The sequence below is a fragment of the Rhodococcus sp. C1 genome (assembly GCF_020809065.1).
GTDB lineage: Bacteria > Actinomycetota > Actinomycetes > Mycobacteriales > Mycobacteriaceae > Rhodococcus_F > Rhodococcus_F qingshengii.
On the sequence record NZ_CP078080.1, the window covers coordinates 4,484,785 to 4,542,455 of the forward strand.

General features: G+C 61.6%; 47 protein-coding genes and 1 tRNA gene (1 of these 48 running past the window's edge). 19 read left to right on the forward strand and 29 right to left on the reverse strand.

Annotated elements, in window-relative coordinates; all coding sequences use genetic code 11:
* Positions 1-78 precede the first annotated feature (78 nt).
* On the reverse strand, positions 79-891 hold the full coding sequence (locus KTR60_RS20445; RefSeq protein WP_134929873.1) for a lytic transglycosylase domain-containing protein: 813 nt from the start codon (positions 889-891) through the stop codon (positions 79-81).
* Positions 892-1,031: 140 nt separating this feature from the next.
* On the opposite strand from KTR60_RS20445, the gene efeU reads away from it, so the two are divergent.
* The 4 genes from efeU to KTR60_RS20465 all read left to right on the forward strand — a co-directional run bounded on the left by efeU (position 1,032) and on the right by KTR60_RS20465 (position 5,314).
* Entirely contained in the window at positions 1,032-1,934 is a 903-nt protein-coding gene (efeU, locus tag KTR60_RS20450; RefSeq protein WP_003946279.1) for an iron uptake transporter permease EfeU, read from the forward strand.
* A gap of 14 nt (positions 1,935-1,948) precedes the next feature.
* Complete coding sequence (efeO, locus tag KTR60_RS20455) at positions 1,949-3,079, forward strand: iron uptake system protein EfeO (RefSeq protein ID WP_047270308.1); 1,131 nt, start codon at positions 1,949-1,951, stop codon at positions 3,077-3,079.
* On the forward strand, positions 3,080-4,366 hold the full coding sequence (gene efeB, locus KTR60_RS20460) for an iron uptake transporter deferrochelatase/peroxidase subunit (RefSeq protein WP_208690398.1): 1,287 nt from the start codon (positions 3,080-3,082) through the stop codon (positions 4,364-4,366).
* Between the two features lie 120 nt (positions 4,367-4,486).
* Entirely contained in the window at positions 4,487-5,314 is an 828-nt protein-coding gene (locus KTR60_RS20465; protein WP_052416980.1) for a glycoside hydrolase family 16 protein, read from the forward strand.
* Between the two features lie 9 nt (positions 5,315-5,323).
* Here KTR60_RS20465 and KTR60_RS20470 read toward each other — a convergent pair whose 3' ends face one another.
* The 7 genes from KTR60_RS20470 to KTR60_RS20500 form a co-directional block, all read right to left on the reverse strand.
* Positions 5,324-5,848 (reverse strand): hypothetical protein, encoded by a 525-nt coding sequence (locus tag KTR60_RS20470; RefSeq protein ID WP_144245859.1) that lies wholly within the window; start codon positions 5,846-5,848, stop codon positions 5,324-5,326.
* A gap of 729 nt (positions 5,849-6,577) precedes the next feature.
* Positions 6,578-7,306, reverse strand: coding sequence for a glycoside hydrolase family 16 protein (locus KTR60_RS20475; protein WP_157770437.1), 729 nt, complete (start codon positions 7,304-7,306; stop codon positions 6,578-6,580).
* 107 nt (positions 7,307-7,413) lie between these two features.
* On the reverse strand, positions 7,414-8,571 hold the full coding sequence (locus KTR60_RS20480; RefSeq protein ID WP_228401199.1) for a glycosyltransferase family 4 protein: 1,158 nt from the start codon (positions 8,569-8,571) through the stop codon (positions 7,414-7,416).
* Positions 8,564-10,339: a hypothetical protein gene (locus KTR60_RS20485; RefSeq protein ID WP_228401200.1), complete on the reverse strand. Its 1,776-nt coding sequence runs from the start codon at positions 10,337-10,339 to the stop codon at positions 8,564-8,566. The genes KTR60_RS20480 and KTR60_RS20485 overlap by 8 nt, the downstream gene beginning before the upstream one ends.
* A complete protein-coding gene (locus tag KTR60_RS20490) occupies positions 10,336-12,138 on the reverse strand; it encodes a glycosyltransferase family 2 protein (RefSeq protein ID WP_228401201.1) in 1,803 nt (600 codons plus the stop codon). Before KTR60_RS20490 ends, KTR60_RS20485 begins: the two co-directional genes overlap by 4 nt.
* On the reverse strand, positions 12,128-13,405 hold the full coding sequence (locus tag KTR60_RS20495) for a hypothetical protein (RefSeq protein WP_228401202.1): 1,278 nt from the start codon (positions 13,403-13,405) through the stop codon (positions 12,128-12,130). Before KTR60_RS20495 ends, KTR60_RS20490 begins: the two co-directional genes overlap by 11 nt.
* Positions 13,402-14,355, reverse strand: a complete 954-nt coding sequence (locus KTR60_RS20500) for a glycosyltransferase (protein WP_228401203.1) — start codon at positions 14,353-14,355, stop codon at positions 13,402-13,404. The genes KTR60_RS20495 and KTR60_RS20500 overlap by 4 nt, the downstream gene beginning before the upstream one ends.
* 228 nt (positions 14,356-14,583) lie before the next feature.
* Between KTR60_RS20500 and KTR60_RS20505 the strand changes: the two genes are divergently transcribed.
* Positions 14,584-15,510: an endonuclease/exonuclease/phosphatase family protein gene (locus KTR60_RS20505; protein ID WP_052416977.1), complete on the forward strand. Its 927-nt coding sequence runs from the start codon at positions 14,584-14,586 to the stop codon at positions 15,508-15,510.
* 2,215 nt (positions 15,511-17,725) lie between these two features.
* On the opposite strand, the gene KTR60_RS20510 is transcribed toward KTR60_RS20505, so the two are convergent.
* The 11 genes from KTR60_RS20510 to KTR60_RS20560 form a co-directional block, all read right to left on the reverse strand.
* Positions 17,726-18,511, reverse strand: coding sequence for a glycosyltransferase family 2 protein (locus KTR60_RS20510; RefSeq protein WP_064443929.1), 786 nt, complete (start codon positions 18,509-18,511; stop codon positions 17,726-17,728).
* Positions 18,512-18,788: 277 nt separating this feature from the next.
* Positions 18,789-19,676 carry a MazG family protein gene (locus tag KTR60_RS20515; protein ID WP_228401204.1) on the reverse strand — a complete coding sequence of 296 codons (888 nt, stop codon included), beginning with the start codon at positions 19,674-19,676 and terminating at the stop codon, positions 18,789-18,791.
* Between the two features lie 70 nt (positions 19,677-19,746).
* Positions 19,747-23,373 carry a transcription-repair coupling factor gene (mfd, locus tag KTR60_RS20520; RefSeq protein ID WP_228401205.1) on the reverse strand — a complete coding sequence of 1,209 codons (3,627 nt, stop codon included), beginning with the start codon at positions 23,371-23,373 and terminating at the stop codon, positions 19,747-19,749.
* 128 nt (positions 23,374-23,501) lie between these two features.
* Positions 23,502-26,087, reverse strand: a complete 2,586-nt coding sequence (locus KTR60_RS20525) for a glycosyl hydrolase 2 galactose-binding domain-containing protein (protein WP_228401206.1) — start codon at positions 26,085-26,087, stop codon at positions 23,502-23,504.
* A gap of 2 nt (positions 26,088-26,089) precedes the next feature.
* Entirely contained in the window at positions 26,090-27,076 is a 987-nt protein-coding gene (locus tag KTR60_RS20530) for a DUF1839 family protein (RefSeq protein WP_003946304.1), read from the reverse strand.
* Entirely contained in the window at positions 27,076-28,032 is a 957-nt protein-coding gene (locus tag KTR60_RS20535; protein ID WP_007728880.1) for an amino acid--[acyl-carrier-protein] ligase, read from the reverse strand. The genes KTR60_RS20530 and KTR60_RS20535 overlap by 1 nt, the downstream gene beginning before the upstream one ends.
* Positions 28,029-29,219, reverse strand: a complete 1,191-nt coding sequence (locus tag KTR60_RS20540) for an acyl-CoA dehydrogenase family protein (protein WP_042448906.1) — start codon at positions 29,217-29,219, stop codon at positions 28,029-28,031. The genes KTR60_RS20535 and KTR60_RS20540 overlap by 4 nt, the downstream gene beginning before the upstream one ends.
* On the reverse strand, positions 29,216-29,458 hold the full coding sequence (locus tag KTR60_RS20545; protein WP_003946296.1) for an acyl carrier protein: 243 nt from the start codon (positions 29,456-29,458) through the stop codon (positions 29,216-29,218). Before KTR60_RS20545 ends, KTR60_RS20540 begins: the two co-directional genes overlap by 4 nt.
* Positions 29,451-29,897 carry a holo-ACP synthase gene (locus tag KTR60_RS20550; RefSeq protein ID WP_054188777.1) on the reverse strand — a complete coding sequence of 149 codons (447 nt, stop codon included), beginning with the start codon at positions 29,895-29,897 and terminating at the stop codon, positions 29,451-29,453. Before KTR60_RS20550 ends, KTR60_RS20545 begins: the two co-directional genes overlap by 8 nt.
* A gap of 285 nt (positions 29,898-30,182) precedes the next feature.
* Positions 30,183-30,824 carry a ScbR family autoregulator-binding transcription factor gene (locus tag KTR60_RS20555; protein WP_003946317.1) on the reverse strand — a complete coding sequence of 214 codons (642 nt, stop codon included), beginning with the start codon at positions 30,822-30,824 and terminating at the stop codon, positions 30,183-30,185.
* Positions 30,825-31,013: 189 nt separating this feature from the next.
* Positions 31,014-31,667, reverse strand: coding sequence for a TetR/AcrR family transcriptional regulator (locus KTR60_RS20560; RefSeq protein ID WP_003946303.1), 654 nt, complete (start codon positions 31,665-31,667; stop codon positions 31,014-31,016).
* 154 nt (positions 31,668-31,821) lie between these two features.
* On the opposite strand from KTR60_RS20560, the gene KTR60_RS20565 reads away from it, so the two are divergent.
* From KTR60_RS20565 to KTR60_RS20590, 6 genes are all read left to right on the forward strand, one after another.
* Positions 31,822-31,892, forward strand: a tRNA-Gln gene (locus KTR60_RS20565).
* A 76-nt stretch (positions 31,893-31,968) separates the two neighbouring features.
* The gene (glmU, locus tag KTR60_RS20570; protein ID WP_082900777.1) at positions 31,969-33,420 is read left to right on the forward strand and encodes a bifunctional UDP-N-acetylglucosamine diphosphorylase/glucosamine-1-phosphate N-acetyltransferase GlmU; all 1,452 of its coding nucleotides are present in this window, start codon (positions 31,969-31,971) and stop codon (positions 33,418-33,420) included.
* 107 nt (positions 33,421-33,527) lie between these two features.
* Complete coding sequence (locus KTR60_RS20575) at positions 33,528-34,472, forward strand: ribose-phosphate diphosphokinase (protein WP_202426084.1); 945 nt, start codon at positions 33,528-33,530, stop codon at positions 34,470-34,472.
* A gap of 239 nt (positions 34,473-34,711) precedes the next feature.
* Complete coding sequence (locus KTR60_RS20580; protein ID WP_030536285.1) at positions 34,712-35,368, forward strand: hypothetical protein; 657 nt, start codon at positions 34,712-34,714, stop codon at positions 35,366-35,368.
* A 79-nt stretch (positions 35,369-35,447) separates the two neighbouring features.
* Positions 35,448-37,028, forward strand: coding sequence for an SLC13 family permease (locus tag KTR60_RS20585; protein ID WP_228401207.1), 1,581 nt, complete (start codon positions 35,448-35,450; stop codon positions 37,026-37,028).
* Positions 37,028-37,915, forward strand: coding sequence for a cyclase family protein (locus KTR60_RS20590; RefSeq protein ID WP_007728895.1), 888 nt, complete (start codon positions 37,028-37,030; stop codon positions 37,913-37,915). Before KTR60_RS20585 ends, KTR60_RS20590 begins: the two co-directional genes overlap by 1 nt.
* A gap of 3 nt (positions 37,916-37,918) precedes the next feature.
* Here KTR60_RS20590 and KTR60_RS20595 read toward each other — a convergent pair whose 3' ends face one another.
* Together KTR60_RS20595 and KTR60_RS20600 are read right to left on the reverse strand one after the other, a co-directional pair.
* Positions 37,919-39,124 carry a PQQ-dependent sugar dehydrogenase gene (locus tag KTR60_RS20595; RefSeq protein ID WP_058037014.1) on the reverse strand — a complete coding sequence of 402 codons (1,206 nt, stop codon included), beginning with the start codon at positions 39,122-39,124 and terminating at the stop codon, positions 37,919-37,921.
* 661 nt (positions 39,125-39,785) lie between these two features.
* Positions 39,786-40,775, reverse strand: a complete 990-nt coding sequence (locus KTR60_RS20600) for a DUF222 domain-containing protein (protein ID WP_228401208.1) — start codon at positions 40,773-40,775, stop codon at positions 39,786-39,788.
* Positions 40,776-40,871: 96 nt separating this feature from the next.
* Here KTR60_RS20600 and KTR60_RS20605 point away from each other — a divergent pair, with 96 nt between their 5' ends.
* Positions 40,872-41,216 (forward strand): hypothetical protein, encoded by a 345-nt coding sequence (locus KTR60_RS20605; protein ID WP_042921056.1) that lies wholly within the window; start codon positions 40,872-40,874, stop codon positions 41,214-41,216.
* 12 nt (positions 41,217-41,228) lie between these two features.
* Here KTR60_RS20605 and egtD read toward each other — a convergent pair whose 3' ends face one another.
* The 5 genes from egtD to KTR60_RS20630 all read right to left on the reverse strand — a co-directional run bounded on the left by egtD (position 41,229) and on the right by KTR60_RS20630 (position 46,825).
* Positions 41,229-42,200: an L-histidine N(alpha)-methyltransferase gene (egtD, locus tag KTR60_RS20610; RefSeq protein WP_228401209.1), complete on the reverse strand. Its 972-nt coding sequence runs from the start codon at positions 42,198-42,200 to the stop codon at positions 41,229-41,231.
* On the reverse strand, positions 42,197-42,943 hold the full coding sequence (gene egtC, locus KTR60_RS20615; protein ID WP_054827669.1) for an ergothioneine biosynthesis protein EgtC: 747 nt from the start codon (positions 42,941-42,943) through the stop codon (positions 42,197-42,199). Before egtC ends, egtD begins: the two co-directional genes overlap by 4 nt.
* Before the next feature lies 1 nt (position 42,944).
* Positions 42,945-44,252 (reverse strand): ergothioneine biosynthesis protein EgtB, encoded by a 1,308-nt coding sequence (gene egtB / locus KTR60_RS20620; RefSeq protein ID WP_228401210.1) that lies wholly within the window; start codon positions 44,250-44,252, stop codon positions 42,945-42,947.
* A complete protein-coding gene (gene egtA / locus KTR60_RS20625) occupies positions 44,249-45,472 on the reverse strand; it encodes an ergothioneine biosynthesis glutamate--cysteine ligase EgtA (protein WP_050654522.1) in 1,224 nt (407 codons plus the stop codon). The genes egtB and egtA overlap by 4 nt, the downstream gene beginning before the upstream one ends.
* Before the next feature lie 78 nt (positions 45,473-45,550).
* The gene (locus KTR60_RS20630) at positions 45,551-46,825 is read right to left on the reverse strand and encodes an APC family permease (RefSeq protein WP_228401211.1); all 1,275 of its coding nucleotides are present in this window, start codon (positions 46,823-46,825) and stop codon (positions 45,551-45,553) included.
* 14 nt (positions 46,826-46,839) lie between these two features.
* Between KTR60_RS20630 and KTR60_RS20635 the strand changes: the two genes are divergently transcribed.
* A complete protein-coding gene (locus tag KTR60_RS20635) occupies positions 46,840-48,021 on the forward strand; it encodes an aminotransferase class V-fold PLP-dependent enzyme (RefSeq protein ID WP_007728914.1) in 1,182 nt (393 codons plus the stop codon).
* A gap of 82 nt (positions 48,022-48,103) precedes the next feature.
* Positions 48,104-49,564 (forward strand): FAD-dependent oxidoreductase, encoded by a 1,461-nt coding sequence (locus KTR60_RS20640; protein ID WP_047270290.1) that lies wholly within the window; start codon positions 48,104-48,106, stop codon positions 49,562-49,564.
* On the opposite strand, the gene KTR60_RS20645 is transcribed toward KTR60_RS20640, so the two are convergent.
* Positions 49,561-50,766 carry a GAF domain-containing protein gene (locus tag KTR60_RS20645; protein WP_228232777.1) on the reverse strand — a complete coding sequence of 402 codons (1,206 nt, stop codon included), beginning with the start codon at positions 50,764-50,766 and terminating at the stop codon, positions 49,561-49,563. The two genes, KTR60_RS20640 and KTR60_RS20645, sit on opposite strands and share 4 nt — an antisense overlap.
* Positions 50,767-51,056: 290 nt before the next feature.
* Here KTR60_RS20645 and KTR60_RS20650 point away from each other — a divergent pair, with 290 nt between their 5' ends.
* Positions 51,057-51,665 (forward strand): 50S ribosomal protein L25/general stress protein Ctc, encoded by a 609-nt coding sequence (locus tag KTR60_RS20650; protein WP_003946242.1) that lies wholly within the window; start codon positions 51,057-51,059, stop codon positions 51,663-51,665.
* Between the two features lie 106 nt (positions 51,666-51,771).
* Positions 51,772-52,344: an aminoacyl-tRNA hydrolase gene (gene pth / locus KTR60_RS20655; protein WP_003946229.1), complete on the forward strand. Its 573-nt coding sequence runs from the start codon at positions 51,772-51,774 to the stop codon at positions 52,342-52,344.
* Between the two features lie 3 nt (positions 52,345-52,347).
* Here the strand turns inward: pth and KTR60_RS20660 are convergent, their stop codons facing one another.
* Positions 52,348-53,982 carry a fatty acyl-AMP ligase gene (locus KTR60_RS20660; RefSeq protein WP_050654518.1) on the reverse strand — a complete coding sequence of 545 codons (1,635 nt, stop codon included), beginning with the start codon at positions 53,980-53,982 and terminating at the stop codon, positions 52,348-52,350.
* Positions 53,983-54,334: 352 nt separating this feature from the next.
* Between KTR60_RS20660 and KTR60_RS20665 the strand changes: the two genes are divergently transcribed.
* From KTR60_RS20665 to KTR60_RS29330, 3 genes are all read left to right on the forward strand, one after another.
* Positions 54,335-55,939, forward strand: coding sequence for a peptide chain release factor 3 (locus KTR60_RS20665; RefSeq protein WP_371747846.1), 1,605 nt, complete (start codon positions 54,335-54,337; stop codon positions 55,937-55,939).
* Positions 55,939-56,589 carry a nicotinamide riboside transporter PnuC gene (gene pnuC / locus KTR60_RS20670; protein ID WP_050654516.1) on the forward strand — a complete coding sequence of 217 codons (651 nt, stop codon included), beginning with the start codon at positions 55,939-55,941 and terminating at the stop codon, positions 56,587-56,589. Before KTR60_RS20665 ends, pnuC begins: the two co-directional genes overlap by 1 nt.
* 340 nt (positions 56,590-56,929) lie before the next feature.
* Positions 56,930-57,238, forward strand: a complete 309-nt coding sequence (locus KTR60_RS29330) for a hypothetical protein (protein ID WP_306669658.1) — start codon at positions 56,930-56,932, stop codon at positions 57,236-57,238.
* An 18-nt stretch (positions 57,239-57,256) separates the two neighbouring features.
* On the opposite strand, the gene KTR60_RS20680 is transcribed toward KTR60_RS29330, so the two are convergent.
* Positions 57,257-57,671, reverse strand: the 3' portion of a protein-coding gene (locus KTR60_RS20680; RefSeq protein ID WP_050654515.1) for a pyridoxine/pyridoxamine 5'-phosphate oxidase. Its footprint extends 260 nt past the window's final position; 415 of the gene's 675 nt are visible here — the last part of the coding sequence; the start codon falls outside the window, past its right edge; the stop codon is at positions 57,257-57,259.

Below are 57,671 nucleotides of genomic sequence, written 5' to 3' on the forward strand. Positions count from 1 at the left end.
GCACACAGCCTAACCGCACGGGCCGAAGGCTTCTTTATCGACGCGCGGTCACGGGTCCGACCTGCGGATCGATCACCGTCAGTCCGGCCGTACCCCGACTGAATACGCCGACGCACGATCACGAACGAGCGCGAGATAGTCGCCCGAGAGGTTGTACGCCATCAGTGCCTGCTGCCATCCGGCAGCGGAAGTGAGGTCTCCCCCGCGTGCACACAGGTAGCGGGCGGCCGTGAGGGCAGCGTCGTCGATGTTGTCGGGGTCCACCCGGCCGTCGCCGTTGGCGTCGACTCCCCATTTGAGCCACGTCTCGGGGATGAACTGCATGGGCCCCATCGCACGGTCGTGCACTGGATCGCCGTCCATCGCCCCGCCGTCGGTGTCGGGGATCTCGGCAACTCCCGGGCCACCGTCGAGAGGGATTCCCCGAATGATCGGAGCAACCTGGCCGAACGCGTCGACCGACGAGCCGTCGTAGGTCCCGTGGCGGCTCTCGACGCTGCCGATACCGGCCAAAGTTGTCCACCCGATTCCGCAGCCGGGAAGCGTCTCGGCCATGACCGCAGCGGCGTACCCGTAGGCCTCGAGTGCCGTCGTCCCGATCCCGATGTCGTCCGACAATCCCGCTGCCCAGTCGGCGAGTTGATCAGCACTGCGGCCGGGAGCATTGATGTCGATCGGCGGCGTCGGAGAGCCGGTACCTGGGGGTATGCCCTCCGGAATGGCTACTTTCGGTTCGTTCGATCCACACGCCACGATGCCTGCGCCCAGCAAAGCTGTTCCGGCAGCTACTGCTGCTACGGCTCGCGAGAGACGCCGGGGACTTCTGCGGGCTGCGGGAGTTCGGTACACCCCTCCATCATCCACATGCGAGTGAACTACTCCCGAATCCATTAGTAAAGAACAGCAAAAGTACAGGTGAGAGCATGGTTCGCCGTCGATGATGGAGTATCTTCTTCTGAGTTAAGGCTGGCCTAGCCTCATGCGTTCGTCAGAAGCTGTTGCACTCACTCAGTCAGGAGTCGCCCGTGCCCGTGTCGGTACTCGCTGCCGCGAGCACACCATCAGTTGCCACCCAGTTATTCGGCAGTGGCCTGATCGGTCTGCGCGAAGGCCTCGAAGCGGGCATCGTGGTGATGATTCTCGCCGCCTACCTCGTGAAGGCCCAGCGCAAGGACGCACTGAAATGGGTGTGGCTCGGCGTCGCGATCGCCGTCGCGATGGTGGCGATCATCTTCTTCGCGATCCACTACGGAACGTCGACGGTCGACGGCCTGACCGCGGAGATCATCGCGGGCGTTGCCTCCCTGATCGCCGTCGTCATCGTCACGATCATGGTCCTGTGGATGCGCACGGCCGCCAAAAACATTTCCGGAGATCTGAAAGCGGGGATGGAGAAGGCGTTGATCGCCGGACCCGTCGCCATCTTGTCGCTGTCGTTCTTCGCGGTCGGTCGTGAAGGCGTCGAGACTGCGTTGCTCATGGTCGGTTACGCCGAGAACACCGCAGGCAGCTCCTGGCCGTTGGTCGGACTGCTCCTCGGAATTCTCCTGGCCGCCGTCTTGACCGTCGCCATGTACTTCGGCGCCCTCCGTCTCAACCTGACGACCTTCTTCCGGTACACGGCGATCTTCCTCATCGTCGTAGCCGCCGGAATCCTCTCGTACGGTGTTCGCGCTCTGCAGACCGGAAACGTCCTGCCGGGCGGTTCGAATCTCGCGTTCAACCTGACACCCGGCTACGACCCGTCGACCTGGTACGGCACCGTCCTCGCCGGAATCTTCAACTTCCGCCCGGACCCGACCGTCCTGCAAGCCGTCGCATGGGTCGTCTACCTCGTAGTCGTCCTCGCGCTCTTCCTACGTCCCCTTCCGTCGAGCCCATCGGAACCGACAACCCCGCCTGCGCACGACACACACGTTCCCGAAAAATCCTGAGAGGCATTGCCGACATGCGTAAATCCACCCTCGTACTGGCCACGGCCGCGGTACTTCCCTTCTCCCTCGCCGCATGCACCGAGAAGACGACCGCGAGCGACGGCGACATCGTCGTCACGGCCACCGACGATTCGTGTGACGTCAGTGCCACCACTGGAACCACTGGCAGTTCGACGTTCCAGGTGACGAACAACGGCTCGAAGGTCACCGAGTTCTACGTCTTCGCCGAGGGCGATCGAGCGATGGGCGAAGTCGAGAACATCGGCCCCGGCCTTACCCGGCAGCTGATCGTCTCCCTCCCCGAGGCTGCGACCTATCAACTCGCGTGCAAGCCGGGCATGGTCGGAACCGGCATCCGTCAGGACTTCGTCGTCACGGGCGATTCGCAGGCGGCCACCGACGGGAGCGGCCAACTCGCCGAAGCTGCCGACGGCTACCGGAGGTACATCCGCAGCCAGATCGTCGCGCTGCAGGACACCGCAGCTCAGTTCGTCGCCGCCGTCCAGTCCGGCAACGTCGACCAGGCGAAGGCACTCTTCCCGATCGCACGTACCTACTACGAGCGCATCGAACCCGAAGCCGAGAGCTTCGGCGAACTCGATCCCAAGCTGGACCTGCGCGAAGCGGATCTGGAGCCCGGTCAGGTCTGGACGGGATTCCACCGCCTCGAGAAGGATTTGTGGGTGACCGGGCTTCAGCCGGATACCAACGCGGTCGCCGATCAACTGCTCGAAGACATTCAGTATCTTGCCGACCAGCTGAATGCCGAGGATTACACGATCGATCCAACCAAGATCGCCGGCGACGCCCAAGGACTGCTCGACGAGATCTCGACTTCCAAGATCACCGGCGAGGAAGACATCTTCTCGCACACCGACCTGTGGGATTTCCAGGCCAACGTCGACGGCTCGCAAGCGGCGATCGCGGCACTGAACCCGATTCTGCAGGAACGTGATCCCGAGCTCGCCCAGCGCATCGCTGACCGATTCGCCGACCTCGACGCTGCGCTGGCGCAGTTCCGGGTCGGCGACGGATTCGTGTACTACGACACCGTCACCGAGGCGCAGCGTCAGGAACTCTCGCGTAAAATCGATGCACTGTCCGCCGAGGTCAGCCAGGTCCAGGAAGTAGTCGCGGGACAGTAGATGACTGATTCACCAGAAGGCACACCCGCTGCGGAAAACGCAGCACCGCACGCAGTCTCACGACGCCGACTGTTCGGCGCCGTGGGGGTCGGCGCCGTCCTGGCCGGTGCCGGTGCCGTCATCGGGCGGGTGACCGCCGACGAGAGTTCCGGCGCCGATCACGCAGACGTGGTCGCCTTTCGCGGCGAGCATCAGGCAGGCATCACGACGCCGGCCCAGGATCGTATGCACTTCGTCGCTTTCGATGTGACGACGAAGTCGCGCGACGAACTGATCACGCTGCTGCAGACGTGGACGGCGATGGCCGAACGAATGACGGCGGGTCAGGAAGCAACCGAGGACGGAGCGACCGGCGACGGTCCGTATGCACCACCGAGCGACACGGGTGAGGCACTCGATCTCGCGCCGTCGCAACTCACCCTGACCATCGGATTCGGACCGTCACTTTTCGACGACCGGTTCGGTCTCGCAGACAAGAAACCTGCTGCCCTGCTCGATCTCCCCCACTTCCGTGCGGACAACCTCGATCCGAATCGCAGCGGGGGCGACATCGCCATCCAAGCGTGCGCCAACGATCCCCAGGTTGCCGTCCATGCGATCCGCAACCTCGCGCGAGTCGCGTTCGGGACCGCGTCGGTCAAATGGTCGCAACTCGGGTTCGGACGAACATCCTCGACCTCGACGACGCAGGCGACACCACGAAATCTGTTCGGGTTCAAGGACGGAACAGCCAACATCAAGGCGGAAGATCCAAACGCACTCGCCCAGCACGTCTGGGTTGATCCCACTGACGATCAGGCCTGGATGGCGGGCGGATCATTCCTCGTCGCCAGACGAATCCGCATGCTGATCGAGCAGTGGGATCGCGCAGTACTCAAGGAACAGGAAGCTGTCATCGGCCGCTCCAAACGCAGCGGAGCGCCGCTCGGCGGCAAGGACGAGTTCGACGAGCTCGATCTCGATTCCAAAATGGGACACGACTTCGTCATCCCGGAGGATTCACACGTGCGCCTGGCCTCTGCCGAGGAACTCGGTGGGATTCAGATCTTGCGCCGCGGATACAACTTCACGGACGGCTCCGATGGCTTCGGCCACCTGGACGCGGGACTGTTTTTCGTTGCGTACTGCCGGAATCCGGTCGAGCAGTTTGTTCCGATGCAGCAAAACCTTTCACGACACGATGCGCTGAACGAATACATCCAGCACGTCGGTTCTGCGGTCTTCGCTTGCCCCGGCGGTCTCGCCGACGGGAGCTACTGGGGCGAAACACTGTTCAACCCCAAATAGTCGATCAATTGGTTGGATACCACACTTGCTAACAAACTTCGAGTAATTTTATATATCGAACTGATAACAATCTTGGGATCAATGGTCCCGAAGGTGATATCTCGCCCATACGATCTGCGCATGAGAATTTCAGCACTTCTTCGAATTGCCCTTCTTTCAACGACTCTGGCGACGGCAACGATTAGCTTGCCTCCTCTTATGTCGCCAGCACGCGCAGCAGATCGTTTTACGGTCTATGCATACGACGAGTTCAATGGCCCTGCAAATTCAGCCCCCAACCCAGCCATCTGGCGCTACGAAACCGGCGGAGGTTGGGGGAACAACGAAAAGCAGGTGTACACCGACTCGCGGTCCAACTCGAGACTGGATGGGCAAGGAAATCTCCTCATTCAGGCCCAAAAAGTAGGCAACACAATCACTTCCGCACGACTTGGAACTTTCGGCAAGGTCGACTTCACTTACGGACTAGTCGAGGCGCGAATAAAACTGCCAGCAGGAAAGGGCATGCATCCGGCATTCTGGACGCTCGGCACGAATCTATATACAGCCGGTTGGCCCGGCTGTGGCGAAATCGACGCAATCGAAACCATCAACGATGCGAAGACATACACGAGCGCCGTGCACGGCCCTACCAAATCAGGAACACGAGTGACCGGAGTTTGGGACCGCAGTGTCGGCGGCGCACGACCCGGCACCGACTTCACCGCATTCCACACCTACGGGATACTCAAGCGGCCCGGACGAATCGAGACCTACATCGACGGCGTTCGAATGCTGTACCTCGATCGGTCACAGGTATCCGGAGCGGAGGCATGGGTGTTCGACGCTCCCGCATACACCTTACTGAATATTGCCGTTGGTGGAACCTGGCCAGGTTTAACCGATTCAACCACACCTTGGCCATCCACGATGACTGTCGACTACGTACGTTGGTTCCACGAGAACTGATACGCGGAGTTACCGACATTCATCCAGCAGTGCGGTGGGATCGCAAGCGACCGCTCGAAGCACCCTCCTGATCATTTCGGTATCGAATACGTTGCTGTGGAAGGTAACTGAAAAGTGACGTCGCCCATCGATCTCTGCACCGAGGAACGCGATTCCTTCCGCTCCATATGGATCGGTGGCCGCCACACACAGCGGATCGCCTGTCCATCTGATTTCATCCGAATTGGGAAGACGACCTATGTCCGAGTATGAAACCAAGGCGTGAGGCTTGATGCTCACGCTCGCCTCGGCGACCGTGGCGTGGGACCTCCCGAGGACCGAAGCCACAGTCGCCTTCGCGCTGATCGCTGAAAGGGTCAGCAACGGGTGACCCGAAACGAGTGCCCCCGCGATACCCCGACTGACCTCCGACAAAGTCACGGATTCACCCACCGGAACATATTGCCCCACAGCAAAATTACCATTGACCACGGTCGACGGATGCGCATATCTGCGCGCGTCCATCAACACGAGCGCATTGGACGCGGTTTCCACTCCATGACCTCGCAAGGCAGCAAGAAAAACAAACAGTGTTATCGCGCGCAGAGACGCCGACGGTGCGTGCTCGTCGCGCCAGCACACTAGTCGACGTGCAACTTGCGGATCCATCGGGAGCGAAAGACTGACCGGGTTGGGCCGCCAGGGCGTTCGGTGAGTCGCCGAAACCGCCTCAATCCGTGTTCCACGCACGTGAGAATGCCATCGAACGGCCGCTCCGAGCCGCCGAGGATCAGCTGCAAAAGACCGAATAATTGTGCGCGACAAAGGAAGTCTCGACTCCGCTGTATGCAGAGATGAGGGTAGTTGCCCTGATTGAGCGGTGCTGACAAGGGCAGCCCACAATCGCGAACCACCGATCCCGTCGGAGATGCCGTGCGAACCCAAACATGCAACATATTCCCCCGACGCAACGATTCGGATCGACGAGTGCGTCAAATCCGAATTGAATACGGCGGTCGCAAATCTCGAAATGTCCGCCGCGTCGGTGGGCGGAACTTCTTCGACTGCCGCGCCAACAGCATCCGGATCGAACAGCCAACGACGGCGAGAGGAATCCGCGCGCAATCCGAACCTCGTCTGCGGACCGATCCGAGCAATCTCGATCAGCGCGCTCCGCAGATCACTCGACGAGATGACACCAACTGGTCCGCCGATGACGAGCGCACGATCACGAACCCGCATCTGATCAACTGCAGAAATTTTGTACCTAGACATTATTCACTTTCAAGGCGTGAATCGAATCCAGTCGACGGTCAAGGTCGACACCTCCGGGGTGGTTGCATCCGTCGGCCCGGGCCATTCTCCGCCCACCGCTATGTTCATTACGACATAGAACGGCTTGTCGAATACCCATTTGGAGCCGTCCGGCGACTCGCTGCGCAAATACTCGCCCACCATTACACCGTCGATGAAGATCGAGATGGAGTCAGATCTTCTCGTCACCTCGTAGACATGGAAGGTGTCCGAGGCATCACCGCCGAGATAACCATCCGACGACATCTTCCACTTGCCTTCTGTGTGTGCAGAAGGATCGGACCACGGACCGTGGATTGCGTTGTGATACTCAGTGGCATTGTGCACCAACTCCATTACATCGATCTCGCCGCTCTCCGGATAGCCCACCGTCGCCAAATTCTCGCCGAGTAACCAGAATGCCGGATGGATTCCCTGCGCCATCGGGAACTTTATGCGGGCAGAAATCGTGCCCTCGGTGAACGAAAACTTGTCCCTTGTCACGATCCTCGCCGAAGTGAATCCCCCCAGGACCCGACGAGCTTCGAGCACGAGATTACCGTTTCCATCCAAACGCGCGTTTTCGGCGTTGTCGGTATAGATCTGCTTCTCCTGATTTCCCCAACCTCCGCCCCCGACATCGAATCCCCACATCGCCGCGTCAGGAGAATCCCCTGCAGCACCATCGAATTCGTCTGTGCCGAAATCGCTCGAGACCATTCGCATCATTGGACTCGGGGGTTCACCGGTGGTTCACGAAGTAGCCAATAGTAGTGAGGCCACCGAGAGAATCATCCCAGCCCGCACCACGACACGCGTACTCCCACTCATTTCGCAACCCTTCGATAGACGTCAATCAGTCGATCAGCTCGCGCTGAGACCGCGTGGTCCTCCAATACCGACCTGCGTGCACCGGTCACCAACCGAGCGCGAAGCTGCCTGTCATCCAGAAGGGACAGAATTCTCCCGGCCACGTCTGCGGAATCACCCGGTACGGACAGCAGTCCGTTTTCACCATCGACGACGTAATCGAGGAAACCGTCGGTCCGACTGGCCACCACCGGAGTACCAACTGACATCGCTTCGATCGCTATGAGCCCGAAGGGTTCTCGCGCGGAGGGAACACACAGGATGTCAACCGACCGCAAAATGGCCGCAACATCGTTCCGTTGTCCGACAAATCTGACAGCACCAGGAGCCAATTCCGCAGCTTTTCGGCGAAGATTCTCGCCGTAGCGCTCGTTCCCCGGGCTCGACCTGCCAACGATGACCAGATGTAAGTCCTTGCCGCAGGAACGGATCTGGGATACTGCCTCGATCAAGGTGTCGATTCCTTTGACAGGGTCGACCCGTCCAATGACTGCGACCAATGCAGAATCGGGGGCATCGGTGAGCTCAGCTCGCACCGTAGCTGGTCCTGGCGCAAAGACCGCCGAATCGACGCCCTGAGGAACTACTGTCGTCTTTCCCTGAGCCGCCTTCGAAAGCTGCTGCCGTGCAGCATTACTCACTGCGATCGCGGCTGAGGCCCCACGAACGGCCGAACTCAGCAGACTCCGACCTCGCCCCGGGTCGAGTATGTCGTGAATCTCGAGCACAACAGGTGTTCGCGCCAACCTGCCAGCCGCAACGCAATCCAGATGTGACAAGAGCGAATTCGAGTGGACGACATCAGCACGCCGAGCATGTACCAAAAGCTTTGAAACCCACGTCGCAGACCGCGGGATCTGCGACAACAACTTCGCCGGAGTCTGAGAAGCGCCAGAGGAATCACGCAGACCGACACGCGCCCCGTCTGGCATCGGTATGAATTCGAGTCCCATCTCGTTCCACGTCTGTTCGAGCTCACCACCAGAGGGCGCGGCCATGACAACGTTCACACCTTGCTCACCGAGACGTGGGAGCAACCGAATAACACTGTGCTCGATACCCGTGACATCGCGAGTCAGCGTCGACGCAAGAATTCGCAGCCTGCGATCAGCCATCGTTACCACTTTCATCCTTAACGGCCACTCGCTCGAAGACTACGAATCCACTACCTTCGAGGAAGACTTTCCACATCGGGTCCAACCGCATTCGTGCCTCCAGATTCGGCAATGCTTCCCGTGGGGAGAGCCCGAAGTACCAATTGTAGAAAACCATTTGATCGGAAATCGCGAAGTACGTTGTCCGGTGGTCAGCGACGAAGTATTCATTGAACTTCGCGTACTCTTCGTCAGTCGCAAAGTCTGCACCGTAGAAAAGAGTCGCGGCCTCCGGTTGCACATCGAACTTCGGATCGAGGCCGGCCAACCGCAGATAAGCCTGAGTTGGCCGATCAGGCCACGCCGGGGACGGAACCCTCAGTACACCATAGGGATCCGCCGACTCCAACACCTCGGAAGCGCCCTTGACTACTGCAGGTTTCGTCAAGTAGGCGAACCACGCACCAAAATACGCTTCTGATGAAGACAGCGTGACACCGATGAGCAGGATGCCCGCCGCTATTAGCTTCATCCTCGAGGCTCGGCACGCGCGGAGCATCGCAGTGACCGGAAATGCAAGCAGCAGGGAACAACCCACCAAACAGTAAAGATAGACACGAAAGATCGCTTCACCACCATAGCCTTGCCCGGCCAGAATGGCGAGCGGAGAAAACGCGACAATCGCGAGAGCAAGTACCGGCATCTTCTTGCGCCACATGATAATTGCCGTGACCGCGGAGGAAACCAACAGTCCGACAGTCAAGAAACGCATCGTCTTACTTGCAAATGCCTGTCCTGCAGTCGGCGTGAGATTCGCTCCGGCGAGGTTGGACTTCGCGTTCGACGTCACGTCGAAAGAGAATTTCGCAAAGTCACCTGCACTGTCCCAGTTGTAGATGAGGAAACCAATGGCTATTGCAGCGAACACGAATGTCAACCACCACGGCCGAAGCATTCGAAAGATCATGAGCGCCAACATGATCAATCCCATCCAATACGGAGTGAGTTGGTGAGTGACTACTATCGCGCAGAAGACCACGATCATGACGACGACAAGGTTAGGTCGGTCTCGCGAGGATCCAATCAGGGTTAAGAATGCAAGAACTAGGATCAGAGCCAGCGATTGAGGGGCGAAGTAATCCTGCGCCACCCAATTGAGCACCTCGAAGAGAAACGTGGCGGAAATAGCGGTCGGGACATCCAGCCTCCACGCCCTCGCCATGCAGTAGAACAGAATCACCATGAGGAGATGCGCAGCGATCGCGAACCAGTTCGCAACGGTTATGTCCGGCACGCCGGTAACGCGAGAGAACCAAGCCGTTGCCGTGAAGAGGCCAGGCCACCCGTTGTACACATCGACACCTCGTGCCAGGAAATGGCTTCGCTGGATCAGATCCGTGACCCCAAGATGCTTGTACGTCCAGGTATACAGCGGCACATCGGACGCCATGAGTGTCGCAGTCCTCTGCACGAGCGCAACAATCACCACCGCGCCGAACGCTGCACGGTCGTTCCTTCGTGACATTGCGACTGCGAAGCCGATCACCGACAAAGTGATTGCACCGGCGAAGAACGGTGACGCCGCGAACAGCAGGCCGAAATCCGACGCCTGTGCAGTCGACAGCGAAGGGGCAGCGATCCACCAACTCACCAGTGCTGCAACGAGAATCCCCCACGAAATCCAATCGCGCCTCTTTCTGTCGGATACGACAGCAATCGTCAGCCGGTCAGTCGGAGCATCATATGACTTCGTCGACGACAGCTCGTTACGCTCCTTCAATCTCGTCATAACCGCCGGAACCCCGACAGGACAGCCCCGATACGTCGCTTGAGGTTTTCGCGACCGGAAACTTCCGGGCGAGAATCGAGGGTGAGAAGTCGAACTAGAGATGCTCCGATGGTAGCGAGACTGGGAATCACGAGCTGCGAAAAGGGATAGTACTCCTCGATTGTGGTCATCAGGAATGTCATCAGCACGACGATCGAGATCCCCAGGGCCGGAACAGCTGCGACCCGTACGTAGCCAGGTTGATCAGGCATGTACGACATAATTGCCGCACCCGGGCCGACCGCGACAAAAACGATCACGGCTACACCGGTGAGAGCGCCGATCGCGCCCAGGCCGGCGCCGACCAGACCACAAACTCCACCGACCAATCCCAGAATTGCCAGTCTGTGCTCGTCGGTCGGCCACCGCGCGTCAACCATCGCAGTCGCCCGACGAATCGACCTAGCGCCGGGAAATTCGACGGCTATCGAACTGCGCACCGGGCGCGTTCCCTTCGGGAGAAGTGGTCGCCCCCGCAATCCCCCCAAACGCGAGCGCACCAACGCTGCGGGGCCTCGCAACAATGCGCGCCGCTCGATCCAAGGCAATTTGTCAAGATCGGGTGTAAGTCGAATCTGACCTTCTTCAGGTTGGGAGACGCTCCCGAAGTGCGAAAGTCCCTTGACCATACGCGTCGCCAACATCATCGCTATTCGCGGATCCATAACGAGTTTCGTCAACCAGGCTCCCAAGCCGAGGCCGTAGTCGGCCATCTGTTTACTCAATCCCGCTGAATCGATGCGATGGCGGTGCCAGACTCGCGCAGCAGGCGCGTAGACCAGCGCACCCCCGTCGAGAATGACCCTGACGAACATGTCGATATCTTCACCGCCGCCTGACGGCGATCCCACCCCTAGCCCCTCGTCGAATCCGCCGAGTTCGAGCATCACGGATCGTCTAACCGCGAAATTGGCACCCGTCCCGAAATCGCCCACACGGAAAGGGAACAGAGCGTCGTTCTCAGGCGGAGCTGACAAGCGGTACGTCGTTCGCACAAGATTCTTCGACCAACTCACGCGACGATCGAAAAAGGCTTGAGCAGGAGTCGATACCTCACCTGTCGGCACGAGACCTGTGACGATGTGGACGTCCTCCGCGACTGCGAATCCGCCGACCAACTCACGGAGCCAGTCCTTGTCAATCACGACATCGTCATCCGTAAATGCCACGAACTCTTCAGTGGCCGCAACTAGGCCTATGTTTCGTGCCTTGGACAGGCCACGTTCCGGCGCATCAACGATCCGAACTCCGGCAAAAGCGTCCACTATCGGCGGTGTCAACCCGGACGAGGGATCGTTGTCCACGACAAGCACGTCGTAGTTTCGGTAGTCGAGATCGGCGAGTGAAGTCAAAACTTCACGGAGCATATCCGGTCGATTCATCGTGCAAATGATCAATGTGACAGGCACTTCGGGAGCCGGTGAAGTGGTTACAGGCTCGGAATCCGGCAAGTAGGCCAGTACTTCCTTCGATCTGATCATTCCGTTCGCGACTTGAACCTCGACAAAGGCAAATGATCCGTTGAGTCGGGCGACCAGCAGGCGAGCACGTCCGTACGCTGTTCCCCCGGTCAATTCGATGACACTCGATGCAAGTAGCTCCCACTCGTCCACCTGACCTATCCAAATGGCCCCTGCCCACAATTCGATTCCGGCCGTCGGCGTCATCACCGGATCGAGATTCGTGAGTCCATCACGCCGAAGGCCCTGTGCGGCTGGCTCACCGGCGTCCTGATTTCTGACATCTTCTTCAAACCTCATACTGAAACACCCGCCTTCTTATTGCATCTCGACGCCGAGCTATCCCGAAGACTGCGGCGATGCTAGCCGCCGTCTGGGCCACACCGACCGCAACCGCAGCACCCACAGCTCCCCAGAGAAAGCACGCGAAAGGCAAGACCACCATGAGAAGTCCGGCGAACAGACCGTTGATGACCACCAATGGTCCGATCTCGCGCCTCGCTCGCTGCAACGCAGACCACACCACGAACATCGTTCTCATCAACGACCCGATCGCAAGGATGATCACGACAAGTTCGGCATCCAAATCCAGATACTCGGGATCGAGTATTCCGAAGATAATCGGTGCACCCAGCGAGACCAATACCCCGCCCACAGCGACCAGAACAGAAACCCTCACAAACAAAACCAACGCCATCTTGGAACCATCTTTCGGGTTCTTCGAGGCGTGAACCACGAGGGAAGTCCCCATGGCAGAGCCGACGAATTCGAGGGTCTGTGCGATGCTCATCGAAAGAGAGAAAACTGCGCCCTGAACTGGACCGGAATAGGCGGTGACGAGAAATGGCATCAGAAGGATCACCCCGACACCCATGGCTTGGGTCGGGACAGCTTGCCTGCACATTCTCACGACCTCAGCCGACGCGTTGCCTTCAGTCCACAGGCCAGGGGGCGAGGTAGCCGATCGCCGTTCGACGATACGGCCGATCATCAACCGCATGAACACAACCGACGCTCCGCCTACCACGACCGTCGACATGACCACCGGTTGCCAATTCGCTAACCACACCAACGCGAGAAGAACACCAATGCGACCAGCGCTGACGATCCCGTTGATCAAGGGCAGCTTCCGGGACTCGTCCAAACTGGTCAAAGTGCTGTTCTGCAGAATGAACATGCCCCAGACGACAACACCCACAAACACTAGGCAGGCAACCGGAATCGAGCCCCTCACTTCCGGAATGAACCAAACCGCCGCGACTGCTGCAATGACGCCCACAGGAACCGACAACATGTAGAACACCCGCAGACCTCGCCGGTGCACGGCGCCGAGGCTTGCACCTGCTGCGGGCATCATCGAATTGAAGACATCGCCGACTCCGGTACCGATTACCATTGCCGGAGCGGTAACGAGCGCAAGCAGCGCTGTCATGACGCCCAGCTGTGCCGGCGGTAAAACTACAGCCGCGACTGCCCAAAATCCCATGCCTAGTGCGGCATTGATGACCTGGGACGACGCCATCGACGCTGCATCCGCGTAGATTCGCGGCCCCTTGTTCGTCATCACGGGCCTACAAAGTGCCGACGCCTGCACATGATGGCGGACAGGGCGCCCATACCCGCCGAAACGATTCCGGCAACTACGGCCCCTGCCCTCGACAGGGACACCCGACCCCCCAAGACGTATCGCCGAAGCCCGCTGGTGAGAACACTGCGCACGTAGTCACGCTCATCGTCGAGTTCCTCCGAGCCGTTCCGGTCGTCTCGCAGTTCGATCTTTCCCTTCCCCTCGGAATAGCAGCGGGCCAGGAAGAAGCGAAACGTGCTGCGTTCCAAAGGAATATCGTGATCGATCACCGATGTCGGCACGTACATCCAATGAAAGTCGTTGCCAAGTTCCGCCATTCGGATACACAGGTCGGTATCCTCGGGTTGCGATCGCTCGCCGCTCTTGCCGAACCCGACTCGAAATCCTCCGACCGCGCGGAAAGCCGCTGTACGAACGGCCATGCTGCCACTCCAGACGTTGCGAACACGGGAGGTCTCGATCGGCATTCCGTGAAACGATTCTCCGACGACCCACCCGAATTCGTCCGGAAACCAATTAGGCTTGGGTGATCGCCATACTGCCCTGTACCGTCCGCCCGTCCCGACGACCCGCTCGTCCGCGAACGGTTTGATCAGCTCCGACAACCAGCTGCTGTCAGCAATCTCGTCGTCATCGATGAAGGCAGTGTAGGGCGTCGACACGACAGCAACTCCAGCGTTGCGAGCGCCAGACGCACCTCGAGGCCCGTCCTCGTAGGAGATCACACAGATGCCCGGCATTTCGCGGCGCAAGGTGTGCGCGAGCGAGCGATTGTGGTCGACCGCAACGATGATCTCGGCAGGCTGCAAGGTCTGCGCTGCAATCGAATGAACAGCAGCAACTATCCCCCGCAACCGCTCCATCGAATAACAAGCCATGACGACGCTTACCGCACCGCTATTCGAATTGAGGTCATGTCGTGTGACCATGGTCACGTCTCCAATCATCGTGCCGGCCGATTTCCCGTCCCGCTCGCGTCCGGACCACCGCCTGGACACACAGACCAAAACATCTCAGTCGCCACAAAAGCCCAGATTGACAGACTATCGGTCTGTTCTTTGGCTATTTACTTGACGGTTCCCCCGCCGACTGTCGTGGACCAATGTACCCCAGTAACGTCCCAGCGATCATTTCACCGATGCGGTACAACCGAGGTTGTGACGTTTCTGAAATGGGCATGCTGGACCACCCTCGTCGTGGGCGCAGGACTGCTCGTCCTTCGATACTTGCCGCTACGCAACCCCGCACTGCTTTCACTGGTGATCGCAGTGCCATACCTACCGCTCGCAATGGTGCCTGCAACGCTGACATTGCTCGCCACTCGCGAGTGGGTCGGCTCGATCATCGGGCTGGCGATGATCATGTTTGCAATCGGCACACAGGTCGCGGTGCCCGTCACCCCGCCTCGGACAGGCGAGGCCATGCGAATCATGTCGATCAATGTCGCAAAGGGTGCGGCCGACGTGGACGCAGTCGTCGATGCAGCGAGACTTCACAACGTCGACGCTGTCGCGGTACAGGAATTGACCCCGGCCTTTGCGGCCGCACTGGAAGTTGCAGGAATGCCCGGGATCTTCCCGTTCAGCGTCATCCGGCCAGACAATGACGCACGAGGAACCGGACTGTGGAGCCGATTCCCGATCAGCGAACCCCGTCAAATGGAAGGGTTCGGGTTTGCCTGCGTCGCAGGAACAATCGAATTCAAAGGCGGAAAATACGACCTGGTGGCGACACACATCACAGCCCCGATACAAGATCAGGATTCCACGAACTGGATCAATGAACTCGCACAAATCCGCGCACTATTGGACACGAATCTCAACCCACTCGTTATCGCCGGCGACTTCAACGCAACCGTCGATCACAGACAGTTTCGAGGTTTACTGCATGGTGGAACGCAGGATGCCGCGAGGCAGGCTGGTCGGTTCTACGTGAACACCTTTCCCGCGAACTGGTCGTGGCCGCCATTCGCCGCTCTCGACCATATTCTCGTCCCGCCCGAACTGACGGCGACAACGTTCGATACCGTCGAGATCGCTGGCTCCGACCACCTCGCAATCGTGAGCACACTCGTTCAGCGCTGACGAAAGTCAACTTTCCGCAACTGTCTGGCAATTTCCAAAACAAACCTGTAGATTGTTTTGGGGCAGATCAGCTGTCGATGAGTACGTTCTCGACTGAGGACATCCTCTCAGTCCAATCGGATGTCGAAGGATTCAGATGCGGTTAGCGCGCGGTCACGTCGAACCGGCAAGCTCGACATGTCATTTCGGAGCGTCACCGAGCACTGCTGGGAACACCATCGAGATAAACAAGAGCGCATCCTCAACGCATGTGGCCACCGATGGCGGAAAGTTCACGACTTGGTTCGGCAACGAGGCTTCGCCACTGTTCGGCACACTGCACGTTCCGGCTGGGGGCACAGCACGCGGAGGGGTCGTGCTGTGCCCTCCGATCGGAAAGGAGCATGTCGATTCTTATCGCGGCCTGATGCTCCTGGCTCAAAAACTTTGCGCGCAGGGCATGTTAGTCCTTCGGTTCGACTATCTAGGCACAGGTGACTCGTCCGGTGAACAGACCCGAGAAGACGCTGTCCAGATATGGGAGTCGAGCGTCGTGGAGGCTGCTGAGTTTCTCCAGTCCTGCGGAGTTCGCGAGATCACACTGGTCGGGCTGCGAGTAGGCGCGTTGGTCGCAACTTCCGCGGCGTCGAGGATACGAGATATGACGACGCTGGTACTTTGGGACCCCGTCATCCGTGGGCGCACGTTCGTTCAGCAGCAGAAGGCATTGAATCGGCTCACAGCGGCCCCCGATGCCGACGATCCACTCATCCCGCTCGTCGGGATGTCGGTGCACCCACTTGCTGCACAACGTCTTTCGGGTATGAATCTCACTGCGCTCCCCATCGACCCTTCAATTAAGGTCCTAGTTGCGTCGCGGCCAGAGCACGCCGACACTGCACGAGTAAGACAACTCGTAGAATCACTGTCAGCTGACCACATGAACATCGACGGCCAGGCCCCCTTCATCGAGCCAGCCGACTTCGCGGTCCAAATACCCTGGCATACAGTGTCTTCTCTGGCGCAATGGATTGGCGATTCGACGCGCTCGCCACGCACAAGTGTCACCGCACATCTTCGTCATTCCACGACCTTGTTGAACTCTCAGTTCGAAATCCCGATCACCGAATACATCTCCTACGCCGGCACGAACCGTATGCTGACTATCCGCACAGCGCCGGCCTCGAGCATCCCCGGCGGCCCGACTCTAGTTCTATATGGCACCGCGTCCGAACACCGGATCGGTCCCAGTCGCCTTTGGGTTGAGTTGGCAAGAGAGTTGGCAGGCTACGGAATCACGACTATCCGCTTCGACCGCACTTCAACCGGCGAAACGACCGCTGCGCAGGATCGAGAAATCAGCACCATCTACACACCCGAGCAACGCGCTGATGGCGTAGAGGCGGCCAGAAACGCTGGCGTGTGCCCAGAAAACCTGGTAGTTGCCGGCTTGTGCTCCGGATCGTGGAGTGCCGCAATCGCTGCCGCAGAACTCGGAGCAAATCGCGCAATACTAGTCAACCCCCTTCGGTGGACTACGCGACAATTAGAGTTCACGCGAAGCCAGTCTCTCGCGCCTGCAGAATGCTCGCGAGGAACCTTCGCGCTTCGAGCACACAACTGGGCCGTCAGGTTCAAGGACAAGCTTCGTGACCGATTGCCGTATCGCGTCTGGCTCGCATTGGGTCGGATTGGTCTCGTGCAGGTCCCAGAGGTGCTTCTCGCGCCGTTGGTCCAAGCAGGCGTCGCAACGACAGTGCTTGTATCACCAACCGATGAGGAATGGTTTAACGAGAATCGCGGTCGCAGCGGAGTCCAACGCCTACGGAAAGCGTTCGGCACCATCGAGATTCGACAGCTTTCGCAGGGTGATCACGCGTTGATCGGACCAAGGATTCGCGCCTCGGTTCACAAGGAAATGAAGAATTCAATCTTGACGACGTTTGGAATCCCGAGTTCACGACTACTCTCAGTGCCGCCGGAGGCTTTGAGTGATTCGGCTCAGGAGACCACTGCTGCGGCGAAATCGAGTGCATTCACATAAGCCACAATCACTCCCCGACCGCAAGTGCCGGTGGGCGTCATTTGCATGTCCGCAGCGACACTGCAGATTCGAACCGGTGAGGCGAAATGTCGACATCCAACAATGTTGGCACATCGAGATCGTCTCGTGCGGGGATTGAACGTAGGAAGGCCCTCCCGCCGGACAGGTGGGAGGGCCTTCGCCAGTCACCGACTACTTTGCGCGAGCCGCTTCCCGTAGCGGAACCCGACGCTCACTCCGGATGGTTCGCAGTACTCGAAATCCGTCACGTACTGCGTTGAGATTGCTCTCGCCATAGATACGGTCGCGCTCGTAGCTCGGCACTTCGGATATCTTCAGTCCTGCATTGGCTACCCGAACATTGATCAAGGTTTCGATCTCGAAACCGTCGCCCCATTGCGCCTCCGCGGTACCAGTCTCCGGCAGGTTCATGACAGGTATGTGGCGACGCCAGAACGCGTTGTAGCCGTAGCATAGGTCGCTGAAAGACGCACGGAACTTGATGTTTACGATTCCATTCAGTGCTTTGTTTCCAAGTTTACGAGAAAAAGTGATGTCATCGCTCCCCCCTCCTTGCGCAAACCGTGTCCCCTTGGCAAAGTCGGCCCCCTGCACAAGCGCATCGACGAACAAAGGAATCTCCGCAGGGTCCGTCGAACCGTCAGCGTCGATCATGACGACAATGTCACTCGTTGCCGCCCGAAATCCACATGCGAGTGCGTTGCCTTTCCCTCGTCTCGTCTGCGTTACGATCGTCGCCTTCGGCCACAACCGCTTGGCAACATCCACCGAATCATCGACCGAATGGCCATCGACGAAAACGATCTCATCGATTCCGTCAGGCATCCGTTCTGCAACGTAAGGCAGATTTTTCGCCTCATTCATCGCCGGCACCACCACCGTCACAGAGGGACGCTGTGAAGCCGGTGCATGCTCCTGCTCGGATATCTGGATGCGGTCAGTTGTGTCCACGCTCATTGGTCCTCTGTCTCCCCGGTTGCGTCCCCCGCCAGATATCAAAAACGGTGAACCTTTGGCTTCAAGCAAATAGTTGGCCAACCGCCGAACGCCCCACCGTCCGACGAAGACTGGCTCGCCTCTCGCTTGACCTGTACCGAACCAACGGTTGGTACCCCCAACCCTGCACGTAGAGCGGCACGGTTTGCTTGTCTGGAGATAAACATACCTTGAGTTTGTTTATTTCGCAGCCTCGAACTCAGGTGACCTTCCACTCAGCTACAGAACGGCAATCAAATCACGGGAGCCGCCGAATTCGCCAAGCATCAGCCCACCGTGCGGTCGAACGAGCAGAAGGCTCCTCGCCCTGCACATTCACCGAATTTCTCGCCGACGACTGAATCATCGACTCCGCATCACGAAAGTGTTCAGCAAAGCGCTGAGCCTCGAGGCGAAGAGCCTCGTCGGCGTCAAGGGACCGCGCAACCGCGTCCCGCAACTCAACCGGTACCAGGTCCTCGGGGAACCCTCCACGGACAGCCCTCTTCACATACTGCTCAGCCAGCATCGCTGCGGGTTGGCTTTGTGCAATGCCGTCGAGCTCTGAGGCACGCGACTTCTCCTCCGCCTTTCGCTGATCCCATGCTCGCTCCTGCGCCGCAATGTCGACCGACTCCGACGGTTCGCCGGCCAGGTGTGGGCTCCGGTGGCAGAGTTTCGCCACCAATGCGCCGGCAATCGTGTCTATGTCGACTGGCGGTGCAGTTGGCTCGCACTCCGCTATCCGTGCATGAAACAACACCTGCAACAAAAGGTCACCGAGTTCCTCGTTCAGCGCCTCGCGGTCGCCGGCCAGAATCGCATCGAGCACCTCATACGTCTCTTCCAGGAGGTAGTTCGACAAGCTCTCGTGAGTCTGAGCAACCTCCCAGCCGCCAAAACTCCACATCCGGTCCATCAACGCACTCGCTGCGACAAGTCCGTCGCCCTTCACGCTTTCAGCGGCAATCAAACGTGCACCATCCTTGAGCCTGCTGCGCGCCGCCTCACACTCGCGGTCGGTCGTCACCAATACCCGGGCGCCGGGTACAGACTCGGCAAATCGGTCCCGAACCTGCGATGGCACATCTTCGGCAATCTCGACAGGACCGGCGAGGGCAGTCAAGGCATCAATTGGAACGGACATGGGGCGAAACGGGTCGAGCACGACCACAGTCGGCTGGTGGTCGCCATCTGATATCTCGTTCACCGTGTGCTCACGCCTCGACCAGGACGGCACCGGCGGCGCGCCCGTCAATCGCCAGGATGAAGTCCACGATGTACTGGAGCAATTCGACGTCCCGCAGGCGATCCGAGCCGACTCCGCCGGTGCGAGGCAGCGGGAGTTGCACGAGCCCGGTCGTTGCCCGGTACTGCGCGCTCGGATAGATCCTCTTGAGCCTGATCTGTTTGGAATCGGGCAGTGACATAGGCGAGATCTTGAGCTGAGTTCCGGTGACGGCGACTTCCTCCAGTTGATACTCGCGGCAGAGCAGTCGAAGCTTGGCCACCGAGATCAGCCGTCGAACCTCTTCGGGCAGTGGGCCGTAGCGATCGACCAGTTCTTCGACTACGGCAGCGATGCCGTCGGAATCAGTTGCCGCAGCGAGCTTGCGGTACCCCTCCAACCTGAGCCTGTCACTGGTGACGTAGTCGGGCGGGATGTGTGCGTCCACCGGTAGGTCGATCCGGACTTCCTTCGTGCCCTCGTCCATGGTGATCGGTTTGCCGTCGGCTGCAGCCCGGAAGGCTTCGACCGCCTCACCGACCAGCCTGACGTACAGATCGAACCCGACCCCCGCGACGTGGCCGGACTGCTCTGCGCCCAGAACGTTTCCGGCTCCACGGATTTCGAGGTCCTTCATCGCGACGGCCATACCCGCGCCGAGGTCCGAATTCTGCGAAATCGTTGCCAGTCGGTCGTATGCCGTTTCCGTCAAAGGCTTTTCGGCCGGGTACAGGAAATAGGCGTATCCACGTTCACGACTACGCCCGACGCGTCCGCGAAGCTGATGCAACTGCGAGAGGCCCAGCGAATCCGCGCGTTCGACGATCAGTGTGTTCGCGTTCGAGATGTCCAGACCGGTTTCGATGATCGTGGTACAGACCAACACGTCGAAGTCGCGTTCCCAGAATCCTTGCACGGTCTTTTCGAGAGTGTCCTCGTTCATCTGACCGTGCGCGACGACGACGCGAGCCTCCGGGACGAGTTCGCGGATCTTCTTGGCTGCCTTGTCGATCGAGCTGACACGGTTGTGAACGTAGAAGACCTGACCGTCGCGCAGAAGTTCACGCCGGATGGCCGCGGCAACCTGCTTGTCCGCATACGCGCCGACGTACGTGAGGATAGGATGACGTTCTTCCGGCGGTGTGAGGATCGTGGACATTTCGCGGATCCCGGCCATGCTCATCTCGAGAGTACGAGGAATCGGGGTAGCCGACATCGTCAGGACGTCGACGTGGGTGCGTAACGCCTTGATGTGTTCCTTGTGCTCGACTCCGAATCGCTGTTCCTCGTCGACGATCACAAGCCCGAGGTCCTTCCAGCGAATACCGGTCTGCAGCAACCTGTGAGTACCGACGACGATGTCGATCTCACCTTCCGCCATGCCGGCGATGATTTCCTTCGAGTCCTTGGCGTCGGTGAACCGGGACAGCCCTCGCACCTTCACCGGGAACGACGCCATTCGTTCGGTGAAGGTCTGAAGATGTTGCTGTGCAAGCAGAGTCGTCGGCACCAGCACCGCCACTTGCTTGCCGTCCTGCACTGCCTTGAACGCGGCGCGGACGGCGATCTCCGTCTTGCCGTACCCGACGTCACCGATGACCACCCGGTCCATCGGAACCGGCTTCTCCATGTCGGCCTTGACCTCACTGATAACGGTCAACTGGTCGATCGTCTCGGTGAACGCGAATGCGTCTTCGAGTTCCTTCTGCCACGGTGTGTCCGGGCCGAACGCATGCCCGGGAGCAGCCTGACGCGCTGCGTAGAGCTGAACCAGCTCGCCCGCGATCTCACGAACTGCCTTGCGGGCCTTACGCTTTGTGTTTGCCCAGTCGGATCCACCGAGCTTGCTCAGCGCCGGCAACTCCCCACCGACGTATCGGGAGAGTTGATCGAGCGATTCCATCGGGACGAACAGACGATCGCCCGGATGACCGCGCTTGCTCGGCGCGTATTCGATGACCAGGTATTCACGACGCGCCCCACCGATGGTGCGTTCGACCATTTCGACGAACCGGCCGATACCGTGCTGATCATGCACGACCATGTCCCCTGCCGACAGCGCGAGGGGATCAACCTGATTGCGGCGCTTGGCCGGCAAGCGCTTTCCGTCGCCGACCGCAGCAACGCGGTTGCCGGTCAGATCGGACTCGGTGACGATCACCATCCCAGGCGTCGAGTCGTCGCCGGCGAGTACCAGTCCGTCGTGCAGTGATCCGCGGAGCACCGCGACCTGTCCACGGGCGGGGGTAGCGCCGGCATCGAGCATCTTGGCGGGCACTTCGGCTTCACCGAGTCGCTCCACGACGCGGCTTGCGGTTCCGGCACCTGCCACCACGATCGCCGCGCGACCGCCCGTGCTCACGTGCGCCCGAAGGCTGACGAACAGCTCGGCCAACAGGTCGTCGGAACCGCGCACCTGCGGTGCCGCATGCACCGGGAGTTCGAGTTCTTCACCGTTTCCCGACGCCAGCGGGCTGACTGTCCACCAGGGTCGGCCGGCAGCTTCGGCAGATTCGCGAACATGACGAAGCGACCGGTACGCGGAGGCACCGAGATCGACTCCTCCGCCGTTGAGGATCGACGTGTCGAGCGGTGCAGCGCCGCCGATCGACGCCGCCGTCCACGATGCTTCCAAGAATTCCTGGCCGGTGCGCACCAGGTCGGTGGCGCGGGTGCGCACCTTTTCCGGATCACACAGAAGAATGTGCGCCCCTTCAGGAAGTACATCGGAAAGTAGCTGCAGTTCACCGGGTTTGAGAACCGGGAGCAGAGCTTCCATCCCCTCGACGGGGATACCTGCCGAGATCTTGTCCAGCATCTCGACCAACGACGCGTCAGCCTGGTTCTCAGCAGCGAGTGCGGCAGCTCGATCACGAACATCAGCTGTCAAAATCAGTTCACGACACGGCGGCGCGATCACGGAATCGACGTCGACGTCCGCTAGCGAACGCTGATCGGCAACTGAGAAGTAGCGAAGCTCCGATACCTCGTCACCCCAGAATTCGATACGGACCGGATGATCCGCCGTCGGCGAGAACAGGTCGAGAATGCCACCACGGACCGCGAACTCACCACGCTTTCCCACCATGTCGACGCGGCTGTACGCCATCTCCACCAGACGAACCAGAACGGAATCGAAATCGATCTCGGTGCCGACGCGCAACGTGATCGGTTCTATCTCGCCCAGGCCTGGCGCCATCGGCTGAACGAGAGAGCGCACCGTGGTGACGATCACCCGAAGTGGCGATCCGTACGAGGCGTCGTCTGGTCTGGCGAGTCTGCGCAGTACCTCCACCCGTCGCCCAACGGTATCCGCGCTCGGCGACAATCGCTCGTGCGGCAATGTTTCCCACGACGGGAACTGCGCCACGCCTCCACCGAGCATCTCGGTGAGTTCCGAAGTGAGATCGTCGGCTTCACGACCGGTGGCCGTCACCAGCAGCACCGGCGTGCGAGCGGCGAGTGCAGCGGCGATGAACGGTCGAGCCGGCTTCGGAGCCACGATGTCCAAGGCGGCCGAGCCGATGGATTCGATCACCGGAGTGAACGCGGCATCTGCGAGGGCGACCTCGGCGAGTCCAGCGAGCGCAGTCTGGGCAGAGGACAAGGAAGTCAACGAACGCGCTCCTGAACAGTGATGACGGGTTGCGGACGCACAGCCCGAGCGCAATATCCCCACCGAGGCAGAGTTGTGCGCCGGTTCGATTCTATCGGTGTGCGATCTCGCAGCGCAGTCCGATCCGTTCAGTTTCCCGTAGCACTCGTCTTCTTCGACGTCCGCTTGGACGGCGAGGATTGTGTGACCGGAGTGATCGGCGGCGCCACGGCCGCACTCACGTATGAGTTGAGCGCCCGAACGCGACCGATCACCTTCGTCGCCTGACCGGTTCTCCGTAGGCGTACAGTCCTGCGACCGTTCGGCGCGAGGTGGAACCAGGAGTCTTCGGGCTCGAAGCCCTGCAGTTCGAGGGCAACGTATTGGGCGGAAGCATCCGTCGAGACGTCGACTACCCACTCTTCGTCACCGACGTTGCGCGCTGTGGCAACAAGTCCGACCGATCGCTCGCGAGGCCGCGCCGAGCCACCCAGGAGGTGGACCACTTCGTCCACCATCTCGCCGTCTTCGTCTTCGAGTGTGACGGTGACGGCGTCGTATGTCCGCGCCCCGAACCGAAAGACGTGAGTGAGGTCGGTGAAACGGCCGACAAGGCTGTTCACGGACCAGGTCAGACTTGAATGCGCTTCCACCTTGACCGGTAGCGCGACGTCGACCGGGACGACACCTGACCGACTGTGCGCTCGAAACCTGATCTCGCCGACGACAGGTTCGGCGGTCTCGTTGATCGCGTAGAGCCTCAATCCGTCCATACCGTCGTCCGTGACGAGGAGCGCGATCGGTTTGGCGCTCCTACGGAGCACGAACCACGGAGCTTTGGGGCTGCCGCTCCAATCGAGGACCCCCCATCCCGGTCCGGGCTCCAGGTCTCGCAGTGCGAGTGTCAAGGCGCCGTCGCACCGAGAGTCCGGGCGACGCCAGTATCCGAGCGTCGATGCGAACGCCTCACATACAGCTGCTCGCCCCAGGTCGAGATAGCGTTCCGGGTCGGACCACCGGACTTCACGAGCGTCTTCGCCGAAAAGCGCGTGGACGTAGTGGTCCCGAACATCCTCGAAATCCCACGACGATCCGTTGTCCCGAGGCACCGCGGCTTTCCATGCCGGGTGGTGCCCCGCGACGGCGAGTGAACCGAATTCGTTCTCGATCACCGCATTCGACGGTGGAATCGAAAATGCCAATGATTCGGTCGCAAAACGTACTCGCGCGCTGAGCACGTCGGCCAGTGGACGACGATAGGCACCCACCCCGAAGTAGTGAGCGACCCCGCTTCCGACATGCGTTGCCAATTGCTCGCCCCCGCGAGGCGCCGAGGGGGACGAAGTCACGTACTCGAGTTCGGGTGCCACCGTCGAGATCAACTCCGGCAGTCTCGAATGAATGAGCGGGATGTGTTGATCGACCAAGCCCAGCATGGTCGGCTGCTGTTCGGTCTCGCTGCCGCCGCAGAAGACTGCCAAAGCGGGATTTCCGCGCACTCTGTGCAAGAACTCGGTGACCTCGGAGGCAACGAGTTCGAAGAATTCGTCGGTGTCGGGCGGATCGAGCGTCGCCAACATCATGTCCTGCCACACGAGAATGCCCAGACGCGCGCATTCCTCCCAGAAGTGGTCGCTCTCGTAGACCATCGTCCCCGGGATTCGAATCATGTTCAGGCCCGCCTCTGCCAGGCGTTCCAAGACACGAGTGGTGCCGGCGTCGCCTTGAAGCGAGATCGGGTCGGTCGGCACCCACACCGAACCACGGCAGTACACCCGGATGCCGTTGACATACAAACGGAATCCACCATCGGATCTGTCGACCTCCACCGTCCGGAAGCCAACTGAACCGAGATGCTCGGAGACTCCGAGCGCTTCCATCGTCACCCGATAAGTGCGCGGGGTGCCATGAGTGTGCGGCCACCACAACTGCGCGTCCGGCACTTCGACGACGCCGGACACCTCGAGAAATCCATCCGGTCCGGCGGATACAGCCAATTGCCGCGAGTGTTCGCCGACGCGCACGGTCACGTACTCCAGCGAGGCCGGCAATCCGGTGAGCCGAGCACTGACGGCAACGCGACCGGTTGTGCCGTCAATACTCGCATGCTTGACAGCAGAGACTACGGCGGCAATCCCCTTGTCCAACAAGCGGATACCCCGCCACGGACCCACCGGTACCGGTACACCACTGAACACGGGAGCCATACCGAGCATCGTGGTTCGGATCCACCGAAGACCCTGTTCACGGACCATCGACGAGCGCCAACGCCCTCGGGGACGCCTCGATCTCAAAATCGCGGAGAGAGAATGAAAATGAACAGCCACCTGGACACGTTTACCAGCTCCGACTCCGGCCGGAATGATCACTTCCCCAGGTGTGAACATGGATTCAGTGGACGCGACACGGACACCGCCGATCCAGACATCCGCAAACGCCGTCATACCGTCGAACTGGAGCAGCCACGACCCCTCACCGGTCGTGGCCACGGTAGTCACGAACCACCAGTCCGACGATGAAACGGACGATTCTGAAACAGACGACGACGAAACGGACTTCGTGCGTCCGGCGTCCGTCTGCTCCGCACGTAACGCACCGACGACTGTTCCAGGCACGGACGCTGCGACCCACTCGGTCACGGCTTCGAGGGCATCCGGGTCGGATATGGATCCGGGTTCGGTTGCAGCGCATCGCCATATCGCGCCGGCCAGCAGGTCTGCTGACGAACGAGGCACTGTTAGACCAACCTCAAGTGTCGATGCGAGTCGACGCCGACTGTGTCGGCAACGATTTCCATCGCCCTCTTCCACGACACGGCCATCTCGTCGAGTTGCTCACGCGGGTCCACCGCGCGGCCCCTGGAGGCACGCGCCATCTGAAACTGCACGCTCTTGGCACCGGATGCCACTTTGCGGAAATCTGGCGCAGCTTCGCCTGTCCCGGAGAAACCTGCAGTGTCCAAGAACTCGCTGGCGTCGGCAGCCAGCTCCGCGCTGGCCCCGCACTGACGAAGTAGCCCGAAGGACCAGAGGTGAAACGCATCCATACCCGCCCCCTGCACCCATTCGAGGTCGTCGATCACCTTGCGTCCCAGCTCTCGCACCGGATTACCCACCGCTCGAACCGCTACATTCCGCCGAGCCACTTCGGCGATGTTTCCGGCGTTGGTCGCGTGAACCGGATTCAACCTGATCTGTTCGACATAGGGCACAAACGAAGGAAGTGAGGAACGATCGAGATCGAAGACGCCGGAGAAATCGTCGCCTCGCAGCAAGTAGTAGCCGCTGTTGTGAAAGTACTCGAGCTCGCCGGCAACGCGATCGATCCGATTGGGCACGATCGTGGTCTTGGTGTGCCCCTCGTGATAGCTCGTTCCAAGAGTGTCGGGAAGCCAGTATCCGTCCACTTCAACCGTCGACAGCATCCCAACCGCGAGGTTGTCCTCGACATGGATCAGCGGTGCCCGCCAGACGTTCATCTCGGCGACTTCGATTCCGTACAGCGCGTAGATGTCCTCGGCCTTGAGCTTGAGGAACGTCCACTGAGTCCCGTCGAACCGCGATGAGAAGGCACATGCCAATGCCGGGACGGGGTCCAATCCCAGCGAATGCAACACTTCGATCCACAGATCCGTGTAGCAGTTGGTCTGCGCCCACACGCGGTCGTCCTGATGCAACGAATGGGGCCTGTAGCGATCAGGTGAAATGTCGATGAGCCGTGACATCAGATGCCCATTCGTTCACGAACGGAGGTTGGCCATGCAGCCACGTCAAGACCATGAGTCCGCAACAAGGACAACGCGATTCGCTCCATCCCGAAGCCGACGCACGAGCTGTGTGCCACCTCCCCCTCCGCCGTTCGGATGTCGAAGTTGACACCGAAATGGTCGAGATGGTTGTTCGAGGACACGATCGCCGTGCCCTCGTCGAGATCTCCGTAGAGCCGAACCGTCAGTTCCGTCTTGAGATTCTCTTCACGCTGGTTGGCTGCAAGCATCTTTCCGGCGCGCCCGAAGAAAGGATCATTGGCGATCACCGGGGTAGCGTCGAGTTCGAGCCGGCCGAGCACCTCGAGCCCCCGCTCGATCCAGTGCTCGCGATGCGCTCGCGCTGCCGCGGCGTCACCGATCGTCACGAACTCGTGCATCCGAAACGCCTGCATGCGAGCCGGATCGATCGCCGGTTCGTGCCGGAAGCAAAAACCGTAGATGTCCAGCAGCACTCCGCCTTCGGGGAGAACTCCGGTATACCGCGCATAGGCAGGATGGCACGCTGCGGACACGAGCATGGTCTCGGTCGGCTCGAGGTGGCGGTCCCACGATTGTCCCTCGGCGCGATCGGCCAGCAGTCGCGCGTGATCGCGATTGGAACCAGCGAAGGTGTTGATGGCGCCGGTGAGGTTGGGAAACGAAGCGATGTAGTCGGTGCGCTCGAAACTGCTCCGCGGGAACACCGGCGGGAACCGCAGCCGAGTCGCGGCGTCGCCTGGCCCCGCTGCAATCACCACTCGGTCGATACCGTCGACGATGTCCTCGAACACTCCGGAACGCCCGTAGAGTCCCGGCACCTCCGTCTCGACGAGAAGTCCTTCGACGAGCAGTTCACGTTGAAATGCAGCCCGGGCCCGATCCAGATCGGTCTCGCCTGTCACAGTCTCGGTCGTCACAGTCTCGTTCGTCATAGCGTTCCCCGGTATCCGATAGCCATGTGCGCTGAACCTGCCATGATTCGATCGTTATTCACCATCACCGCTGCGCCGTGCGCGTCACGAAGGTGCCGACCGAGCGAGAATTCGGTGTCCTCGCGATATCCCGAGATTCCACAGATCAACATTGTCTGCCCCACGATTTCCACCACCGCTGTCGACGCTGTGACTTTCAGGTTGTTCATTGCGAGCGAAAATCCCACCGCTCCCGTCGCCTCGAAATCGGCAACGCCTTCCTCCGCGTGGACTGCGCGGTCGTACCTGCGTGCAGAGGCGCCGACGAGATCGGCGAATTGTTGTGCCGAAGCGGCAACTTCGGCGAGCCGCAGCGCTCCGGGGGAAGTGACCCCGGGCTGCTTGCGGGCGGCGGCACGCACGTACTTGCGCGCCTTCTCGACTGCAGCGTCGGCAATTCCCAACCACACCGAACTCCAGACGACGTGCGAGACCGGAAGCATCGTGTGGGTGGAGATATCGGAATACGGTACGTCGGCGACCATCTCCGGCGTCGAGGTGGCCCGAAGGATGTAACCGAGACTGCAAGTTCCCCTCAGCCCCAGTGTGTTCCACTCGGTGGTGCGTTCGAGCGTCAGGTCTGGGGTACGACACACCACGAGAACCTGATCGTTCGGCTGACTCTCCGGTGTTCGCCGAGCCGTCACGACTATCGCGTCGGAGTGTTCACCGTACGAAATGACAGGCGCGTTCTTGATCAACAGCAGGTGACCGCCCAAGTCTTCCACCGCGCAGTAACTCCGGCTGACGTCACCACCGATTCCCAGCTCAGTGGTTGCCGATGCCAACAGCAATTGCTTGTCGACCGTTTCTTCGACAAACTCGCGTAGTGCTTCGGTGTTGCCGTGCTTGACCAACGAGTATATCTGCGTCTGATGCATCGCGAAAATCATTCCACTTGCTGCACAGCGTGTTCCGATCACACGGGCGATCTGCGACACTTCCTGCAGCGAGAGCCCTTCGCCGCCTAGTTCCCTCGGCACAGCTACGGACAGCAGCCGTTCGCTTCGCATGGCGTCGACAGCTTCACGCGGAAACCTTGCTTCTGCATCGACTTCGTCGGCCCACACCGCTGCAACTTCGTCGGCCAACCGTGCGGCCCGCTCGAGGGCCGTTCCGGTGGAGCACTGCGATTGCGGAGCGTTCATGCAGCACCCAACTCCGTCAACGCACCCTCGATCGCCTTGACGCTTGCGAAAGTACTCTTCCGCAACAACTCGTCAGGGAACTCGATGTCGAACGAATCCTCCAGCGCCAACATGACATTCACGCTCGCGTGCGACGTCAAACCCAACTCGTAAAGATCGGCCTCTCCGTCGATCGTGCTCACGTCGACTGCCAGCCGACCGTGCTCGACGAGCACTTTCCGAATTGCCTGATCAATCATCAGCGATGTCGTCCTTCTTTTCGATGCGAGCGCCCGAGCGTGTTGCGATCACCATTGCGATGGCCACGTCCGCTTCGTGCGAGATAGATACTTGAAAATCGTGCAGATCCTGGGCCCGCGCGAGTTCCGCGGCATTACCGGACAGTGTCACCCCACAGCCACCCCACTCGGCCCGAGTGATTTCGATGGAACTCCACGGAACGGGAACGTCACCAGGCCGCAGTACCTTCACCACAGCCTCTTTGGCGGCGAAACGTGCAGCCAATCGTTGATCCCGCGCCGGCCCGGTGCAGGTCTGCAATTCGTGCGGGGTGAAGGTCCGATCGAGATACCTCCGCCCGAAGAGTTCGATACTTCGAGTGACATCCACGACGTTCACTACGTCACAGCCGATCCGCGGGCCGATGTCGAGCATCGGCGTCGGCGCAGTGTCACCCATCTGTTGACTCCCCATCTGGGGTCGTACACGCCGGGCAGCCCCCTATGCTGCCCGGTGCGCCGACGCCGTCACCCTGCCCTGACAAACCTTCATTCTCAGCAATTCTTCAGCTACCGATAGAACATACCGCAATCCGAAGATTGACGGCAAGATCGGACTTCCAGATTCCCATCAACACTATAAACATACTCTTAGTTTGTTTCGAATGCAGAACAAAGAGAACAATGTCCCTACCAGGACATTTGCAGCAAATTGACCAAGGAGCAGTGCGGAGAGCCAGTGATTTCAGTGATCACTGGCAAGGCGACGGGCCGCGAATTGCCTGAAGTACTCCACTTTCGATTCCGGGACCACGATCGGCAGTATCAAGTTCCACGATGCCTTCATGGAGTCCGAAAGCTCACGAACGGTCCCGGTCGCGGCTGCCATCAGCCGAACTCCCGACGCAACTTCCAACAGGAAACGAGCAATGTCAGCAGAATCCGCGTCCGAACGCAGATCACCTTCGTCGGCCGCACGGCTGGCAAGTTCACGGTAAATGTCGAGCCACACGTCCAGAGTCGCCGGCCCGGAGCCCCGATAGTCCCCGATCTCGACCAACAAGCGGAACGTAGCTCTAACCATGGCGTCATGCGCACCGATGTCGACGATGACCGACGAAATACCGATCAGTGACTCGAGCGCGGGAGTTCGACGGTCCAACCAGAGCTCACATTTTGCGTCGAAACGTGCCGAACCCTCGTCGATCACCGCCCGCGCGAGTTCTTCCTTGGACCCGAAATGGAAGTACAGGGCGCCTTTGGTCACCTGCGACTCGGCGATGATCTCGCTCAAGCTGGCATTGGCATAGCCCAGGCGCAAGAACACACCCGCTGCTCCGCGCAGCACCGAATCACGGGTGGCTTCTGCCCGCTCTTGCCTCACCATCGATCCGGCCTCCAATCACCACACATCGAACGAATTCTTGGTCTTACCCGTTCACAGCGTCAAAATGGATGGCACGGTTCGGCATTCAACCCACCCTGCAAACAAATGAGACATTTGCCCATCAAACGATCGTGATACAGCGAACACAGCTTAGACCGCGATCCATCTCTGCGCGGCAGGCGCGCCTGGTTAACCCTCCAATTGTGGATCGGCTTCCAGATTCGTCAGCCCATTCCAACACAAATTCACGAGGTGAGCGGCGACAACTTCCTTCGACGGAGTCCGTTCGTCGAGCCACCAAGTAGCCGTAGTGGACACCATGCCGACAAGCGCCTGTGCGTACATCGTTGCTAGTCCGGGGTCGAAACCGCGTCTGGAGAAGTCCCCCGCCAATAGGTAGCCCACCTGACTGATCGCATCGTTGAGGAGGCTCGAATATGTCCCACTGGGCGCGACAACGGACGAATCGCGCACGAGTATCCGAAATCCGTCGGTGTGCTCTTCCACGTAGGTGAGCAAAGCCAACGCAACCCGCTCGACTCGAACTCTCGAGCGATTTTGTGAGAGCGAAGACGTGATCATCTCGAGGAGTCGCGACATCTCCCGGTCCACTACGACGGCGTACAGCCCCTCCTTGCCGCCGAAGTGCTCGTACACGACAGGCTTGGACACGTTCGCGCGCTGGGCGATCTCCTCGATCGAGGTCGCTTCGTATCCCCGTTCGGCGAACAATGCCCGCCCGATCTCGATCAGCTGTTGCCGACGTTGGGTACCGGTCATCCGGATCCGTGTCACTCGTTCGGGAACTGGATCCCCGCCACCCGAACCGGACACCGTCGCCATTGTCTTCCTCTCGCCGACACACAAATCACTGCTGTGGACGCTCAGCCTATCGGGACTTCGGGGGCCCGATCGGAGGAGCGGTTCGACCTACGGCGGGTCGGCATGCGATTATTCTTTCGCGCGTTCGGCCGCAAGGCTCGGCAATGCGTGGCAATCCGCCGTGGTGTAATGGCAGCACCTCTGATTTTGGTTCAGATAGTTCAGGTTCGAGTCCTGGCGGCGGAGCTGGTGAACAACATGCTTTCCCGAGCGGAATGTATGTCTTGATCGACAGTTTGATCGACAGAGGGAGCTCAAACCAGTGCAGACCGCCGTGATCGTTCTCGCAGCGGGTGCCGGTACACGAATGAAGTCGAAGACTCCCAAGGTCCTCCACACTCTCGCCGGACGCAGCATGCTGGCACATTCGCTTCACGCGGCAACCTCACTGAATCCCACGCACCTGGTGACCGTCGTCGGTCACGATCGTGAGCGTGTCACCGAAGCCGTGAACGCAGTCGCCGGGGAACTGGACCGTTCCGTCACCGTCGCTGTTCAGGACGAGCAGAAGGGCACCGGGCACGCTGTCAGTTGTGGGCTCGAGGGGTTGCCGGCCGACTTCTCCGGGACCGTACTCGTCACAGCCGCCGACGTGCCTCTGCTCGACGGAAAGACCATCGCAGACCTCCTCGCCCAGCACACGGCTGCTCCCGCGGCCGCGGTGACGGTGTTGACGTCGACGGCCGTCGACCCCACCGGCTACGGGCGAATCCTTCGTACGACGGACGGCGAGGTGAACGCCATAGTCGAGGAGAAGGAAGCCACCGATTCGCAGCGCTCGATCACCGAAGTCAATTCAGGGGTCTACGCCTTCGACTTCGAAACTCTGCGCGACGCGCTGGCGTCCCTCGACTCCAACAACGCACAACACGAGTTCTATCTCACCGATGTGATCATGATCGCCCGTCGCGCGGGCAAGCGTGTTCGTGCTCAGCACATCGCGGATTCGGTTCTCGTCGCGGGCGCCAACGATCGCGTGCAGCTCTCGACGCTCGCCCGCGAGATGAACCGTCGGATCCTCGAGAAGTGGATGCGTGCCGGCGTCACCGTCGTCGATCCTGCGAGCACATGGATAGATTGCGACGTGCACGTCGCACAGGACGTGACGCTCCTGCCCGGAGTTCAGTTGACCGGCACAACCTCGGTGGGCGAAGACGCCGTGATCGGCCCGGATACCACCTTGGACAACGTGACCGTCGGTGAGCGCGCAGTAGTCGTCCGCTCGCACGGGACCGACTCCGTTGTCGGCGCGGACGCGACTGTGGGCCCCTTCGCCTATCTCCGGCCTGGTACCCGCCTCGGGGCACACGGCAAGATCGGCGCTTACGTGGAAACCAAGAACGCGGATATCGGCGAGCATTCGAAGATTCCGCATCTTACCTACGTCGGCGACGCCACCATCGGCCATCACAGCAATATCGGAGCTTCGAGCGTCTTCGTCAATTACGACGGGGTGAACAAGAGCCGTACTGTGGTGGGGTCGCATGTCCGAACAGGCTCCGACACCATGTTCGTCGCCCCTCTCGTCGTGGGAGACGGCGCATACACGGGTGCGGGCACGGTCTTGAAGAACGACGTACCGCCTGGGGCGCTCGCCGTCTCGGGTGGGGTGCAGCGCAACATCGAGGGCTGGGTCCAGAAGAATCGTCCCGGCACACCCGCGGCCGATGCCGCTGCAGCAGCTGCACAACCTGACGGCCCTGCAACAACCTGACAGCCCTGCACAACAGACAGCACAGATCACCACCAGATCGACCGGCAAGTACAAAAGGACGGCATGAACCAGTGACTGCGAATTGGATCGACAACCAGAAGAACCTGATGTTGTTCTCGGGTCGCGCACATCCCGAGTTGGCGGAGCAGGTGGCGAAGGAACTCGACATCCGCGTCACCCCGCAGACCGCGCGCGACTTCGCGAACGGTGAGATCTTCGTTCGATTCGAAGAGTCGGTTCGCGGCTCCGATGCGTTCGTCCTGCAGAGTCATCCGGCACCGCTGAACACGTGGGTGATGGAGCAGCTCATCATGATCGACGCTCTCAAGCGTGGATCGGCAAAGCGCATCACCGCCGTTCTTCCGTTCTACCCGTACGCCCGCCAGGACAAGAAGCATCGCGGACGCGAGCCGATCTCCGCTCGCCTGATTGCCGACCTGCTCAAGACCGCCGGCGCCGATCGCATCATCACGGTCGACCTGCATACCGATCAGATCCAGGGCTTTTTCGACGGCCCCGTCGATCACATGCACGCACACAGCCAGTTGGCCAACCACATTCGCGCGGGCTACAACCTCGAGAACATCACGGTGGTGTCCCCCGACTCGGGCCGCGTTCGTGTCGCCGAGAAGTGGGCCGACTCGCTCGGCGGAGCACCGCTGGCATTCATTCACAAGACGCGCGACCCGTTGGTACCCAACCAGGTCAAGTCCAACCGCGTCGTCGGTGAGGTCGAAGGTCGCACCTGCATCCTGATCGACGACATGATCGACACCGGCGGAACCATCGCCGGCGCGGTCAAGGTGCTCAAGGAGGCCGGTGCAGGTGACGTCGTCATCGCTGCAACCCACGGCGTCCTCTCCGACCCTGCGGCCGAGCGTCTGTCGACGTGTGGCGCGAAGGAAGTTGTTGTCACCAACACACTTCCGATCGACGAGTCGAAGAAGTTCCCGACGCTGACGGTGCTGTCCATCGCACCGCTGCTCGCTCGCACCATCAAGGAAGTTTTCGAGAACGGTTCTGTGACTTCGCTGTTCAACGGCAGCGCCTAGTCTCGCGCCGCACTACGGGCGCGTACCTGTGACTTCACGGTCACCGGTACGCGCCCGTCGTCGTCTTCGTGAAGGTCTCAGAAACAGACCACCCGGTCATCATGAAACCACCTGTGGGACACACGAATACCGCCGAATGCGACGATTGACATGATCTTGATCACGCTACCGTCGAGAAACCCAGGTCGATGTTGGGGCGGTGTTCACCGCGCCGCAATCTTCGCCTAGTGTGGCTCGTCGTGATCGACGCGCAAACCCTGGAATCCCGGCCCGAATCTCATTCCCTGAATTCATCAGTTCCGACGATCCGGCGGTGGCGCCCAGGATCTTGTGTCTGGTGCGGAGACGACAACTCCGTGGACATGTTCCGCAACGAACCCCGCTGCGGAAAATGCCGTGAAAACGAAGGCATCATCGACGACGCCAAGCGCTTCCTCGGCATGTACGGTCTGCGCCCGCTCGGCGGCACGCTGCAGTCCGACGACGACGAAGAGCGCGAGTACCGCGTCAACGCACGCGAGGCACGCCGAGTCCTGAACGAGATCCGTATGGACGTCCTTCCTGATGCGGCCGCTGTTCGCAAGGCAATTCGGCCCCGCGCCGCAACGGTTGTCGCCGACACGTCACCCGCACGCGCTTCCCGCCCCGCCAGCACGGGCACAGCGACGCGTGTTGCTGCTCCGGTCAAGACCGACACCGTGGACATCGACACGCTCCAGACGCGCGTCCTAGGGCTTCTCGATCAGCTCGGTTCGATCGACGAGCAGATCAAGGTCGCCGAACTCGCACAAGGGTTGCCGGCTCGCGCACGACTGAGCGATCTGAACAAGCAGAAGGCCACGGTTCTTCGCACGCTGGCCGCTCTCGAGAAGGCCCGCATCGCCGCCTCCAACTAATTCTCCTCGCGTCCGTCCCACGGCCCCGTCTCACTTGCGAGACGGGGCCGTTCTGTATGAGCAGGTACCTTTACGAATCGTGAATGACATCACCATCACTTTCGTCGTGCTTGCACTGGTCGTGGCGCTGTTCGTGATCGGCCGAATCCCGGTCGGCATCATCGCGATCGGCACTGCCCTGGCGCTGTACGCCACCGGTGTGATCACGATGGAGCAGGCGCTCGCCGGATTCGGCGATCCCACGGTGGTGTTCATCGCCGCGCTTTTTGTCGTCAGCGAAGCCCTCGACGCCACCGGTGTCACCACGTGGGCGGGCGAGAAACTGCTGGCGAAAGTCGGCGAATCCCGAGTCCGTCTAGTGAGTGCGATCATGTTGCTGGTTGCCGCGTTGACCGCATTGATCAGCGTCAACGGGGCCGTAGCCGCGTTGGTACCGATGGTGGTCGTCTTGGCGGTACGTCTCGGTAAATCGACGTCACAACTGCTTCTGCCGTTGGCATTTGCCGCCCATGCCGGATCGATGCTCACCTTGACCGGAACACCGGTCAACATCATCGTTTCCGAAGCCGCCGAGGAATCCGGGGCCGGTGCTTTCGGGTTCTTCAGTTTCACCTTGGTCGGTGCGCCGCTCGTATTGGGAACGATTGCGATCGCCGTACTTCTCGGTCCTCACGTCCTCCCCCATCGTGCGGGGACGTCGATGTCGCCCGACCTGAGCCGGCATGCCAAGACCCTCGCGAAGCAGTATCAGCTCATGGGAAAGGATGCGCCGTCCGCAGAGCCCTTGATCACCAAGCACGACGGCGTGGTCGAAGTGATCATCCCGCCGCGCTCGGAAATGATCGGCGACAGGGCTTTTCCGGGCATGGTGACCGACAGTGGAGATCTGGTGATACTCGCAGTCCAGCGCGCCGGTGAGGACTGCGGCCCCGAGGGCGTCAAGTTGGCGGCCGGTGACACGCTTCTCCTGCAAGGAAGCTGGGACGATCTCGACACCCACACCGCCGTCGATCCGAACGTCCTCGTGGTCGACGCACCTGCCCAGATCCGTAAGCAGGCAGCCCCGTTGGGAACCCGCGCAGTCATCGCTCTCGTCGTCGTTGCGGCGATGGTAGTGATGCTGACGTTCGGATTGGTGCCGTCGGCGATAGCCGGACTCCTCGCGGCATGTGCGATGGTGCTGCTACGAGTCATCAGCGTCGAGCAGGCGCATCGGTCCATCTCGTGGACCACGTTGATTCTCGTCGGCGGAATGATCCCGCTGTCGACCGCAATCCAGCAGACCGGCGCGGCCGAAAAGCTCGCTCATGCGTTTGTCGACGTCGTCGGTGGGGCAAGCCCGTATGTCGTCGTCGCTGGACTCTTCGTCGTGACGGCGACTCTGGGCCAGCTGATCAGCAACACTGCAACCGCGTTGATCATCACGCCGATCGCGATCTCGGTCGCCATCGAACTCGACATCTCGGTGCTGCCCCTTCTGATGACGGTCACCGTCGCTGCCGCGGCCTCCTTCCTGACGCCTGTAGCCACTCCCGCGAACATGATGGTGATGGGCCCTGGTGGTTACAAGTTCGGCGACTACTGGAAGCTCGGACTCCCGATGTTGTTGTGGTTCCTGATAGTTGCAACGGTGTTGATCCCAGTGATCTGGAGTTTCTGATGTGCTCACCGAAGGTCTTGTCGGAGGTCTACGAATCGATCGGACGCGAAGGCAGGAAGATCAGCCGTCGATCGATGTTCGCGGCGCTGGGCACCGGTGCCCTCGGCGCGACCGTCATGGCCGGCGCTGTACAGCCCACTGCGTCGGCAACGCCATCGGGTCGGACCATTGTCGATCTGACCCACGTACTGACGCCGGAGTTCCCGGTGTGGCCGGGCGCGCGCTCGTTCGAGATGAGGAACCTGGCGAAGATCGCCGACGCCGCCGGATCTCTGGGCTCGCTCGGCTCCGCCGAGTCAGGTGGAAACTTCTACCTCAACGAACTCCGCCTCGAAGAACACACTGGTACTCACATCGACGCTCCCGCACACGCCAGTGCGGACGGAATCACCGTCGAGAAGATTCCCGTCGCCGACCTCGTCGTGCCGATTGCGGTCGTCGACATCAGTGCCCGAGCCTCCGTCGACCCCGACACACTGCTCACCCGCCAGGACATCCTCGATTGGGAGTCCCTCCACGGGACCATCGCTCCCCGCAGCCTGGTTGCGATGAACTCGGGTTGGGATACCCGGGCCGGTGCCGGTGGCGCCTTCACGAATCGAGATGCACTCGGCGTGCAACACACACCGGGATTCAACCCCGAGGCGATCGACTTTCTCGTCCGCGAGCGCAACATCGTCGCCGTGGGCTCGGACACCCTCAGCATCGACGCGGGCCGAAGCACCACCCACGGGGCTCACCGAAGCGCTTTGGGCTCAGGAAAGTACGCAGTCGAAGCCCTCGCAAATCTGTCCGCACTTCCGGCCGTCGGCGCCACGGTGATGGTGGGAGCGCCGACGCATGCGGGTGGTTCGGGTGGTCCGTGCCGGGTCATCGCCTGGTACTGAAGATCAGGGCGTAGGCGTCACCCGCAGCACCTTGTCGCCGGCGCCGTTGTCGGTGGTCACCAGGAGCGAGCCGTCGGGCGTCGGGGTCACAGACCGCAAGCGACCGAACTGGTTCTCCAACCCGAAGGTCTGCGCGTCGACCGAGCGTCCGTCGGCACTCAGGCGGAGGAAGATCAGTTCCTTGCTCTTGAGGCCACCCATTACGAGCGCACCGTCCCAGGCACCCCATGCAGCTCCACCGGTGAAGGCAGCGCTGGCGGTAGCCAACGTCGAGCTACCCGAACGCCACACCGCCGCAATCGCTCCCGGCACTCGCACGGGATCGGTCATCGGCACGGATTCGTCGTACGTTCCGGGAAGCCGATCCGGGCGGTAGCCGTAATTTCCGCCGGGGGTAAGCAGGTTGACTTCGTCGTCGACGCTTGTGCCCTGTTCAACCGAGTACACCCGGCCGGTTCCGGGTTGCACGGCCAAGCCTTGGACGTTGCGGTGCCCGAGCGTGTAGACCGGGCTGGAAGCATTCGGATTCCCCGCCGCCGGAGTTCCGTCGGCGTTGATATGCAAGACCTTGCCGCCCAGCGAATTCGGATCCTGGGGGACGCTCGGCGTCGCGGTGTCACCCGTCCCGACGAACAGCGTTCCGTCCTGCGCCGCAAGAATTCGGCAACCCCCGTGACGCCCGGACGAGACCGGGATTCCTGGCAGTACAGTTCCGGTTCGCGTGAGTGCGGTCCATCCGGCGTCGACGGTCCACGAGATCACTCGAACGTCCGTGACTCCCCCAGCGCTGAATCCCTGGCAGGTGTAGAGGGTGCGCGACTGAGCGAAGTCGCGGGCAAGCGCGATACCCATGAGGCCGGTTTCGGACTGCGCGTAGAGATCCGAAAGGTCAGCAGCGACTGGACCTGTCGTGTTGTCGCCTCGGCGAACGAAGAATCCGCCGGATCGTTGTCCGGTCAGGATTGCACCGTCCGGGGCCGCCACCACGTCCCAGGGGTGGTCGAGTCCGTCGACCAGTGTGGTGACCGACAACTGCGGGAGGGTGTCCTCGATGGGTATGTCCGGGTCGTCGCTCCCCAACGATCCGGTGCTTCCGTTGCCGAAACTGCCGGGGTCGAAGGGGAATGGTTGAGCCACGCTCTGCGTTACCGGCATCACCAGTACTGCAGTCAGGGCCACGGTCAATGCGGCGAGCTTCGGATGACGCACGCGTTCTCCTCGGGTCGGAAACCGTTCTGCGCCTCACTATAAACAGACAAACACCATTTTTCGGGCCCTCTCGCTATACCCGCAGGCCACAGGAGAAACGAAACCCCTTCAGAAGTCGGCAAACTCCGGCAAAGCGTTCGCCAGTGGGGATGCGTTACGTCTTGATGCAGATCGTGCCTTCCGCCAGCCGGGCACACTCCAGTCCAGGAGGTATTCGAGATCCGCTTCCACTCCCCTGTCCCGAAGTCCGAAACGTCGTTCCAGCGCATCGTCGTCCGTCAAATGCAGTCTCGCCGCGTCGGGCACTCTCAGTTCGGGGTCACAGAATGGGCCTACGGGCGCGGTAACCGTTCGTCGTCCTGACGGATCTTTCCACTCCAGAAGACCACCTCCGATTTGCTTCACTGTCCACCTGCCAAACGTCTTCAGTCGGTGATGTTTTCGACACAGACAGGCCAAGTTCCGTTCTGCAGTAGGCCCTCCCTGAGCGGGGTTGCCGTGATCGAACGGCACCGTGTGATCGATATCGCAACTATCAGAACGCACAACACAATTCGGAAAGCGGCACGTACCGTCTCGCGTCCTTACAATCGTCACCAACGCCGCGGACGGCTGGTACGTGGATTCACCGCGCCGCGAACCACTGTTCCTTCTCGAGCGATTATCCCTTGCCGCAGCGGGCAATATCTCCGGTGAGCGCATCGACCGACCCACGCCGAGCACCGGTCCGACTGCCCCCCGCAGTCGAACAATGTTGCACCTCGGACGGTGCAAGGGTGAGGACTCTCTGCCACGTGGCGTCCGCGGCGATCGCGCGCGCATGGTCGGCATCGATGTGGCCGTACCCCTGCAAATAGCCTGGCAGGTCGTCGAATCCGAGCAGGGTGGAGGCGTTGACACCCACAAGAATTGTCGCAATCGGGAGCGCGGAGGTCTTCGTATCATCCCTACGGGTGCAATCGCCGTCGCACTGACAATCCAACGACGTCTTTCCTTCCGCCAATGCGATCAGTGCATCGGCACGCCGTTGCCCGAAAGTTCTCGGATCGGAACCACAGACCTGCATCGACATCGCACGGAGCCTCGTGGCCAAAGTCTGAGCGCCGACCGCTGGAAGCATTCCGTCCAGAGTCGACATACCGTCGTGCGACGCGCACGTCCGAACGTCCCGATCCGCCTCCGCACGAACTCGCCTGGCACGCACCCCATCAGGGTCGTGCCGAGCAATGAGACCTCGTGCGCGCGCCTTCAACTTGTTACCGGTTACACGGCAGGCACCGTCCACGAGGAGTCGCTCGATGTCATCGAGCGCGTGCTCGGAGACGTTGGCGAGAGCTTCGGACAGTGCCATCGCTTTGGCCAGATCGATGTCACCGCAAGCAAAAGCGGCCGCCACCCGCGGAAGTCGCCAGCGCAGGTCACATCCCAGTGCAATCATTTTCTGCGCGGCGTACTCCGTAATGCTCAGTATCGACGCGATCTCCACGTGCGCGAATTGACCCCGAAAAGCCTCATTGACTCCAACCGCGGCATCCTCCTCACAACGGTCCAAGTACAGCGCAGTGACCGCGTCGATCTCGAGGAAGTGGGCGCGCGCGATTTCCGCATGCTGCCGAAACAGCGCGTCCGCGGAAGTCTTCGATTCGAACATATGAGCGATTCTACGGGCGCCCACCGACAAGTTTTTGCGAAATCCCGGGGTATTCACCGATACCTTTTGCGCTCCGATGTCACTACGTTCAATCGCATGACTCAGCATCCGACACGAGATCAACCGTACTTCGGCATAGCGATATTCGAGTTGGGGAAGAATGACGGGGTCGGGTGCTTCCACCGAGAGGACTGTTATCTCATCTGGGCTGGCGACCCCGCTGAGGCGCAGTCAAAATTCGAGCGCAAGGCCGGCGAGCAGGAGTATCCGCTCGGCGCGAGCGATGACCAGTCCTATGTAAAACTCGCGCATCTCGTGGATCTTGCGCCGGTGTCGGACGCTGTCCATACTGGCACCGCAGATCTCTACTCTCGACACTTCTCAAATATTGCCGCCTACAGAACTTTTGAGACACTTCTAGGGGGAGACAGCATCCTCTGACAAGCGCCCACTTCACGCCCGCTGCGCACACAACAGCGCAAAGCGCTGATCCCGATCCGTCCACACCTTCCGCACCCCGAAGCCCGCGGACGCGAGTTCCGCGGCAATCCCGTCCTCGGTGAACTTCGCCGAGATCTCGGTGCGCAGCTGCTCGCCCGCTGCGAAGGTGATCTCCAGATCCAGGTCGTCGATGTGCACCGAGACTTCACGAAGTGCTTCCAGGCGCATCTCGATCCACTCGTTCTCGGCATCCCAGAGCGCGACGTGACGGAAGTCCTCCAAGGGAAAGTTCGCTCCCAGTTGCTTGTTCAGGACCGAGAGAACATTGAGATTGAACTGCGCAGTCACACCGGCAGCGTCGTCGTAGGCGGGCACGAGAACTGCGGGATCGATCACCAATCCCACACCCAGGATCAGGTTCTCCCCCGGAGCGAGCACCGCTGCGATCCCCGAGAGGAACTCGGCTCGTTCTGCCGGAACGAGATTGCCGAGAGTTCCACCGAGAAACGCGACCGCCCGCCGTCCACCACCTGGCAGATGATGCAGCGAACCGGTGAAGTCGCTGACCACTCCGAGCACGTCGATTCCGGGAAACTCGGCACCGACTTGCTGCGCCGCACCTTCGAGGGCCGTCACCGAAACATCCTGTGGTACATACGTTCGCAGAGTTCCGCGAGCCGTCATCGCGTCGAGGAGTAACCGCGTCTTCTCCGAGGAACCTGAACCCAGTTCGATCAGGATCTCGGGTTCGGTCAACGCCGCGATCTCGTCGGCGTACCGAGCGAGCAGGCCGCGTTCGGTACGGGTGGGGTAATACTCGGGTAAGGCCGTGATCTCCTCGAACAGTTCACTTCCACGCGCGTCGTAGAACCATTTGGGCGAGAGCCACTTCGGCGTAGCGGTCAAGCCCTCCCTGGCCTCGGCTCGCAATGCGTCGACCGATTCGGCCGGTGTCAGATAAACCTCGAGCGTAGGGGTTTTCATTGTTCTCCCATCGGTATCGGGGTGACGATCAAATGGCCGGGACGCGCGCAGACGATGTGCCGGTCCGGCACCTGCTCCCAGTCCGGCGAACGATCGGACGGTTCGGAAACGATCAGTGCCCGCGACTCGTCGACCCGCGTGTACAACGTGTGGCCCCACGCCGTGGCCCACAGTTCCTGCCCGTCGCCGAACAGGAGGTTCAATCGTGAATCCGGTGCCGCCGCAGCCACATCGTGAACCAGGCTCGTCACGGCGGCTTCCGCGGGCTTCGACTTCAACCGATGCCGAAGCACTGTCCACAACAAGGCAGCATCCGTCGGCGCGGGCATCTTCAGCAATTCGACGGCCGGAACTTCTGCTGCCAAGTCGGCGAGTGAGCCAGGCCAACCGGATACCGCTCCGTTGTGGCTGAAAGCGTAGGTTCCGTCGACGAACGGTGCGCAGGCACCGATCTCGACGGCCATCCCCTCCGTCGCGGAACGTACGGCGGCGAGAACGGATCCGGAAACGATGTGGGACAACGTCTCGTCGACTGTCGGGTCCGACCAGATCGGCGAGATACTGCGGTACCGTCCCTGCCTTCCACCGTTCCACCACACCGCGCCGAATCCGTCGGCATTGATGGTCCCGCCGCCACGCATCTCGCGAGGTGCCCACGACTGTCGCATCAGTGAGTTCTCGCCGTCGTGGATGAGTTCACGAACCGAACGCAGCGGCCCGAGATACCCGAGGTGTCGACACATGTCAGGATCTACCCGAAATCGTTCTGGCGCAGCGAAAACCCGAGAAGATCTGGCGCCTGATCGGATGGTCCCAGTTGCGGAACGTCCCCCGGCAGGCAACGCTGTCGGTCCCGAACGATCCCCCTCGCAACACTTTGTAGTCGCCGCCGAAGAACACCTCCGAATACTCCCGATACGGGAAGGCCCGGAAACCCGGATACGGATGGAAACCCGAAGACGTCCACTCCCACACGTCACCGATCAACTGCTCGACACCCGCTGCCGACGCACCCGCCGGGTACGAGCCGACGCCCGCTGGACCGAGATGGCGCTGACCGAGATTGGCAAGATTCTCGTCTGCGGACACGTCCCCCCACGGGAACCGTCGTGATCTCCCTGTTTCCGGATCCCACCGCGCGGCCTTTTCCCATTCCGCCTCGGTGGGAAGCCGTTTGCCTGCCCAACTCGCGTAGGCCTCGGCTTCGTAGAAGCTCACATGCACGACGGGCTTGTCCGGTGGGACCGGCGCCTCGACGCCGAAAGTCTCGTGCCACCAACCCGAACTGTCGCGTTCCCAGAACAGCGGTGCACGGAGTTTCGCGTCGACGCGATGCCGCCAACCGTCACGGGACCACAGTTCCGGTCGGGAATAGCCGCCGTCCTCGATGAATTCGACGAACTGCCCATTGGTGACCGGGAATCTGTCGATCGCGAAGTCGGTGAGATAGACCTGATGCGCAGTGCGCTCGTTGTCGAGTGCCCACGGTTCGTCGTCGGTCCCCATGACGAAGGGGCCGGCCGCGATGGTGACCTCGTCGAGTTCCGGCATGCGGGCCGCTTGCGGAGCGGGAGTCGCAACGAGTGCCGTGGGCCCCGAACGCAATTGGTGGGTCGCGAGCATGGTCTCGGCGTGTTGCTGCTCGTGCTGCGCGATCATCCCGAAGGCAAAACCGTCCATGTCGAGTTCTGTGCGCCCGAAGGTGCTGGCTTCGAGCACATCCCAGACCTTCCCGCGAACCGTACGTACGTATTCGCGCGCCTCGGCCGGGTTGAGCAGGGGAAGTGTGGGTCTCGACGATCTCGAATGCTTGAACGCGTCGTACAGCTCGTCTATGTCGCTACGCACCGGATCGCGGCCACCGACATCTCGCACCAGCCAGAGTTCCTCTTGATTGCCGATATGCGCCAGGTCCCACACGAGCGGACTCATCAACGGGGAATGCTGAGCGACCAATTCGGTATCGTCGACGCAGTCGGTGAGCAGCGTCGACCGTTCACGCGCTCGCAGAAGTACGGCCTCGACCGCTTCCTTGGTGATCTCCCCCGTCATGTGTCGCTCTCACCGGGCACAATTGCGCGACAACACCGTTCGGCTGCGGCATCGAGAAGACGGACGAACTGCGGCTCCGGCGCGTACGACGCGGCAAGCGACATCAGAGAGGTTGCCGCCGAACGCAGTTCGACGTCGTCCAAACCGTACTCTGCCGCATCCCGCCATCTCCCGGCCGTCGACGCTGCGGCATCACTCGCCTCACGCATCACGGCAGGCCCGGACAGCAACGCGTCGATCGCTGCTACCGGTACTCGCCACAGATCTCCCGGCTGCGCATCGATGTAGCGAACCTCCAGATGGCCGACAGCGCGAACCGGCGGGAACAGCGTGGACAGGTGATAGTCCAAGTCCGCCCAGACGGGTCGGCGTCCGATCTCGGCATCCAAAGCGCCGTCTATCCAGTCCCCGAAAGTGGCACCCCGCGGAGCCGTCCAATCGTCGCCCTCGTTTCGCACACACATCAGCGGAACATCGAGCGCCCAGCCGGCGTAGTCCTGCACTTCCGGGACTGCGACCGTTCGCCAGGAATCGAGTTCGAGCCACGTCCGCATGCGTTGGGACGCCCAATCCCCTCTCGGAACCCCTTGCAAGCGTGGAGAACACGCAAACGCAGCGATGAGCGCCGGCCCCATGTCCCCGAGGAGCCGCCAACGCTGGGCAATGGACTCCGGGCTGCCGCCGGCATCGACACTGACCTGCACTGCTGCTGTATTGCACATCATCAAGGTGCCGTACGGTCCTATCCCGGCGAAGCGGGATTCCATAGCGCAATAGCGTGGCAACCGGAGAATCCGGGAAGGTGGGCGGGCGACGTCGGCCGCGGCAGAACTGATTTCGATGGAGTACGACGCGAGGAGTGTTTCGAGAGTACGACGGTCTTCGTCGAGACAGTCACACAGTTCTCGGGCGGACGTCCGCGGCGCTGACGAGAGTTCGATCTGTCCGCCAGGTTCTACGGTGACGAGGCTGCCACGAGGAAGCGGAACCGCTGGTGAATCCGGGTCGATACTGGTGGGCGCGTATCGCCCGAGTGCCTTTGCCAGAGTCGCTGCTGACGGCCGCTCCCCACCGGGAACCTGGCTGGTCAGCCACTCGAGCTCAGCTCCGACCAAACGGGGTGGCCCCTGTTTGAAGCACACACCACCGACGTAGGCCTCGGCCGCAGGACGTGAATCCACCTGCGTGGTCTGTGCTGCTGTCAACGCTGCTGTCACCATTCGACTTCCCCTTCGGGCGGTCTTCGCGGTCGCTACCGACGATAGAACGCCAACGTCCGAGATGCACCCTTTGTGGTGTTACGTGTCGTTGAATTTCTTCAGTCGTATCCACCGGTACCCACAACCGGCCAGAACCACACCTGCGCCGGAAACAACCGCGATCCACGGAAGTGTGACCACCAGAACGACACAACCAGCCGCGCCGACCGCTTGCAGCCACTTCGGATACATCCGGTCCACACCGCGTTGGCTGTACGCACTCACGTTCGCGACGAAGTAGTAGAGCAGCACTCCGAACGACGAAAAGCCGATCACCCCACGAAGATCGGTTGTCGAGACCAAGGCGATCACAACGGCACCGACCACAAGTTCCGCATGGTGAGGGACCCCGAACCGTGGATGGACTGCAGCGAGGGCCACTGGCAGATCGCGCTCGCGGGCCATCGCCATCGCCGTACGACTCACGCCGGCGATCAGAGCCAGCAGCGCCCCCGCCGACGCCGCCGCGGCACCGATCACCACTACGGGAACGGCCCAACTCCAACCGACTGCGCCCACCGCATCTGCCAGTGGTCGCGCCGAATTCGCCAGCCGATCAGGTCCCAGCGTCACCAACAGCACCACCGCTACCAGCGCATAGAGGATGACGGCGACGGTGAGTGCGATCAGGATCGCCCGCGGAATCGTTCGACGCGGATCACGCACTTCCTCCCCCAGCGTCGCGATCCTGGCGTACCCGGCGAAGGCAAAGAACAGCAGTCCCGCCGATTGCAGAATGCCGTACCACGACCCGAATGCGAGATCCGGGAACCCGCGCACCGCACCAGGACCGACGACGGCAACCACCAGCGCTACACACAGCGCCGTCGTCGACACGGCGACGATCACCCTGGCCATGTGCGCCGTCCGCGTGACTCCGCGGTAGTTGACTGCAACCAGCGCTGCCACCACCAATACCGCGACGGGGACACGCCAGGCCGTAGGCGCAACATACGTCGCGAAAGTCAGAGCCATTGCCGCGCAGCTCGCGGTCTTCCCGATCACGAACGACCAGCCGGCGGCAAACCCCCACCAGGGTCCGAGCTGCTCACGTCCGTAGACGTAGGTCCCGCCTGAAGTGGGGTATCTGGCCGCAAGCTGCGCCGACGACGTCGCGTTGCAGAATGCGATGAACGCTGCAATCGCCAGGCCCACAAGCAACCCGGTACCGGCTACTGCGGCAGCGGGCGCGAACACCACGAAGACTCCGGCGCCGATCATCGCGCCGAGGCCGATCACCACGGCATCGGCCGTGCCCAGTCTTCGCTCCATCGGGACAGCTTCGTTCACAGGTAGTTTGAACCACACCGACATGAACGGAAGGTGCCATGTTCGATCTCGACACGATCCGCCGCGACACTCCCGGATGCCTCGACAAGGTGTTCCTCGACAGCGCGGGATCCTCGCTCCCGCCCGAGCCGGTGCTGACCACGATGATCGAGCACCTGAGACGTGAAGCCGACGTCGGCGGATACGTCGCAGCTGCTCGTCAGAGCGGCGCCCTCGCTGCTGTTCCCCATTCGCTGGCCCGGGTCATCGGTGCTCAGGCAACCGATATCGCTTTGACGGACAGCGCGACCCGTGCGTGGAACGACTTCCTCGCTGCCGTTCCGCTCGGACCCGGTGATCGAATCCTCATCAGCGGAGTCGAATACGCGAGCAACGCCATCGCTGCACTGGGGCGGGCGCGTTCGACCGGTGCCCACGTCGAGATCATCCCGAGCGATCAGTACGGACGCATCGACCTCGACGCACTCGAGAACATGCTCGACGATCGTGTTCGCGTCGTCTCCGTCGTCCACGTCCCCACCAACGGCGGCCTGATCAACCCCGTCCGCGAGGTCGTCGAACTCGCGAGGGCCTACGGCTCGCTCGTTCTGCTCGACGCATGCCAGTCCGTCGGCCAATTGCCCATCGACGTCACCGAACTCGGCGTCGACGCCCTCAGCGCAACCGGCCGCAAGTGGCTCCGCGGGCCACGCGGAACCGGATTCCTGTACGTCCGCCCCGGACTCGTCGACGCACTCGAACCCGCTGCGATGGACCTGCACGGAGCGGAATGGACCGGCGAGAACAGCTTCGTCCCTGCGCCGGATGCAACACGATTCGAACTCTGGGAAACGAGTGTCGCGGCGCGCCTGGGTCTCGGCGTCGCCGCCGACTATCTGCTCTCGATCGGCACCGACACGGCGTGGGAGCAGATCGAATCCCGAGCAGTCACGCTGAGGGAAGGTCTGGCAGCGATTTCCGGAGTCGAAGTCCGCGATCGAGGAACCCATCTGAGCGGCATCGTTTCCTTCACCGTCGACGGTATTTCCGAGCACCTGGTTCGGGATCAGCTTGCAGCACAGAACATCACCGTCACCGTCAGCGGTCGCGGGTCCACCCTCCTCGACATGGATGCCCGCGGACTCGACGCCGTGGTTCGCGCATCGCCGCACTACTTCGTCGACGAAGCCGACCTGGACACATTTCTGGGCGCGGTGAGGAGTTTGCAAACCTCCCGTTGACCGGGACCATGCCTGATCTGCGGAAGTCGAAACTGCAACTGTGGGGTGATCAGCAGTTTCGCCTTCCGAGAGGACTATTCGCATGGCCGACCCCACCGTCAGACCGATCTCCGCTGCCGACATCACCACCTGGGACTACGAGGCCGACGTCGTCGTCGCGGGATACGGCATCGCCGGCGTCACCGCTGCGATCGAAGCAGCTCGTGCCGGCGCCGAGGTGCTCGTCCTGGAGCGGACGGGCGGTTGGGGCGGAGCCGCGTCACTGGCTGGTGGATTCATCTACCTGGGCGGTGGAACGCCGTTGCAGAAGGCGTGCGGGTTCGAGGACTCGGTCGAGAACATGAAGACGTTCATGAAGGCAGCGCTCGGCCCCGGAACCGACGATACGAAGATCGACGCGTACTGCGAGGGCAGCGTCGATCACTACAACTGGCTCGTCGACGCCGGGGTCCCGTTCAAGGAATCGTTCTGGGGTCAGCCCGGCTGGGAACCGCCGTACGACGACGGCCTGATGTACTCGGGAGGCGAGAACGCCGCGCCGTTCAACACCCTCGTCGATCCCGCGCCCCGCGGACACGTTCCGCAGATGTCCGAGAAGAACACCGGCGAGAAGGGCGGCGGCTACATGCTGATGAAGCCACTCGTCGAGACGGCCGAAAAGCTCGGCGTCCGAGCAGAATACGATCTGCGCGTCCAAACTGTGGTGGTAGACGGCGATCGGGTTGTCGGCGTCGTCGCCAAGCGCTACGGCAAGGATGTCGCGATTCGTGCCCGCAAAGGCGTAGTGCTTGCGATGGGCAGCTTCGCGTACAACAACGAGATGGTGCGCTCGAACGCACCGCGCATCTTCGGCCACCCGGCGGCCTCCATCGAGGCGCACGACGGCCGCGCAATCCAGATCGGTCAGGCACTCGGCGCCGACACCGCACACATGGACGCCACCGAGGTCGCGTTCTTCTGCGACCCACAGTTGATGGTGCGCGGCATTCTTGTCAACGGCCGCGGTCAGCGATACATCCCCGAGGACACCTACCCCGGCCGCATCGGCCAGGCAACGCTGTTCCAGCAGGACAACCAGGCATTCCTCGTGATCGACGAAGCTGCGTACGAGGAAGGCATGAATGCCGAATCGTCCAGTGCACAGTTGCGGGCGCAGCCGAGCTGGGTGGCGGAGACCGTCGAGGAACTCGAAGGCGAGATGGGATTGCCCGTCGGATCGCTGCAATCCACCGTCGACCTCTACAACCGGCACGCGGCTGAAGGTTCGGATCCGGTGCTCGGCAAGAAGTCCGAGTGGGTGAAGCCGATCGTCGGCCCGTTCGCGGCAATCGATCTCCGTGGCCGCACAGGCGGATTCACGCTGGGAGGATTGAAGACCACCGTCGATTCCGAGGTTCTGCACGTCTCGGGTGCGCCGATCCTCGGACTCTTCGCAGCGGGTCGCTGCACGTCCGGTGTCTGTGCGGGCGGTTACGCCAGCGGGACAAGTCTCGGCGACGGCAGCTTCTTCGGACGTCGTGCCGGAATCAGCGCGGCGCGCTAGATCACCACAACTCGCACGCCCTCGGCAAAGCGGTACGGCTGAGTCTGCAGGACCGCGCCGAGGTGTTTCCTCAGTCTGGACACCTCGGCGCGCACTGCCACGACATGCTCGCGATCACCGAAGAGCACTTCGCTCAGGCCTGCGGCATCCACACCTGCCGAACCGACGGCTGCCAGTGCCCGCAAGATCTGGGCGTGACGCGGCGAAAGCGCGCGCGTCCAGTTGGCGTCACCACGCACCGTCACCTGCGGCGATGCTCCGAGGGCCAGCTCCAGCTCGATCAACGGCCCGCCGACGCCGGTGCGCAACAGCCAGCCGTCTCCCAGCGGCTCAGGCAGACACATCCCCAGACCTGGCACGATGACGGGCTTTCCCGCACTGGGTGCTGCCACACGGTCGGGCGCGGCAATCCCGCTGGCGCCGGCTACCCAGCCGAACTCGTCGACCACCAATGCCGGACCTGTGCCTGCCGCGAACAACGGCGCCGCGCGCGAGCGCAGGCGCTCGAGCGAAGCTGCGTGCTCGCGCCACAGCGTCGCCTCCGCGAGGCGAACCGCGGTGCGCACCAGCGCGACGGTGGTGGGATGAACCGAAGCTGCGGATCCACTGATGTCCACCACGCCCAGGATCTCGCCCGTCCGTGGGTCGTGCACGGGCGAGCCGGTACACGACCAATTGTGATGCGTGGGCGCATAGTGCTCGGCCGAGAAGAGTTGCACCGCAGAGTCTTCGATCAGCGCGGTACCTATCGCGTTGGTCCCCACCGACTGCTCCGACCAGCGTGCGCCTTCCGCGAACCCGAGAGCGTCCGCCGCACGTTTGACGGTCTTCGCCCCTTCGCGCCAGAGCAGGACACCGTCGGCGTCGGCAACGACCACGATGAAGCCCGCGTCCTCGGCGACCTCGGTGAGCGTGGTTCGCAGTTCGGGCAGAACGCTTCGCAGCGCGGTACGCGAACGCCTCGCCTCCAACTCGGAGAAATCGGCGACAGTAGACGCACCGCAGTGATCCGGCGTGAGCCCGCCGGCGGCCACCCTCGACCACGACCGCGCCACGACGGTCCGCGGCTGCGCCGGTGGTTCCTGGCCGGAGAGAACTGCGTCGTGCACCCGACTGAGTAGGCGAGCATGCTGCGACAGGTCGGTACCCGGCACGACGGCACCGAGCCGACTGCCTTCGGGAGCGTTCCCCACGATGGTCACTCCGTCAGGCTACCGCTTTCGATGTGACGCGAACCACGTCCACACGGCCAGGTCCCCACCACCTGCGATTAGCGGCCGGGAGCAAACTCCGGTAACGTATCCAAAGTTGTCTCGGCGAGGGTGAATCGCAGCAGTTCCACACGTTGCAGGTTTACCGTGATCGACGCGGCTACGGCTCAGCTCGAGCGTTTCGCTCCTGGCCGTGTGCGCGCCTGTCCGCCTTGCCGCAGGCAAAACCACACGTCAGTAAACCGAGCACGAACCCCGTGAGTTGTAGGAGCCGTTTCATCATGTCTGAAGAAAACAACCTCGTCGCCGTCGTCCGCACCGAATTCGGCAAGGGCGCAGCTCGCCGCGCACGTCGTGACGGCCAGGTCCCCACGGTTCTGTACGGCCACGGTGAAGATCCCCGCCACCTCAATGTGCCGGCTCGCGACTTCGCCGCCATCCTCCGTGCACACGGCACCAACGCCATCCTCACCCTCGACATCGAGGGCACGGAGCAGGTTGCACTGACCAAGTCGGTCGTCGTGCACCCCATCCGCAACTACATCGAGCACGCCGACCTCCTCGTCATCAAGAAGGGCGAGAAGGTCACGATCGACGTGAACGTCATCGTCGTCGGCGATGCTGCTGCAGGCACGATGGTCGCGCAGGACGCATCCACGATCTCCATCGAGGCCGACGCGCTTCACATCCCCGAGCAGATCGAGGTTTCGGTCGAGGGTCTCGAGATCGGAACCCAGATCCTGGCCAGCCAGCTCGAACTGCCCAAGGGCTCGACCCTGCAGGCTGACGCCGACACCCTGATCGTCAACGTCGTTGCTGCACCCACCGAGGCAGACCTCGAAGAGGGCGCAGAAGCTCCCGCCGCCGACGAGGCTGCAGAAGAGGCCTGATCCTCTCGGTTCCAACAGAACTCACTGCGCGCGGCGCGTCATTCCGATTCGGAGTGACGCGCCGTTCGTGCGTAGCAGGAAAAATCAAGCCAGAAAGTAGCGTCCGTTGAGCACAGATACCGCCCTCGTCATCGGCCTGGGTAATCCCGGCCCCCAGTACGAGAAGACCCGGCACAACGTCGGCTTCATGGTCGCCGGCACCCTTGCCGGGCGCATGGGCGGAAAGTTCAACGTACACAAGAAGAGTGGTGCCGAAATCGTCGAAGGTCGCCTCGCCGGCCGGCGCGTGATTCTCGGAAAACCACGCTCGTACATGAATCTCTCGGGTGGCGCTGTCGCCGGTCTCGCACGGTTCTTCTCGGTCGACGCCGCGAACATCATCGTCGTCCACGACGAACTGGATCTCGATTTCGGGACGATCAGACTCAAACTCGGCGGCGGCGAAGGCGGCCACAACGGCCTGCGGTCCATTTCGAGTTCGTTGACCACCAAGGACTACCTGCGCACGCGCGTCGGGATCGGTCGTCCGCCGGGCCGCATGGACCCGGCGGACTACGTTCTCAAGCCGTTCTCGTCCACGGAGCGAAAAGAACTCGATCTCGTATGCGAAGAGGCTGCGGATGCAGTGGAGCTACTGCTCGAACTCGGGTTGGAAGCCGCACAGAACCGCCTGCACTGACGGTCAGTTACCCAGCAGTGCAGCCGAATTCGCGCGGCGGAGCTTCCCCGACGACGTCTTCGGGATACTGCCGGGACCCAGGACCGCAACGGCGCGAGGTCGGACACCGACGTCGGCAACCACGGCGTGGACCACTTCGCGTTCGATACGCTTGACCTCTTCCGGATCTTCGAAAGCGTTGGTCTCGACGGCGACTGCAAAGCTCTCACGCTTCTGGCCGGCGTCGAGACGAATCGCGACGGCGTTTCCGGGACGCACACCGGCAACGGTTCCGGCCGCCCGTTCGATGTCTGTGGGGTACACGTTCCGGCCGCCCATGATGATGACGTCCTTGACACGCCCGCACACCACGACCAGTCCTTCCTCGGTGAAGTACCCGACGTCACCGGTGTCGAGCCAACCGTCGGCGTCCTGGGCCGGCTTGTGTCCGTCGACCGTGACGTACCCGGGGGTGACTGCCTTGCCGCGAACCTCGATGATTCCGACACCGCGGGCCGGAAGCACCTGACCGTCACGGTCGACGATGCGTCCCTCGAGGTCAGGCACCATCTTGCCGAGTGTGGCGAGGGCACGAGCGTTGGGGCGATTGGACGGCACCGCTCGAGACATCGATTCGAGAAAGTCTGGATCGACGTAGTCGAGGACCTGACCTTGATCGGGATCCGGAATCGACACGGCGAGCGTGGTTTCCGCCATTCCGTACACGGGCGCCAGCGCAGTCGGGTTCAAACCGAAACGCGCACCTGCCTCGGCGAGTGCATCCATCGTTTCGGGATCCACCGGCTCGGCGCCGTTCCACATGTATCGGACGCTGGACAGGTCGACTGCCCCGTCTTCCGCCTGTGCGAGTCGACGAGCCAAGAGCGAGTACGCGAAGTTCGGTGCGGCGGTGACGGTTCCGCCGTACTTGCCCATCAGTTCGGCCCACAGCACCGGGGTGCGCAGGAAATCCATCGGCGTGATGCTGATGACCTCTGCGCCCACCTGCATCGGAACCGTGAGAAAACCGACCATGCCCATGTCGTGGAAGAGCGGAAGCCAGCTCACCATCACGTCGTCTTCGATGGAGAACTTGATGCGGTTGATCATGGCGTAGGCATTTGTGTAGAAGTTCTCGTGCGTGATCTGCACGGCCTTGGGCGAACCGGTGGAACCGGACGTCAACTGCTGGAGTGCGATATCCGATTCGGCCGTCTCCACGGGATCGATCGACGTTCCGCTGCGAAGCTCGTCCACCGTCACGACGGTGATGCCACGCTCTTCGAGGAGCGGCTTGGCCGCGTCGAAGGGCGCACCAAGAATGACGGCTTTCGCGGAGATCATGTCGATCACAGTCTCGGTGTCCTGAGCCCAGACGCCCAGATCCGTTCGGGGGGTCGGCTGATGCAGCATCGTCACCGACGCACCGCGCATCCACGTCGCCTGGCAGGCAGGTGCGATGTCGACGGGCTGTCCGGCGAGAATGCCGATCGCGACGCCGCGATCGATACCGACCTCGGCCAGGCCGCCGGCCATGCGCCTAGCCTCCTGGTGGATGTCGCCCCAGGTCTGACGGAAAGCGTTGTCCGGCTCTCCCGTCACCAGGCCGCGGTCGGTGACTGCGGCGGTCGCATACATCTCTTCGGTGAACTTGCTCAACGCAACTCCTCGGTCAGTGTCACTCTTCGATCAGTGCAACTCTTCGCAGGACACAAATGGCTGTGTGTTCGAACACACACATACATGGATAATCAGCGATCGTTCGCCGAGTGTTACGCCGCAGTGGCTATTGCATCGTGGTCTGCGAGTATCCTTTCTCTGTTGTGCTGCCGCACTCTCCACCTGTCCGCGCACCGGCACGTCGCCGGCACCGACGCCCACTTCGAGAGGTTCTTCGTTGACTACCCCGTCCGACTCGACCGTCCCTTCCGACTCGACTGTCCAGTCCGACACCGAAGGCCCCGATTCAACCGAGAGCGGGTCGGTCGCGGTCACGACGACGACCAAGGGCCTGTCCGCCGAGGCAGAGCGTCGCCGCACCTTCGCCGTCATCTCGCATCCCGACGCCGGAAAGTCGACGCTGACCGAAGCGCTGGCACTGCACGCGAAGAAGATCTCGGAGGCAGGAGCCGTCCACGGCAAGGCAGGCCGCAAGTCGACGGTCTCGGACTGGATGGAGATGGAGAAGGCCCGCGGCATTTCCGTCAGTTCCACCGCACTGCAGTTCAACTACCACTCGTCCGAGACCCCGGACGAGCAGATCAACGTCATCAACCTCGTCGACACCCCCGGTCACTCCGACTTCTCCGAGGACACGTACCGCGTCCTGACCGCCGTCGACGCGGCGGTCATGCTCATCGACGCTGCCAAGGGCCTCGAACCGCAGACGCTCAAGCTGTTTCAGGTGTGTCGTCACCGCGGCATTCCGGTCATCACCGTCATCAACAAGTGGGACCGTCCCGGTCAGACTCCTCTCGAACTGCTCGACGAGATCAGCGAACGGATCGGCCTCACGCCCACCCCCCTGTACTGGCCGGTCGGCATCGCCGGCGACTTCCGCGGACTGCTGCGGCGCGGTGAAGACGGTCAGGCTCGCGAATACGTCCGCTTCACCCGCACCGCAGGCGGCGCGAAGATCGCCCCCGAAGAGGTCATGGACGCCGACGCGGCGCTCGCCAAGGAAGGCTCCGAGTGGGAGACCGCGGCCGAGGAGAGTGAACTGCTCTCCGCTACCGGCCAGGACCACGATCAGGAGATGTTCCTCGCCGGTCAGACTTCCCCGGTGATCTTCGCGTCCGCGATGCTCAACTTCGGCGTCCGCCAGATCCTCGACACCCTCGTCGAATTGGCGCCGCCGCCGCGTGGGCGCGAAGACCTCAGCGGCAAGCCGCGCGAGGTCACCGATCCGTTCAGTGCGGTCGTCTTCAAGGTCCAGGCCGGTATGGACACCGCGCACCGCGACCGTCTGGCGTTCATGCGCATCGTCTCCGGCGTGTTCGAGCGCGGCATGGTTGTCACACACGCCCAAACCGGCAAGCCCTTCACGACCAAGTACGCCCAGACGGTATTCGGACGTGAACGTTCCACCGTCGAATCCGCGTTCCCCGGCGACGTCGTCGGCCTCGTCAACGCCACCGCACTCGCACCCGGCCACACGCTGTACACCGAGAAGAAGGTGGAGTTCCCGCCGATTCCGTCGTTCGCGCCGGAACACTTCTCGATCCTGCGCGCCGAAAGCGCCGGCAAGTACAAGCAGTTCCGCCGTGCTGTCGACCAACTCGATTCCGAGGGCGTCGTCCAGATTCTCCGCAACGACATCCGCGGCGACGCCTCCCCCGTCATGGCGGCTGTCGGCCCGATGCAGTTCGAGGTCGTCGCAGCGCGCATGAAGGCCGAGTTCAACGTCGAGGCCAAGATGGAACCGCTCGGCTACGCATTGGCTCGCCGTACCGACGCCGCGTCCGAGGTCGAACTGAACCGTCAACGAGGTGTGGAGGTCTTCACCCGTTCCGACGGTGTTCTGCTCGCCCTGGTCAGTGACAAGTGGCGCCTGCAGTACATCCAGAAGGAACTCCCGGATCTGACGCTCGAACCCCTCGTCGCTGCTGCGGACTGATGAGCCTGATCGAGGCGCTGTTCGACGCCGAACTGCACATCGGCAGCGCCACGATTCTCTGGCGAGAGATCATCGGAAACGCGTTCGGAATCGGCTCCGCGATCGCGGGCGCGCGACGCTCGGTATGGGCGTGGCCCGTCGGCATAGCCGGAAATGCCTTGTTGTTCACGGTGTTCATGGGCGCACTTTTCCACACGCCGCAAGAGCTCAATCTCTACGGCCAGGCCGGCCGTCAGTTGTTGTTCATCACCGTCAGCGTCTACGGGTGGACTCAGTGGCGACGCGGGGCACGCGACTCCGGTCGCGCAGTCCTGCCCCATTGGGCGACAACTCGCGAGCGCGTCGCCATGATCGCCGTCATGACCAGCGGCACAATCGCTTTCGCCTGGATCTTCGACCTCCTCGGCTCGTACGGAGCGTGGGCAGAGGCCTGGATCTTCACCGGCTCCATCCTCGCGACATACGGCATGGCGCGCGGCTGGACCGAATTCTGGCTCATCTGGATCGGCGTCGACGCCGTTGGTGTTCCCCTTCTTTTCCGAGCCGGCTATTACCCTTCGGCGATCCTCTATCTGGTCTATGCATTCTTCGTCCTGTGGGGCTTCGCAATGTGGCTGCGCATTCAACGCCGAACTCCACAAGGGGTGTGACCGTAAACCAACTCCTGGTATGTTTGCGTCGATTAAGCAAACCGGCGGTCTGTTTACGGGCATCAGGAGCGAAACAATGGAAGACAAGAATTCTCACGGAATAGCGGGCCCCAACGGTTCCGGCAACGGATCGAGAGCCAATAGTTCCGCAAGTAATGGTTCTGCAAGCAATGGTTCTGCAAGCAATGGTTCTGGGAGCAACCTTTCCACGGGTAACGGTTCCAGCAGTGCCACCGCCACAGCGGATTTTCTGTCGACCGCACCCAAGCAATCCGATGCATTCACGTTTCCGCTTCCTGCCCGAACCACGGCCGCACACAGCAGCGGAGAGGACCTTTCAGTGCCAGCTTCAACACGCGAATCATCGAGGACGCTCGAAACTCGGAGTCGTACCGTCGTACGTCGCGACGCGATGGGCGTAGCCGCCGTTCGAGTGGCCGGTCGACTCACCCACACCGAACTCATCGCAAATCAGGCCTCACCCTCGAGCGCACATTCCTCCGATCCCACGACGGATCTGGACGAGTTGCTCACGATGCTCGGCAGCTACCTGTTGTCCTCGGGGTTCGAACATCCCGAAATCCACGCCAAGCTGGGCGGACAGTCGATCGTCGTCAACCTCGTATCGCCGGAGATCAGCGCGAGCTGATCTGGGCCCAGCTGCCCCTTAGGGCCACAGCACTGCTCGTGTCCATGCTCGGTCCGAGCCGCGCCGGTACAACCACCGCTGATGCCGACGCCCGGAGTCTGCCTGCCAGAACTCGACAGACTCCGGCTGGAGGCACCACGCACGCCAGTCCTCCGACACGAACCCTGGGTCGTCGCTGATTCTTGCTTCCGCAGCGGCCACCGACGTGTCGTACGCCCCTAAGTCTTCGAGCACCTCGCTCTGCTCACTTGCCGTCGCCACCGCTCTCGCCGTGACGGAGCGTTCGACGAAGTCTCGGCGTCGAAGTGCGTCGTCGCCCTCGCGAACCGTTCCGCGAATCCGGATCTGTTGACCCGTCTCGCGCCAGTAGAAGGCGAGCGATGCTCGCGGATTTTCTTTCAGCTCAACACCTTTCGGCGAAGCAGCTGAACCA

Bases quoted from the DNA above. Each gene is read 5' to 3' on its own strand.
- KTR60_RS20445 (WP_134929873.1), bottom strand. From the start codon at position 891: ATGGATTCGGGAGTAGTTCACTCGCATGTGGATGATGGAGGGGTGTAC.
- efeO (WP_047270308.1), top strand. From the start codon at position 1,949: ATGCGTAAATCCACCCTCGTACTGGCCACGGCCGCGGTACTTCCCTTC.
- efeB (WP_208690398.1), top strand. From the start codon at position 3,080: ATGACTGATTCACCAGAAGGCACACCCGCTGCGGAAAACGCAGCACCG.
- KTR60_RS20465 (WP_052416980.1), top strand. From the start codon at position 4,487: ATGAGAATTTCAGCACTTCTTCGAATTGCCCTTCTTTCAACGACTCTG.
- KTR60_RS20475 (WP_157770437.1), bottom strand. From the start codon at position 7,306: ATGGTCTCGAGCGATTTCGGCACAGACGAATTCGATGGTGCTGCAGGG.
- KTR60_RS20480 (WP_228401199.1), bottom strand. From the start codon at position 8,571: ATGGCTGATCGCAGGCTGCGAATTCTTGCGTCGACGCTGACTCGCGAT.
- KTR60_RS20485 (WP_228401200.1), bottom strand. From the start codon at position 10,339: ATGACGAGATTGAAGGAGCGTAACGAGCTGTCGTCGACGAAGTCATAT.
- KTR60_RS20490 (WP_228401201.1), bottom strand. From the start codon at position 12,138: ATGAGGTTTGAAGAAGATGTCAGAAATCAGGACGCCGGTGAGCCAGCC.
- KTR60_RS20500 (WP_228401203.1), bottom strand. From the start codon at position 14,355: ATGGTCACACGACATGACCTCAATTCGAATAGCGGTGCGGTAAGCGTC.
- KTR60_RS20510 (WP_064443929.1), bottom strand. From the start codon at position 18,511: ATGAGCGTGGACACAACTGACCGCATCCAGATATCCGAGCAGGAGCAT.
- KTR60_RS20515 (WP_228401204.1), bottom strand. From the start codon at position 19,676: ATGTCCGTTCCAATTGATGCCTTGACTGCCCTCGCCGGTCCTGTCGAG.
- KTR60_RS20530 (WP_003946304.1), bottom strand. From the start codon at position 27,076: ATGTCACGGCTCATCGACATTTCACCTGATCGCTACAGGCCCCATTCG.
- KTR60_RS20535 (WP_007728880.1), bottom strand. From the start codon at position 28,032: ATGACGAACGAGACTGTGACGACCGAGACTGTGACAGGCGAGACCGAT.
- KTR60_RS20540 (WP_042448906.1), bottom strand. From the start codon at position 29,219: ATGAACGCTCCGCAATCGCAGTGCTCCACCGGAACGGCCCTCGAGCGG.
- KTR60_RS20545 (WP_003946296.1), bottom strand. From the start codon at position 29,458: ATGATTGATCAGGCAATTCGGAAAGTGCTCGTCGAGCACGGTCGGCTG.
- KTR60_RS20550 (WP_054188777.1), bottom strand. From the start codon at position 29,897: ATGGGTGACACTGCGCCGACGCCGATGCTCGACATCGGCCCGCGGATC.
- KTR60_RS20555 (WP_003946317.1), bottom strand. From the start codon at position 30,824: ATGGTGAGGCAAGAGCGGGCAGAAGCCACCCGTGATTCGGTGCTGCGC.
- KTR60_RS20560 (WP_003946303.1), bottom strand. From the start codon at position 31,667: ATGGCGACGGTGTCCGGTTCGGGTGGCGGGGATCCAGTTCCCGAACGA.
- KTR60_RS20575 (WP_202426084.1), top strand. From the start codon at position 33,528: ATGTTGTTCTCGGGTCGCGCACATCCCGAGTTGGCGGAGCAGGTGGCG.
- KTR60_RS20590 (WP_007728895.1), top strand. From the start codon at position 37,028: ATGTGCTCACCGAAGGTCTTGTCGGAGGTCTACGAATCGATCGGACGC.
- KTR60_RS20600 (WP_228401208.1), bottom strand. From the start codon at position 40,775: ATGTTCGAATCGAAGACTTCCGCGGACGCGCTGTTTCGGCAGCATGCG.
- KTR60_RS20605 (WP_042921056.1), top strand. From the start codon at position 40,872: ATGACTCAGCATCCGACACGAGATCAACCGTACTTCGGCATAGCGATA.
- egtD (WP_228401209.1), bottom strand. From the start codon at position 42,200: ATGAAAACCCCTACGCTCGAGGTTTATCTGACACCGGCCGAATCGGTC.
- egtC (WP_054827669.1), bottom strand. From the start codon at position 42,943: ATGTGTCGACACCTCGGGTATCTCGGGCCGCTGCGTTCGGTTCGTGAA.
- egtB (WP_228401210.1), bottom strand. From the start codon at position 44,252: ATGACGGGGGAGATCACCAAGGAAGCGGTCGAGGCCGTACTTCTGCGA.
- egtA (WP_050654522.1), bottom strand. From the start codon at position 45,472: ATGGTGACAGCAGCGTTGACAGCAGCACAGACCACGCAGGTGGATTCA.
- KTR60_RS20630 (WP_228401211.1), bottom strand. From the start codon at position 46,825: ATGTCGGTGTGGTTCAAACTACCTGTGAACGAAGCTGTCCCGATGGAG.
- KTR60_RS20635 (WP_007728914.1), top strand. From the start codon at position 46,840: ATGTTCGATCTCGACACGATCCGCCGCGACACTCCCGGATGCCTCGAC.
- KTR60_RS20640 (WP_047270290.1), top strand. From the start codon at position 48,104: ATGGCCGACCCCACCGTCAGACCGATCTCCGCTGCCGACATCACCACC.
- KTR60_RS20650 (WP_003946242.1), top strand. From the start codon at position 51,057: ATGTCTGAAGAAAACAACCTCGTCGCCGTCGTCCGCACCGAATTCGGC.
- pnuC (WP_050654516.1), top strand. From the start codon at position 55,939: ATGAGCCTGATCGAGGCGCTGTTCGACGCCGAACTGCACATCGGCAGC.